Below are 57671 nucleotides of genomic sequence, written 5' to 3'. Positions count from 1 at the left end.
CGAAGCCAGCCGCTACCGGCAAGAGTTGCCAAATGCTTCATCGAATTTGTCCAAGTGCTACACTGTGCGACTTTCCAAGCATGCTTGTGAACAATGGCTGAATGGTGCCGACTGATGGGCATGATTTACGCGTCCACCTATGCTGGTCGACTCCCAGTTGCAGCTATGCTCGTCTCCCGCGGCACCCAGACAGATTGGCATTTATCTTGAGCGCGGCCAATCGCGTCGCCCAGGCTTGAAATCATCAATGGTCGTGTCTTACTTCGTACGCGGTATAATCCCGCTAAAGAGGTTGGATATGGAATATATCGCTTACATTTTTGTTGTATTTATTGTTGCGATTGCGGTGTGGATGGCGACATCTATGCGGTAGACCTATTTTTTTCGAGCAGCGTCCCGCTTAAACTTCCTTTTCGCGCTAGAGACGGCCATCGAGGTTCATAACCTCGCTATGGTCTGCGGACTCGCGCAGGCCCTTAAATGAGGCGTGCCGTAGCTTGTCGTCGTCGGTCCAGGCCCGGAACTCAATCTCGGCGATCAGCACTGGATCTACGAACACCGCGCGCTTGCGTTTGAGCTTGACCGGCGGTGTTGTTGCCCGGAGCGCGTCGAGGCGCTTCTTCAGATCCGTTAGTTCCTGGTGCGTGAAGCCCGTGCCGACGCCACCGACATAGACGAGTTCGCCGCCGCGCCGGGCGGCCAGCAGCAACCGGCCGATCATCCCGCGCATCGCCACCGACGGCTCGTACCCAACGATCGCAAAGCTGTCGCTCTGCACGCATTTCGCCTTGATCCAGTCGCCATTCCGGCCGGAGCGATATGGCTTGTCGAGGCGCTTCCCGATGATGCCCTCAAGCCCGAGCTTGCAGGCGTGCTTGAGAAGGGCACTGCCGTCGCCTTCGATTTCCTCGGACAATCGGATGAGACCATCCTGGTTCAACATGGGATCGAGCAGCCGCCTGCGCTCCGATAGTGGCTCGCGCGTCAGGTCGCGCCCGTCGAGATAGAGCAGGTCGAAGGCATAGAAGATCGCCTCGCGCGCGAACCGCTTGCCGCCGCGGCCTCCCAAGGCCTGCTGCAGGCCTCCAAAATCAGAGCGGCCCTGTTCGTCCAGCACGACGGCTTCGCCATCGAGGATCATGCTGCCGGGGCCGAGCTTGCTGGCTGCTTCAGCGATGTGAGCAAAGCGGGTGGTCCAGTCGTGCCCGCCTCGGGTGAGCACCCGAACGCCACCAGGCTCGACATGGATGGCCAGCCGGTAGCCATCCCACTTGATCTCGAAAGCCCAGATCGGGCCGACCGTCGGCTTAGACACGAGCAGTGCAAGGCAAGGCTCGATTCGTGCCGGCATGGGATCTGTGCCGGCCGCCTCATGTTTCTTGCCTCTCGTCTCCATGGCGGCCTCACGTCAGCGGGGCGAAATGGTTCAATACGCCGTATGCGAGCTGGGAAGACCAGCCCACCCGGCGGCGCTAGCCGATCACGCGCAGCCGCGCCGGTTATACCGCTTCCTCGAAGCGAGAAGGAAGCTGAGGAGCGGCGGGGGCTCCGCGCCTGCTGCCAGTATGTCCGCTTCGTCCGCTGCGTCGACGAAAGCGGCGCGGAAGAACGCGACTGATACCGCACCTTCCAAGGCGGCCAGGCCGATCACCTGCGCTGACAGGTGCAGGTGAGTGCCGCAAAACTGGTCCGGCCAATCGAAAATGAGGAACGACATCGCTGTTCGCACGTCATCCAACGCAAGCTCAGTCTGACGATTTTCAAGCACCCATACTGGCAGCATGCGCATGGCGGCGCCTTCGTTCGGTTCCTAGAGGAGCTTGGGATAGACGGGGTCGAGCACGGTAAACGCCGCGCCCTGGTCGTGTATGTCGCTCAGTTCGATTTCCAGCGACTCGCCACTTGTGAGGGTGAGAGTGGCCCGGCCGTCGTTCGGCCCGGCGGATAGCGATTCCGCGGTCAGCACGCCGTCGGCGACCAGATCGCCCTTCCGAGGCTTCCATACGTCGATGCGGAACAGAGCGGCAGCTGACGGCAACGAGGGCGTCGTCAGCCATCCGTCGCCGGCAATCATTGCGATATGTTCCATTCCTGCCTCACCGTTTCACGGCACGCTGCTGGGAGATCCGCGCGACCCGGCGCTTTTCGATCGACGTGAGAATGTCGGCTTCCCCGGCCGCCTCGATGAACGCGTCACGGAATTCTTCTGGCGTCCCCACGCCCGAACCCTCCATGGCGGCTAACGCGGCCAGTTGGGCTGCGATGTGAAGTTTGGTGCCGCGATATCGACGTGGCCACTGGTGCAGCATGAAGAGGGCAGCGCCCTCCACATCCGCGAGTGTGCGCATGAAACCATTGTCCTCGCACACCATGACCGGGTTCATTCGAATCTGTGCCATGGCGGACTCAACGTGAGCCGGGCGAATCAGTTCAAGCCGACGTTCTCGGCAGGCCCCACCAGGCGGCAGGGTTTCTCCATGGCAGGACGCTAATAGCAGTCTGCGCAGCACTCTTTTGATGTTGGAGGATGCCATTTCCCGGTGCGATAAATCGGCATCACCCAGGGATGGAGGTGGGCCTTGAGAGGTCAGTTCAAGGAGCCCCGGCGAATAAACCCTAACCCTCCAAAAAAGACGACGCTTGCGGAGGCTACAGACCTCGTGAAGCGTGAAGAAGAAACTCGCCAGGCCGAGCAGGCTAGAAAGACTGCGCGGCTTCGGGAGGAACGACTGCGGCGCGAAGCCTCATCAAAGGCATAGCCGGTAAGGCGCCGCCGCGGCGTCAGAAGAACCCGAGCGACGCCTTCACCGACACCACGAGCGCGCGGGTCCGCTCACGGCAGAGCCTAACGTCACGGGCGACGCACGGTTCGATAACCGACGAAAAAGGGGGTACCTGCGACCGGATTGCCGCAGTCCGACTGAAACGTTCAGCGTCTTTCAAATGCCGCCGAAAATTTCGTCGACACGCCCGGGGAAATGGCCGACCGTGAATTTCGCTTTCAGGCCGACGGAGTTGAACGCTTCCCTATGGACCAGCAGCTAGAGCAGCGGGCGCGAGCCCTCTGTGCCGCGGACGTGGACGCCGCCGATCCTCCAGTGAAGGACCGCCTAGCCTGCATCGAACGCTACTGGCTTGTAGTCGCCGCCGAGATTGCGGGCGGCCATATTGTGGAGCGGGGTGTCGCTCTCCCGGCCGATTTTGATGAGCGCCAGCGCGAGTTCGCATACCTTCGACGCCATCGGGTGTAGCGGCGTTCACCCGAGGAACGACTGAACGCCATCAGCCAAGCCGGGAAGGCGCTGCCGCGGTAGCAGACGGAGTTCCGAGCAACGCCCTCGCCGGCACCGCGAACGCTGGGGGCGATCCGCGGCGCTGATTAAACGTCGAGATGCCGTGGCCGGTTTCATGAGCGGATTGCATTGTAGCCGCCGTACCGGAGCACGGTTGGCGTACGCTGTTTGTTCGCCCACGATGAAGCATGCTGATTCACGATGAAGAAGACGCACTGCTGAACTACGGCCTGCGAACGACGGGCCGGAGTGTCGTGCTGCAAAAGATCGGTCGGCTAGAAGAGCTCGAGGCTTGGGTGCGGGACAACGCACACAGGCTCGATGCCGCGCTCATTACGGTGCGCAGCGGGAATCGTCGGACGATGTCCGATATCATCGGCTCACCCGTAGCGCCGCCCTCAGACCGTCGCCTGCTGCCTTGGTATGAAACCGACGGCTGGATCGATTCGGAGTCGAGCCATGCCGACGATTACCTATTACGTGGTGCTCCCGTTCGTTCGAGCCGACGACGGCACCCTCGTGCCGGACGAAGGCATCGAGGCACAGAATGAGCATCAGGCGAGGCCAGCTATTTCGTCGCATACATGAGCTTCGAAAATGGCCCGCTCGCGGTTAATGGGGTGGAACGGTCGAGAAAGCCGGACAGGGACAATCGGGCGCCACAAGGCTGCCTGTATTCAAATCGATTCCGCTTTTGGGAACCGAACTGCAGACGGCTAAAGTGGGAAAGAGGCCCCTTGCAAACCCTTGGACCGCTGTGTGAAGGCGCGCTTTCCCACTCTCTGTAAACCATTGATAACGCGATGCGTGCGTCGCCGTCCCTGGGCACCATTTTCTCGCTCGTGCACGCTCGGTAAAGCTCAAAAGTTGGGAAAAACCCATAGCTTAGCGCCTGCCTGTAGCTCGCCAAGGCTCCCCTGAGCCTGTTGGCACTCAGCGAATTTGTTGGCACAGTCGTTGGCATTCGCGGATGCCAACAAAACGCGATGCCAACAAGGGGCGCTGAAAATGCCGTTGACAGACATCGCGATCCGCGCCGCTAAGCCCTTAGCCAAACCGGTTAAGTTGACGGATGGCGGAGGCCTCCACCTGCTGGTGACGCCAACTGGTGGGAAGCTGTGGCGTCTTGCCTATCGATTCGACGGGAAGCAGAAGCAGCTAGCCTTTGGCGGCTATCCCGAGGTGTCTCTGAAAGACGCTCGCGCTAAGCGGGATGCCGCGAAAGAGGCCCTCGCGGCGGGCTTCGACCCCAGCACAAAGGCGAAGGTTGAAAAGCTCGTCAGGAAGATTGCCACGGCAAATACGTTCGACGTCATTGCCGATGAGTATCTGGAACGGCTGCGTGACGAGGAACGGGCGGCGGCCACTCTGGAGAAGGTACAGTGGTTGCTGGGTTTCGCACGCCCCTCTCTTGGGAAGCGGCCGATCAGCGAAATCAGTGCAGTCGAAGTTCTGGCGGTCCTGCGCACTGTTGAGCAGCGAGGCCGGTATGAGACCGCGCGTCGCCTTCGGTCGACCATTGGGACGGTCTTTCGTTACGCGATCTCTACGGCCCGCGCAGATAGCGATCCGACCTCCGCACTTCGAGGCGCCCTGACATCGCCGAAGGTCAAGCATAGGGCGGCCATCACCGATGCTAAGGGCTTCGGCGCTATGCTCTGTGTGATTGACGGCTTCGAAGGCCAGCCAACGACGCTGGCGGCGCTGAAGCTCATGGCACTCCTGTTTCCACGCCCCGGCGAACTGCGGATGGCGGAGTGGTCGGAATTCGACCTCGACAAGACCATCTGGGCCATTCCCGCCGAGCGCATGAAGATGCGGCGGGCACATCGCACACCGTTGCCCGCGCAGGCCCTTGCCGTGCTGCGCGACTTGCAGGCGATCACCGGCCGGGGACGGCTTCTGTTTCCCTGCGTGCGCACTACCACCCGCCCTATCTCCGAGAACACGTTGAACGCTGCGCTGCGCCGGCTCGGCTACGACAAGGACCAAGCGACGGCGCACGGCTTTCGTGCGACTGCATCCACAATCCTGAACCAGACTCTGAAGTGGCACCCCGACGTAATCGAGCGCCAGCTTGCCCATGTCGAGGGGAACGATGTCCGCCGAGCCTATGATCGTGGCGACCACTGGGATGAGCGCGTGAAGATGATGGCGTGGTGGGCCGACCATCTGGATGCGCTACGGACTGGCGCCAAAGTCATCCCGCTCGACGCCGGGCGAACCCAAGTGCGACTATAAAGCATTGATATATAATGATTTTTACGTCTTGTTCTTACTGCATATGAATATGAATGTCCCTTCCGACATGTGGACTCCTGCTACAGTTGCTACAATACTGCAGTTGCATTTAATGATTTGATTTTACTAGGTTTTATGAAAATGCACCTGCGACAGGCGGACGCTACAGTTGCTACGCTCCCGGGCGGGCGGCGGATGGCACGGTCATGGTCATCAATCGGCTCCACGAAGTTGGCGCCCTCGCCACTGACCAATTCGATGCGTCAGCAGCTGTTGCCGATCTCGTCGGCTTCGGCCTTGGGACGTCCCTCGTCCAGAACAGGAGTTGACCATGAGCCTCGTTTCGACGAGCCGGGTGTTCGATCCGGCACGACCCGCGCTGCGCCTTCTCAGGGGCGCCTTACGGCTCTTCGAGCGCATTCCCCATCGGTTTCGCCGGTATAGACAAGCCCGATTTTGTTGAGTTGGCATCTTGGCATGGCTGTATCGCCCAGCGGTCGGGATATCAGCATCATCTCTCCAGCCCGCTGACCTAGATTATACAGGTGGCGGGTAGTTCGACGGGAACAGGGCGCGCCTGAAGGCCGCCCCTTCCGAAGTGTCACGTCCTTACTCTAGCGAAGGATTGACGATGCCGGCTAGCCGCGCCGTCCGCTGCAGGCAAAGGGAACATGGGGTGCAGAAACCGGAATGTTCGATTGCGGATATCTCGCAATCTGGCCGTCCTGGAAGGGAAAGGGCTCTGCGTAGTGGAACAGATCCGCGTCCCGGCACTTTGGCTACTAGAGCCTGAATGCGTACCTACTGCGCCCCTCGCTCGGATTGGCGAGAATGCAGTGAAGCAAATTTCCCAAGCCGCACGCGGCGTAGCCGTCGTTCTCGTCGTCGAGGATGACGCTTTAATCCGCCTCTATGCCGTCACCATTATCGAGGAAGCAGGCTACCAGGTGCTGGAGGCGTCGAACGCGGAGGAGGCGATACAAATCCTGCAAGCGCGAAAAGATATTCGGGTGGTCTTCACCGACATCGACATGCCAGGTTCGATGGACGGCATGAAACTCGCGCAGGCTGTCCGAAGTCGGTGGCCGCCAGTCGAACTGATTCTAACATCAGGCCGATATGTCATAGGCTCCGACAGCCTCCCTGAGCGCGGACGTTTCCTGGCGAAGCCTTATTCTGAAGCAGCCGTCCTCCGCGCAATCGACTCATTCATCGAGTAAATTACAAGGCCGATGAGTGCATTAAACGCACGTCTCGGACACATGCGGCTTGCAAAATCTTAGGAATGCTGAGCTTGGCTGAGGGTTCGGAAGAGGTATCGAGGACAAAGCGACCCGCGTCCGCCTTTGAGGCGGATGCCCGCTTTATGCGTAGCGTGCTCGCGGCCTCTGACGATTGCATCAAGGTGCTAAGCTTGGATGGTGACCTCATCTTCATGAGTGAAGGCGGTCAGCGCGTCATGGAAATCAGCGATTTCAATGACGTGAAAGGTTGCCCCTGGCCGGACTTTTGGGAAGGGCAAGGCAACGGCGAAGCCCGACAGGCGATCGAAGCCGCTCGCGGGGGCCGCAGTTCAAGGTTCCAGGCCGGGGCGAACACGGCGAAGGGAAATGCGCGATGGTGGGATGTGCAAGTCAGCCCAATACTCGACGCAGACGGCAATCCCGAAAGCATCCTTTCCGTATCGAGAGACATTACCGCTATGAAGCTGGCGGAGGAGCGTCAACATCTCCTCTCGCTCGAACTCCAGCATCGCAACAAAAACACGATAGCGATGGTCCAGGCCCTCGCCAGCCAAACTTTTGCCACGGCCGAAACTCTGCCGCAGGCCGGCGCAATTCTACTAGACCGGCTCAGAAGCCTGAGCAGTGCGCAGGACCTGCTGGTGCAGACAGCGTTCCTGAGAGCGAACCTGCCAGATTTGATTACCGGTGCCCTTAAGCCGCACAATGAGTCGGGCCGAATAAGCATAAGCGGTCCCGACATCGAGATGTCGTCGAAGTGCGCGCTGGCGGTGTCACTGGCGGTCCACGAACTGGCAACCAACGCCACCAAGTATGGTGCGCTTTCGAACCGGGTTGGAACGGTGACCGTTCGATGGTCGATCTCCGATTCACCGGCGATGTTTCTGTTCGAATGGCTCGAATCGGGCGGACCGCCTGTGTTGGCATCGCCAGCAAAGCCCGGCTTTGGATCTCGCCTTATCGAGCGAGCGTTGGCCGGGTATCTCGGGGGCACGGCAAAGATCGACTACCGTCCCGGCGGCGTCGAGTTTGCCCTTCAGGCGCCGCTCGCCGCGATAGTTTCGGACTGAGCGCTGCCGGTATCAGAGGCACGCCAATTGCGGCGGCTGTGCAACACTTGATGGCGGTTCGCGCAACGGCAGTCGGATCCTCGTTGACCCCAATGTTTCCGTTCCGCAACTTTAGCGGTCTAAGGATGCAATCGATTTGGGGGCCTACCTATGAAAGCCTACACCGCACCTCGCTTAGCAAAAGCCGGCAAGCTCTCCTCTGTCACCGCTGGCGCCAGCTTTTCCGGCAAGAAGGGCAAAGTCATCGACGGCTAGCCAATAACGCTCAGCCGGCCGCATGGCCGGGTGAGCTGCGCTTCATTGGCGGGTCACCGGGGGCGGTCGATCATGGCCGCCCTCAGAGTGCCGGCATCTTGCCCGCGACGACGAAGTTCGCGTCGCCGTCGGTCAGCGCCAATCCGGTAAGGCGAATATCAAGCGCTTCGCCGGTCTCCAGAATCAGGACCGCGCTCCCGTCAACGCGCGCGACGACCAACGCCCAGGGTTCGGAGGTAAGGGAGCCGCGTGTCGCCAACTGTCCCCGTTCCGGGCCGGTCATGCGTCGGGAAATGACAATCTGGTAGCGGCCTTGAACCGAGCCTGCGTCGCGTGTGCGGAGCCAGCCGTTTCCTGCCAACGTCTTGAGATGCTGCATGACCGCTTTCTCCCGCCGCCGGTTAGGCAACGGGACTGCACTTGCTGTGTGAGTGAATGATGCCTGCCGTCCGATTGATGTGGCATGAATGAAAGTGCGGCGCGCAAGGATTGGTTCCGCTACGCACGACGGTTCCGAAGGTAGGAAAATTCGCGTTGGCGTTCTTCGAAGTCGGGCGGCAACGCGACGCCACGCTCGACGATATGGCCGCCCGCAATCTCGGCTGCGACGACCAGCCAATAGCGCTCAATAGCGGCTTGCCGGTCCCTCACCGGAGGATCGGCGGCGTCAATGTCGGCGGCGCACAAGGCTCGCGCCCGCAGTTCAAGTTGGTCATTCATTGCCGAATCGTAGCAGGTATGTTCCCCACGGGTAGCGCCCTGCCGGACACGCTCATCCGAGATTCGCACTACCTCTGTGACCACGACGTGCTCGACTTCCTTGAGGCCGCAATTGACCGTTTGATTGACGGCGGCCGAATCGGCTGGGTGTCGAACTCAGCCGCCGTCTAGCGGACAGCGTCCTAAACCGCCAAGCAGTGTGTGTTAAAAGAAAAAGCCACCCGGTCAGAGCGGCTTAAGATCGTCAGGTGGCGACGGCCAGAGAAATGCGGACTTAGCTATCGCATTGGCGGCTAATGACGACCAACCGCCCTCGCTACCGTAGCGGTATTCGGGACGCAGCCTAAGAGAATTGTGACAGTCAGTCGTCGGCGTTGGTTTTCATGAACAGGTCGAGTACCGATTCATTTTCGAAGGGGATGGCGCCACTCCCTATCGGGGGCTGGGATGGGAGTGGCGCCTGCACTCGGCATCAGAGACGGCGAGATATTGCATTGCACCACAGTGCCGGGTAAGAGGAAAGCCGGATTTCCGTCTAATTTTCAAGGAAGGCCCGCGACTATCGCAGAAGCGCTGAAGCAGCGCCTCGTGTCTGTCCGCCCACCGACCTGCCAAGCGCCACGAATGTCGATTGCCGGTCATTACCGAGCGGAGCAGGGATTGCCTCCAAAGTCTCTCCGCCACTGCGGCTTCGGCGTCGTCGGCCTTCAAGCAGTCCGAGTCGGCATAGATCGCACGGCGAATCAGGATTCGCTCAGAGAGGCTAAGAGCCGAGAGCTGCTTTGCGAGGTCGTCTTTTTCCTTCGCCTTCATGGGCATGATAGGCGGCACCAAACCCGCAGGCTCGCGACTCGACCACACAAGGGACATGCAGCCCTATGAAATCGTCACCCGTCGCGTAACAGTTTACGCTGGGGCGCTCGTGGAAATCCCGCTGGATGCGCCGGCCGACCTGCGCACGTGGACCTGTCACGCCTTCTTCGTGCCTAGTGCTACGGTTGTCGATCTGAGGCCCACACATCGACGGACGCAGGTTGACGGCAGTTGCTGGGCCTATGGTGGGAGGCATTGGCTGGAATTGACGCTGAAGGATATCGGGATGGCGCAGGGGCCTGCCGAAAAATCAACAGGCCCCTGGGCATCACCTTTCGATCACGCCGCTACATTAAGCGCGACCGGCATTTTAGCCGCTTAGCTCACCTTCACGACCGGGGGAATGATCCACGAGCCGTCCAGGATGGAGGGCGTGTTCTCGTCCGGCCAATAAAGCCGCAGCATCAGGTGAAACTTTCCTTGCGGCGCAGGAAGCCAGTTCGCTTCCTTCTCGGCCCCAGGGCTTTCGTTCTGGATGTAGATTGTGAGTGACCCGTCAGACTCCAGCTTCGGATTGGTCCGCATGCTCATTGAGTAGCGGTTGATCGGATTGGCGACGAAGAACATGCCCTCGTCGTACATGGTCAGCGACCAGAAACCCTTGGCCGGCGGCAGCTCACCCTTCTCGAACCGGAGGACATATTTGTTGGCCCCATTATAGTCCTCGATCACAGAGGGCTTCAGCGATGTGGGATAGACTGCGTCCTGAGGGCGGTTCGCGCCAAGACCGATGGCGGTTATCAGGGCCCGCTGGATGTAGTTGGTGCCGTAAATGCCCGCTTTGGTCGTGTATGACCAGCCATTCTCTCGCGAGAAGTCGCCGTCACGCGACAGGAAGTGCAGCATTATCCGATCGTACGAGAGCTGAGGCAGGCGCTTGTCCCAACCGCTTTCGATCACCTTCGGATTGAAGTCCTTCCCGGCAGCAAGGCCCATACGCACGAACCTCATCAAGGCTGGCGTATCCGCCTTTGATGGCGGATTGCGCTTCATGAGATCGGCCAGCAAGGTGAAGAATTCGGTGGCTGTGAGATTGTTGACCTGCTCTCGCACTGCCGTCTTCATGTCGATGGCCGGATCCACCTTCCCGGCCGGCGGCGTATACTCTTTGCCCCAGGTGCTGAGCGGTTGCAGCTTAAACTGATCCTGTAGCGCGTGGACTTCCTTGTAGTCTTCCGGCGTACCGGTGCAGTAGATGCGCCCGAGCATCCATACCATGCTCGTCGGCGACTTCAGCTGCAACATCCCGTCGGGAACCGTGCCGGTCCACTTCGGGCCGGTTACGAGCAAAGTCTGCGCCTGCGTCCCCGTGGTCCGGGCTCCGGGGACCTGAAAGACATTCGTCCAGGCATCGAGGAAGGGCAGCAGGAAATATCGACCCTTCATGTCGGGGATGCTGACGACCCATGGCTCATCGCCGACATCGAAGAAGGCCGTTGTATAGAGCGTGTCCGCATTGGGCGCCGTGACATCGCGAAAGGACGCATCGGGGTATTCTCGCAGCTTGATCAGCGTGCCCATCGGCGCGCGCGTGCCTTCCGGCTTGGCGACATTAGTGATGACGCGTCGCGTCATCTCCATCGTGACCAGCGGATAGCCATAAACGTAGGCGTCGGACGCAAGCTTGAAGCCGTCCGCGTCATCCACGAGGTCGGCAATTGGTCCGTCCCAGGCAAGGGCGCGCGTCGCAGCACCAGTGGCGGCAAATGCAGCGGTTCCCAGCAAGATATTGCGGCGAGATACGTTCATGATTAGTTGCCCCAATGCGTTCCATCAAAGCTCCGGCGATTGCTCGCGCGGCGACTTCAGAGCGACCCGTTCAGCACAGGCCCGTAGGCCTGTCAGAGAACAGACCCCTCTGTGCCGGGCACGATAATCCTCGCTCTGCGTCGAATGCTTGACACTTGAAGACACACCTTTGTCCGTTTCGGAGCGTGAATCCTTGCGTCAGAGGGCTGCTGGCCGCGGCCCTCGCAAGCATTGTCGGAAATCCAAAAAGGCGCCGGCGATTTCCGTGCAAGCCAACCCAACAATCTAGATCAGTAAAATGGCTGCGAAGCGAACGGTGAAGGCGCCGAGCCGTTGGGGCAGCTGCGAGAGCTTCGGCTGACACCTTCACCGCTCTTGTGCCGGGGGTCAGCCGGCACATCTCAGCCATCTCCTTCAAGTCCGAAGTGTTGTTGGCGTCGACCGATCTGGCGCATTGACATGAGCTTTAGCATCTGGTGGCGCTGACGACTTGACACCTTGGGTCACAACATTGACCGAAGCTGCAAGGGCTGGACGAACATCGAATATCTTGGCGCCAGATTGCGGGCTGACTGATATTCCCGCCGAATGTATATCAGCGCCGGCTGAGGCTCGACGCCGCTGAGTGCGATTGCCCGGTGGTGGTGAGGCTCATCGGCACGTCTCGCAGGCGCCGGCCGAGGGATGTGGGCCTCAACTAAGTGCGCTGGTTCTCGGCTTCGGGAGCTACACTCACTGCCTGCGGCGCACTACCACGAATGGCCTATCCTCATGAACGGCATCGGGCTTCATGAAGGTCCGGGCGAAGGCCGCAACCCCCAGCACGGCGGCGACGGCCGCCATGAAGTACAGCACGCCGTCAATATCAAGGCGGCGCATGATCCATGATCCGGTGAACGGGCCTATTGTGGAACCAATGCCGCTCACGAGGATGAGCCGGCTGCTGATTGAAACGACCCGCTCTCCCGACATGTTGTCCATCGCGTTGGAGACGCACACTGGGTAAAGGGTGGACATGAAGCCGCCTAGCACTGCGGTGACGGGCACTATAATAGCTAGCGTTCGGGGCACGTTGACGAGCAGGATTGCAGCGAGCGCGAATCCTATCGCCAGGGCTCCAAGTAGAGCGCGCCGGTCAAACTGGTCTGAGAGCCGTCCGACAGGCACTTGAAAGGCGAGTCCACCCAGGACCGCACTCAGCATGAAGAGTGAAATGTTGGCTTGAGAAACCTCGTTGGCCTGCATCCACGCGGGCAGCACCGCATAAAAAGTCGCGCTAACAATCCCCGCCACGGCGCACCCCAGCACGGCGAGAGGCGCCGCACGGTCGAGTTCACAGTATGGCAGATGCGTCGCCGCCGCGTTCGCCGGTGCTGTTGAGCTATGGGGAGGCTTTGCCAGACTTCCTCGAAAGCTTCGCGCCGGTCGCCGGGCTGCCGTATCTTGCCAACGTCGCCCGGCTGGAAATCGCGCGCGGGCAGGCTCATCACGCCGCGGACGCTGCCCCGGTCACGGCCGAGGCGCTCGCGGTGCTCGATCCCCGCCGCCCGGGCGTCCGTGTCGGGATCCACCCGGCGGTGCGCTTGATCCGCTCGGCCTATCCGGTGGCCACGCTCTGGGCGATGAATGCCGGTGCGCAGACCCCGGCCGCAATCGATGAGTGGAGCGACGCTGGGCTTTATCCGCGCGATCTGCGCCAGCGCGCCATGGTCGACAAATGGCCGGACTGGAGCATTTCATCATACGGGCCGCTGGAGCGGGAGCTCTACTGGGGCCTGGTCCGTACGCGACAGGAAGAGCGGGACATGCCGGCGTTGAACAGGATCGCTGGCCAACTGAGCTCGCTCTGGCAGATTGTCGACGCGCATCTATCCGGTCGCCGCTATGCAACGGGTGGCGATTTTTACGTTGGCCGATATCTGTCTCGGCGCCTATGCGCGTAGGTGGTTCGGTTTCGCCGGTATAGACAAGCCCGATTTTGTTGAGTTGGCATCTTGGCACGGCTGTATTGCCCAGCGGTCGGGATATCAGCTTCATCTCGTCAGCCCGCTGACCTAGATTATGCAGGGGGCGGGTAGTTCGACGGGAACAGGGAGCGCTTGGTCTCCTCGTCATTCACTTTCTTGAACTCATGGCCCTCGCCGACGCGCCGGGCTCGTGCGACCGCCGGGCGGCTGTCGACGGCCTGGAACAGACGCTTCAGGTTCGGGAAGGGGCCGAGCGGATCGTCCTCGCCCTTGCGCACGCGCGAGGCGCGATCGAGCCAGCCCCACGCAGACATGTCCGCGATCGTGTAGCTCTCGCCGACGATGAACTCGCGTCCCGCCAGGTGATCGTCCAGGACCTTATAGTGACGCTCGGCCTCGCGGCGATAGCGGTTCACGGCATAGCCGAGGCCTTCGGGTGCCGCGTACTGGAAATGCACCGCCTGGCCGGAGAACGGCCCGAGGCCGGAAGCGATGAAAAGCAGCCAGGATAGGAGTTCTGGCCGATCCTCCGGCTTGCCCAGGAACTCGCCGGTCTTCTCCGCCAGATGGAGCAGGATCGCGGTCGAATCGAACACCCGGACCTCCCTGCCGCCCGGTCCCTTGCTGTCGACTATCGCCGGGACCTTGCCGTTGGGGTTGATGGCGCGGAAGGCGGGCGCGTGCTGCTCACCCCGGCTGGTATCGACCGGGATCGCCTCATAGGGCAGCCCAGCTTCCTCGAGGTAGAGGGCGACCTTCGCCGGGTTCGGCGTGGGGTGAAAATAGAAGCGGATCATTGGCGTTTCCTCTCGGCGTGTCTTGAGCGGATCGACCACACGGGTAGCCCAAGCTTGAGTTTTATATCGTTCGATCTAAAATGCGCGGAATGGCGCCTGATGGCAAGGCGGTCTTCTCATTTGGGTGCGGAGGCGGAAATGGCGAGGCCGAGGGAATTCGACGAGGACGCCGTGCTTGATGCGGCGGTTCAGTGCTTCTGGTCGCGCGGATACGAGGCGACCTCGGTTCGTGACCTCGCGACGTCGATGGGCATTACCGGGGCCAGTCTCTATAATGCGTTTGGCGACAAGCGCTCGCTCCATCGGTTGGCCTTCGATCGCTACGTCGATCGCAGCATCGCCGACCGTATCCGCCGCTGCGAAACTTTGGCCCCGCGCGCCGCGATCGATGCCTTTTTCGGGGAGATTCTGGCGCGATCCCTAGGCGATCCGGAATGCAAGGGGTGCATGATGGTGAATACCGCCCTCGACGTGACCCCGGACGATCCGGAATTGCGAGCGGCGGTGGCCGGCGTGCTTGTTCGCATCGAGATGTTCTTTCTCGACCGCGTTCGCGCTGGCCAGTCCGACGGCAGCATTGCCGATGCGCTTTCGGCAAATGACCTGGCGCGCCACCTGCTCGGGGCGCTCATGGGGGTGCGTGTCCTGGCGCGGGTGCGCCCGGAGCGGGACTTGCTCCAAGGCATCGTCCGATCGGCGACGGCGCTTCTCGATGGTGCGTCGCCACGATCTGGATCGTCCGCGTAAGCGAGCGTAACGGCATCCCGGGCCTGGCCGTCGAGCGACGCTGCGTCGCCCCTCGACGGTAGGCGACAGAAGGCCGAACCCGTGAGGGAATGCAGCGTGGACAACGCGTCGCGTGAAGAGCAATGGGCGATGTGGATGCGGGCTGCGACCTCTGGCGACTCCTGCGCTTACCGCCTGTTCCTGAAGTCCATACTCCCGCATGTCCGCGCGATGGCGCTTCGACGGTGCGAGAGCTGCAATGCATCGCTGAGTGATGCCGAAGACGTCGTGCAGGAGGCGCTTCTCACCATTCATCTGAAACGCGGCACCTGGGATCCATCCCGTCCGATCCGGCCCTGGATTTCTGCAATCATCCGCAACAAGCTGATCGATACGCTTCGCCGGCGCGGCAGGCACACCTGCGTGCCGATCGACGACGTCATTGATGTTCTTGAATCCGAAGGTCCGTCGAGCGATCTCCAGCATCGCGATATAGCTCGCCTGCTGGCGAAGCTGAAGGAACAGCAACGCATCATTGTGCAGTCCGTATCGGTGGAAGGATATAGCGCGCGCGAGACCGCCGACCGGCTCAATATGACGGAGGCGGGGGTGCGCGTCGCCCTGCATCGGGCGTTGAAGGCGCTGGCAGCCCTGCAGCACGGCCGCGAAGCCTGATAACGGGCGACGTCATCCAAGGACGGCGCCGCCTCGACCATCATCGGTCAACGGGTCTTCGTAGAAGTCCCGCGCGCCAGTCACCACCGGGCCACACCATGCCGGTCGTGTTACTCCATTGTTGCGGCCGCGAGTATCGGGCCGCCATTGCGCCCCTGTACCAGGATTGCGGTCTTGAACCCGTCGCGCCCCGAAGGAAAGGCATAGGTCGCCGCGCGGCCGTTCCAACTGCCGAGCCGGGCCAGTTCATGTACGACGTGGCCGTGCGGCAGCGTGCGCCCGGTATTCTCACCGCGCCTGACCGGCACCTCGACGATGCCCGGATCGTACTGCACCAGCCAGACGTCTGCCTCTTCGGGGCCGGCGGTTCCGGCGCCGATCACGATCCGGCCCGCGCCGAGCGAGATCGAGGGGCCATCTTGCCGGTGGTTGCGGGCAACGAGGGTCTCGATCTCGGCAAGGTCATAGCCGATGGTGCTCTCCCGACCGTTCACCACCATTTGCGGCGTGAACGGGCCGCTTTGACCGAGCCGCGGCTCGTAGGTCACCTGGCGCTGGGTGAATTGCGGCTTGCCGAACACATCCTTCCAGCCGAGATAATCCCAATAGGTGACGCTGAAGCTAAGTGCGAGCACATCGGGCCGCCGGCTCAATGCAATCAGGTTGGCATTGGCCGGCGGGCAGGACGAGCAGCCCTGGCTGGTGAAGAGTTCGACCACGACCGGTTGGCGTCTGGCATTGGGCGCGCCCTGTGCCTGGGCGGACAGGGCCGAGGCCAACAATATGCCGGCCGACAGGATGGCAATTGGCTGCACTGGATAGCTCCCGATGTTCGGATTGGCGGTCCCAATGGCTCGCTATGATCCTTCTTCGGTGCTGGCGGCAGCTTCGTTACGGGCTCACGCGTTCGTGTCGCTGCGGCAGTCGGAACGGCCTCTTTCACGAGGCCGTGATCCGGGTAACGAAAGCCTGCCGGCGCACGTACCGGTTTCAGCGAGAGCCTCGGCAGCGACTTCGAAGAGCCTCGCCGACCGTCGATGCGGAGGCCGTCATGTTGACCCGGAATCCCTACGAGCCGCTGCGCAGCGAGACCTTGCCGGCACGGCTCGGAAACTTGCCCGAAATGACCGGGCGTCTGGGGTCGGCCGAAGGCTGGCGGGTGCGCGAGGTGGGCGACGGCAATCTCAATCTCGTATTCATCGTCGAAAGCACGATCGGTTCGGTGGTCGTCAAGCAGGCGCTGCCTTATGCGCGCGTCGTCGGCGAGAGCTGGCCGATGTCGCTCGATCGCGCCTTCTTCGAATATCACGCGCTGACCCGTCTCGGCGCGCGCGACCCCGGCCGGCTGCCCGCGCTCCATCTGTTCGATGAAGGCCAGGCGCTGCAGATCATGGAGCACCTATCGCCGCACATAATCCTGCGCCGCGGCCTGATCGCCGGCACATTCTACCCCGCGCTCGGCGAGCATCTCGGACGCTATCTCGCGCGCACCTTGTTCCGCGGTTCGGACCTGTCGATGGATACCGCGCGGCGCAAGGCCGATGTCGCCTTGTTTGCCGGCAATGTGGAGCTGTGCGGGATCACCGAGGACCTCTTCTTCACCGACCCCTTCTGGGATTGTCCGCGCAACCGGCACACCCCGGCTCTTGCCGCGCAGGTCACGGTGGTCCGTGCCGATCGCGACCTGAAGCTCGCGGCGCTGGAGATGAAGGCGCGGTTCTGCATGTGCGCGCAGACCCTGTTGCACGGTGACATGCACACCGGCTCAGTGATGGTGTCGGACACCGACACGCGTGTCATCGACGCCGAGTTCGCTGCCTATGGCCCGATGGGCTTCGACGTCGGCTCGCTCCTCGGCAATCTCTGGATGGCGTATTTCGCGCAGGCCGGCCATCGTGCGGACGATGCCGGCGGCGATGCCTATCGCAGCTGGATACTGCAGCTCGCCGAGACGGTCTGGGAGGTCTTCGTCGCCGAGTTCTCCCTGCTGTGGCGCACCGAACGCGGCGGCATTCTGGGCGGGCGCGAGCTGTTCGAGAACCAGGCTGACCCGCTCGGTGCCGAACTGATGCTCCATGGGCTGCTCGCGGACATCTGGTCCGATGCGCTCGGTTTCGCCGGCATCGAGATGCACCGCCGCATTCTCGGTCTCGCCCACATCCCGGAATTCGAGACCATCGCCGAGGAGGAGCGGCGCGCTGCATGCGAGCGCCGGGCACTTGCTGCGGGGCGCGAACTCGCGGTGCACCGCCGCGCCTTTCTGACCATTGCGCAGGTGAGCGACCTCGTCGCCGGCATTGAGGCTCGGGCACGATGACGCGCCCCGCAAGCCTGGCGCGCAGCACACAATCGGTTGGCGCGTCGCCCCGTCAGCGCCGGGAGATCGCGATCCGGATAGTCTCGTCGGGCGCTATCGGCGTGCCCTCGCTGTCCTTCCATGTGGCGAGCGCGGGGAAGTCCTCGCGCGGAATGTCCAGCACATCGAGCTGGCGGGCCAGGATCGCGACGGTCTCGATCGGAACGCCGACCGGGCGCCCGCCGCAGCCGAACCAGCCGCCGAACGGCATGACCAGCACGATCTTGCCGTCCGGGGTCCGCACCACCTCCTTCACACGGCCAAGCGTGCGGTCGTCAAAGTCGAGCATGGGCAGCCCGAGCAGGTCGCCGACGCGGACCTTCTGCGGAAAGCGCCGGTTCATCCGCTCTTCCGGCGTCAGGCTGTCCTGTTTGGGCGCGGGCTGCGTGTGCGCCCCGCCGCTCTCGGCGCGCATGGGCTGCGGGTCGTCCGCGAGTGCAGGGGCGTGGGTCGCTCCCATCAGGGCGACACCCAGAATGAACACGACAGCGGTGGGACGCATGGGAATGTCCTCGGCCTGGTGGCAAGTTTCATACGTATGATGGATAGCATATGCAGCCATGCATGATAGTTCAATAGCAACTGAAACGATTAAATCGTCATAGGAAGATGATTCTATGAGCGTAGCAAACGCAGATTTGGTTACACATGCTGCCGCTCCACGTATGCATCCGCTTATCTTAAGGCTGATGCACTGGACGAATGCGGGTGCAATGATCATTATGATCATGAGTGGATGGAAGATATACAATGACGAGGTGATTTTCGGTTTCCTGCATTTCCCCGAGGAGATCGTGCTCGGCATATGGGCGCAGCACGCGCTGCAGTGGCACTTCCTCGGCATGTGGATCCTGGTGCTGAACGGCCTCGCCTATCTGACCTTTGGCGTGGTTTCCGGCCGCTTCCGGCGCCTGCTGCTGCCCATCTCTCCGCGCGAGGTGATACGCGAGGCGATCGCGGCGCTGACGTTCCGGCTGAAGCACGCCGACCTGACGCATTACAACGCCGTGCAGAAGACGCTGTACGTCGGCGTCATCCTGGTGGTGATACTTCAGGTCATCTCCGGCCTCGCCATCTGGAAGCCAGTGCAGTTCTCGTACCTCACCGCGCTGTTCTATAATTTCCAGGGGGCACGCCTCGCGCATTTCATCGGCATGACGGCGATCGTGCTGTTCCTGCTGGTGCATGTGACGCTCGCGCTGCTCGTGCCCCGAACCATTCTCGCCATGCTGACCGGCGGGCCGCGGGTCGAGACCGATCATGCGGAGACGGCCGCGCCCATCCCCCCGACCTCGAACCTGTGAAGGGTGCAGCCATGTCGCTTCGCCGGCGTCCAATGTCGCTTTTCCGGCCGCAGCACGCGCCGGACCAAAGTGTCCTCACCGAGAACCGCGGATTGATCGAGAAAATCGACCGTCGCAAGCTGCTGCGCGGTACCGTCAGCCTCGGCGCGCTGACCATGCTCACCGGGTGCGATATCTCCGATCGCCAATCGGTGCAGAGCGTGCTGCGGACGGTGTCCGGCTTCAACGACCGGGTGCAGGCGGCACTGTTCGATCCCAACCGGCTGGCGCCGACCTATTCGCTTGCGCAGGTGGTCAAGCCGCCGCGCTTCAATGCCTATTACGAGATCGAGAACGTCAAGCCGATCGACATCAGCGGCTGGAAGCTCGAACTCTCCGGCCTCATCGCCGACAAACGACCCTGGAGCCTCGAACAGATCTATGCCTTCCCGGAGCAGGAAGAGATCATCAAGCACATCTGCGTCGAAGGTTGGGACTATATCGGCCAGTGGTCCGGCCCCAATCTCAAGCAGTTCCTGACCGCGATCGGTGCCGACCTCACCGCGAAATATGTCTACTTCCACGGCAATGACGACTACACCGAAAGCATCGACATGGCGTCGGCGCTGCATCCGCAAACCATCCTCGCCACGAAGTATGCCGGCGAGCCCATCGCCGATCCCTACGGTTTCCCGCTCCGGCTGCGCACCGCGGTGAAGCTCGGCTACAAGAACGCCAAATGGATCCGGGCGATCGAGGTGAGCAACACCTACGAGGACGGCTTCTGGGAGAAACAGGGCTTCAACTGGTTCGCCGGCATGTGAACCTGGTGCGGGGGCGCCGTGCCCGCGCTCGCCGGAACAGACTACATTCACGAATCTGAGTAGAGAGGGCGTGGTCATGTCTCGGCCGGGCCACCCTGCCGCTGCCGGAATGCCATGGCTTCCCTTTACTCCGCCTTCGCGTGCGCCATAGCCGGGCTCGTCCTGTGGACGAGCGTCGGATGGGTGTTCGCCCGCCGCCTGCCGCTCGGCCGAGCCCTCGCGTTGCCGCTCGCCCCGGCGCTGGGCTGGGCGATCCAGAACGTGGTCGCGCTCGCCTTGTCGCGTGCGGTCGGGTTCTCGTTCGCTGCCATCCTCGGCGCGGCGGCGCTGGCCTGCGGCGCTGCGCTGCTGGTGGCGGCGGCACGCGAAGATGAGCCTGACGGGCGAGCGAGCATCCCGATCTGGATGTATGCGCTCGCCGCGCTCGTGGCTCTCGGTCCCGCCTTGGCCGTGTTGCCCAAGTTCACCACGGACGGCGTCATCCTGGCCCCGGCGATCTTCGATCATTCCAAGGTCGCGCTGATCGACCAGATGGTGCGCGAGGGCGTGCCGCTCGCCAATCCGGTGTTCGGTGGCGACGGCGCGCCGGCGGGCGTCGCCTATTACTATCTCTGGCACTTCGGCGCCGCGCAGCTCGCCCGCCTTACCGGCGCCACCGGCTGGGAGGCCGATATTGCGGCGACCTGGTTCACCGCCTTCTCCTCGCTCTGCCTGATGAGCGGCCTCGCCTTCGGTTTCCATCGCCGCGCCATCGCGCCGCTGTTCGCGCTGGTCGCGTGTGCGACGGGATCGCTCCGCCCGGTGCTGGAGGCCCTGTTCGGGCAGGAGGCGCTCGACCGGGTGCTACGGCCCGCGACCGGCTTTGCCGGCTGGCTGTTCCAGTCGAGCTGGAGCCCCCATCATGTGACCGCCGCCGGCTGCGTGGTGATCGCCACTCTGCTGATGGTGCATCTGGCGCTGCGGCCTTCAGCGTTGGTGACCGCCGTGCTCGCCCTGGTGGCGGCCGCGGGTTTCCAAAGTTCGATATGGGTCGGTGGCGTCGCTTTCGCGCTGGCCGGCGTCGGTGTCGTGCTGGTGCTGCTGTGCTCGGGAGTGCCCGGGGGACGCTATCGCTTCCTTGCCGCCGTGGTCGTTGCGGCGCTCATCGCCGCCGGGATCGCGATGCCGTTGCTGATCGAGCAGTACCACGCTGCCCTGGCGCGTGGCGGCGGCAGCCCGGTGGTGATCGAGCCCTACCATGTACTGGGCCCGGCTTTCTCCGGGATAACGGGTCGCATCCTCGACCTGCCGGCCTATTGGCTCGTGCTGCTCCTGGTTGAGTTCCCCGTGGCGTTCGTCGCGGGGCCGGTCATGCTGTGGCCCTTGGCGCTGCGGCGGATTCCGCAAGAAGCCGATGATATCGTCGCCCGAACCTTGCTCGTGCGCGCGCTCGCCGTGCTGGCGCTGGTGAGCGTCTGCAGCAGCTGGCTGTTGGTCAGCACCGTGGGCGACAATAATGATCTCGGCTGGCGGGCGATCCTTCCCGGCCTCATCGTCCTCACGGCGGCGGGTGCAGCCGGCGCGGCGAACTCGCTCGAGCGCCGGGCATGGTCGGCCTTCGCGCTGGTGCTGGCCGCGACGATCGCCGCGCTGCCGGCCGGGCTGGTCATCCTGTCCGGCAATCTGGCGGGCAAGCCCTCGCCGTCGGCCGCCGCGTTCGCGCAGGCGCCGGCGATGTGGCGGGCGGTCCGGCAGCATGCGCGCCCGGATGCGCGGGTCGCCAGCAATCCGCTTCTGTTCGGCGATATGACGCCGTGGCCGGTAAATATATCATGGGCGCTGCTCGCCGATCGCCGCTCCTGCTTCGCCGGGAACGAGCTGGCGATCGCCTTCGCGCCGCTGTCGGCGGAACGGCGGGCGGAGATTTCGGACCGCTTCGCGCGCGTCTTCGACGGCCAGGCGAGCGACACCGACCTGCGCGCGCTCGTCGGGGAATACCATTGCGACGTCGTGTTGCTGACAGTGCGGGACGGGGCATGGCAGCGCGACCCGTTCGCCGCCAGTCCGCTCTTCCGACTCGCCGAAGCGCGCCCCGGCGAGTGGCGCATCTATGTGGCAACGGCGCCCGCCGCGCCGCCGGCCTCGCCATAGCAGAGTTGGAACCCAGGATAGCCCGATGCACGATCCCAGCCGCCACGTCGCCAGCATGGAAGGTCTCGAAATCCTCTTCGTCATGGCGACGACGCACGAATACGGCCCGCATCTGCAGGCGCGCATCGATCCGCTGATCTGCGGGGTCGGCCCGGTGGAGGCGGCGATCGCGACCACGACCGCGCTGGCCACTCTCGCCCACCGTAAGCGCTTGCCGGACCTCGTCTTCACGCTCGGCTCGGCCGGCTCGCGCCGCCTCGACCATGCCGGCATCTACCAAGTGGCGAGCGTCAGCTATCGCGACATGGACGCATCCGTGCTCGGCTTCGAGAAGGGCGTCACCCCGTTCCTCGACGAGCCGGCGATCATCGCCATACCGCACCGGATCGAGGGCATTCCCGCGGCCTCGCTGGCGACTGGCGCCTCCATCGTGTCCGGCGACGCCTATGCGGGCATCGCCGCCGACATGGTCGACATGGAGAGCTTCGCGGTGCTGCGCGCGGCGCGGCGCTTCGATGTGCCGACCATCGGCTTTCGCGGCATAAGCGATGGGCGGTCCGAACTCACGCGCATCGACGACTGGACGGAATATCTGCACATCATCGATGAGAGGCTGGCGGCGGCCATCGAGCTGTTCGGGGGCCGGCTGCGCGATGGGTCGCTGATCATTCGATCCCACGACCAATAGGAGTGCCGCCGACGGCGGCCGCGGTCAACTGCGGGCGAGCACCAGCACCCCGAACGCGATCAGCGCCGTGCCCGCCACCCGCGCGGGCGTCAGCGGCTCGCCGAACAATTGCCACCCGGCCAGCATGACCAGGACGAAGCCCAGCCCGAGGAACGGATAGGCGAAGGACACCTCGGCCATGCCCAGCACGCGGATCCAGACGAGGACGCTGAGGCCATAGCAGGCCAATCCGCCGAGGATGCCGGGTCGGAACAACGTGTCGATCATCGCTGCGATCGAGCGACCGTCAGCAAGCAGTGGAGCGGACCTCGCGCCCCAGCGCAGCAGGATCTGGGCGAAGGCGTTCAGCGCGACGCTAAGGAGGATCAGGCCGATGAGGCCGGCGCGGATCATCGCGTCGCCATGGCGGCCCGCAGCGGGGACGGCGCGGCACCCTCTTCGCCGAGATGGGCGAGTTCCGCCATGCCCTCGTTGAAATCGACCACCGGCTGCCAGCCGAGTTCGGTGCGCAGCCGCGAGGAGTCCGCCGTGATGTGCCGCACATCCCCTAGCCGGTATTGCCCGGTCACTACCGGCGCCGGGCCGTCGAGGGCGCGCGCGAGCGCCTCGGCCATCTCACCGACCGTTCGCGGCGTGCCCGAGCCCACATTGAAAGCCGTGACCCCGCTGGTCTGCCGTTCGCATGCCGCGACCGTCGCGGCCGCGACGTCGCGGACATGGACGAAGTCGCGCCGCTGCCGGCCGTCCTCGAACACCTTGGGCGCCTGGCCGTTGCGCAGCGCCGAGGTGAAGATGGCGGCGACGCCGGCATAGGGCGTGTCGCGTGGCATGCCGGGGCCGTAGACATTGTGGTAGCGCATCATCGCCACCGCGCCGCCGGTTACCCGTGCCCAGTTCGACGCATAGAATTCCTGCGCGACCTTGCTGGTGGCGTAGGCGTTGCGCGGATCGAATGGGGTGTCTTCAACGACCAGCGTCGTACCGAGCGGCCTGCCGCAATGCGGGCAGGGCGGCTCGAAATTGCCGGTGGCGAGCGAGGCCTCCAGCCGCGGCGCTGGCCGCACCGAGCCGTGTTCCGGGCATAGGCCGAAGCCCTCGCCATAGACCACCATCGAGCTTGCCAGTGTCAGCCGCGAGACACCCGTACGCGCCATGGCCGCGAGCAGTACCGCAGTGCCCGCGTCGTTCGAGGACGCATAGTCCGGCATATCCCCGATATCGACGCCGAGCCCCACCTTGGCGGCGAGATGGACGACCGCATCGATGCCGGCGAGAGCGGTACCGAGCACCTGTGCGTCGCGCACGTCGCCGGTCAGGAATGCGGCGCCGCGCGGAGGGCTCCAAGCCTGGCCATCGCGATGCACGTCGTTCCGCAACGAATCCATCACCCGCACGTCGTGGCCGCGTCGCATCAGTTCGGCGAGGACGTGCCTGCCGATGAACCCGGCTCCTCCGGTGAGCAGCACCCGCATCCGTACCTCCCATACTGTCGTCGTCCTGCGCGACGGACGAACTTACTGTCCCCGAACCGGCTGGCCTGCGCGCGACGCCCCAGTGGAGCGCAGTGATTTTGCGAGGCGCAGGAACGTGCTGGTTATCTTCCAGGCCGCCCGGCATCCGGCGACAAGATTGCCAGAGACCTTCGACACCCCGCCCCGCCGGCAGCGGTGATCGACCGGAATCTCGAGGCAGCGCAGGCCGCTCGCCGCCGCCCGCATCTGCATTTCAAGGTTCCAGCCATAGGTCTCCTCGCTCATGCCGAGCGTCGCGAGGCGTTCCGTGCGGATCGCCCGCAGCGGCGACATGTCGGTGAAGTGGACGCCGTAGGTGAGCCGAAGCAACTGGCCCGCCAGCCATCCCGCCGCGACCTGCTGGACGGTGAGGCTGCCCGTCTCTCGATGTCCGCGCAGCCGCGATCCCATGACGAAGTCGGCCTGCCCAGCTGCGATAGGCCCGACGATTCCCGCAATGAAGGCGGGAACGTCGCTACCGTCGCCGTCGAGGAAGCACACGATGTCGGTACCCGGCGCCACCGCGGCCACCCCGGCAGCACAAGCCCGGCCATAGCCGCGCACCGGCTGCGACACGACGCGGGCGCCGGCCGCCGCTGCACGCGCGGCGGTGCGGTCGGTGGAGCCATTGTCGACGACGATGAGGTCGCCGACGCCTTGGGCCAGCACCTCCCGCACCACCCCGGCGATCGGTTCCTCCTCGTCGAGGCACGGAATGATGACGGCGACGGTCGCGAGCGGGGATGGAGCGGTACTCATGGGAGGGCTGCCATGTCGCGGCGGCGGCGAACGAATTCCCGTGTGTTCGGAGCGTCTTCGCTTTGTGCGCCCGGCGCCATGAAGGACGGGGGTGCACCCTCTAGCTCGCGTTCGAGCATGGCGTAGGAGCTCGCATCGTCCACGTCGTACCAGGGGTCGAGGACGATGACCGGCAACTCGATCTCGCGCGCCCGTTCGAGAGTGAGGCGGAACACCGTGTCGGTGCTCCACGGGATCTGCGCGAAGAGGTGAGGGTGCGGCCGGGACAGGCCGATCAGTGTGTAGCCGCCGTCGAGCGCCGGGCTGATCACCGCCCTGTCGCCGTTCTTCAGCGCTTCCACCGCCGCGCGCAATATGCTGCGCGGCAAGGTCGGGCTGTCGGAATTGATCAGAATCGCACCGGCGTGTCCGGCCGCCAGCAGGTCGGCTATTCCGCGGTCGAGGCGTTGCCCCAGGTCCCCTTCGCCCTGCGGGACGAGGCCGAAGCTCTCGGGAAGCAGGGGGCGCAGCGAGTCCTCGGTGCCGAGCGGCGTATAGACCGCGTAGCCGTCGACGTCGCCGTCGGCCTCCAGGCTTGCGATCGTGGCCGACAGGTCCCTGATGAAGCAGGAGGAGATCTGCGCGCACTCCTCGGGACGCAAGGGCGGCGAGAGCCGGGTCTTGGATTGGCCCGGGCTCGGCGTCTTGCAGATGATCGCGACGGCTATGGTGTCCATGAGTAAGCGCCTGGGCAGCGTGGCTAGGTCAGAACGTTCAGCGCGTGCGAAAGGTCGCGATAGAGGTCGTCCGGATCCTCCAGCCCCACCGACAGCCGCAGCAGGTCGTCGGGGCAGGGGGAACCGTCGCCCTCGATCGAGGATCGATGCTCGATCAGGCTCTCTATGCCGCCGAACGACGTCGCCCGCCGCCAGAGATGGACATTGGCGGCCACCGCCACGGCATTGGCCGCGCCGCCTTTGACCCTTACCGACAGCATGCCGCCGAAGCCGCCCGACATCTGCCGGGCGGCGACCTGGCGGCCGGGATGGTCAGGAAGACCGGGATATAGCACGGAGGAGAGGGCGGGGTGGCCCACAAGCCGGGTGGCAAGCGCGCGTGCGCTGCGGCTCTGCTCCTTGACCCGCAAATCGAGCGTGCGCAGCCCGCGGGTCAGTAGCCAGGCGTCAAATGGCCCGAGCACCGCGCCATGCTGGTTGCGCACGCTGCGGATCCGTTCCCAGAGCTCGGTGCGGTGCGCCGTCGCCAGCGCGCCGGCGACTACGTCGGAGTGGCCGTTCAGATATTTGGTCGCGGAGTGCATGACGATATCGGCGCCGAGATCGAGCGGCTGCGTCAGCACGGGGGTGGCGGCGGTCGAATCCGCACAGACCAGTGCGCCCGCGCGGTGGGCGCATTCGGCGACGGCGGCAATGTCGGTGATCGTCCAAAGCGGATTGCTGGGCGTCTCGATCCAGACCAGGCCGGTCTTTCCGGGAATGATCGCGGCTCGCACCTCGTCGAGATTCGACATGTCGACGAACGTTACGTCATGGCCGTAGCGGCGAACGTCCTGGAGCCACCTGCGCAAGCCCCAATACATGACGTTCGGGCAGACGATGTGCGTCGGCGGCAAGGCCAGGAAGACCATCGTCGCGGCGGCCATGCCGGAGGTGAAGAGCAGCGCCTCGCGGGCGAACTCCATGTCCGCGATCTGCGCCTCCGCCTGCTGAACCGAGGCATTGTCCTGTCGGCCATAGACATAGCCCGAGCTATAGCCGTTGTCGGCGTCGCGCAGGTAGGTCGTTGCCACATCGATCGGGGGCGTGAGAGCCGTCGTGGTCGGGCGTCCCGCACCCAAAGCCCGTGCAGCGATCGTCTGTGGCTTCAGGATAGTTCTCGGCCGGTCGTCCATATGGATCCAACACTTGCGGAACGAACTGTTTTGCCGCGGGACGGCGAGCAAAGAGAAACACCTCGTCCGCTTGGCAGTCGGGTACACGTCAACGCGCGCGACCATAGGAGCTGATGCTCTTGCCTTGGTCCGGAACGAGCGAAGGCCAACGTGCGGAAATCATCCAGCCTCCCGTACTTGGGCGGCTCACCTTGAGTTAGCGACGCATATCGTTCTCCCGATCCGCTGCACCCGTAAGGAGGGATCGGTGGGGATACGTTTCGGTCGCCGGTTTCGTTACAGCGTGCGTAGGAGATTTTTTACCCGCGAAGCGCGGCGCGCCCGATTGATATGTCAAGCTCATCGAGATTTCCCGAACAGGCTGCTGAGTTCCGTCCGATGGAGGCAGCAGCGGCCGGCCCCTGGAAAGTTTGTGCCTAGACCTCTTTGAGCGAGGCTCCGGACTTCACCAGTGAGGGGCCCGTCGTCAATGTCGATATCTACCCGCGGAGCTGTCACAGAGAATCCCAGTGCTCGCCGCATTTGGGAGAATAGGGCCTCGGGGCGAACGCACGGTGGAGGATCGAGACGTGCGTACCAGTGCATTCCCCGCATTGAGGTGAGCAGGCCCTCGTCACCAATCGGAATGTCAGCTTTCAGGCACCGAGCCGATGTCAGTACCTAGCGCAACACGGACGTATCTATACCATCTCCTACAGTGGGCGGCTCACAGCTAAGTGACAACCACAGCAACGCGGGCGATACCCGTGGCACCGAGGGGGTAGTTCGGAGGTGCGCGCGTCGGCGCGTGCGAGTGCTAGGCCCTTCAGCCGTTCGCCCGTGGTGCGTTTGAGCTACAACCTCGATATCAGTCGATGCCGCCAGTGCGCTCAGTGACACCTGCCACCAGAATCCCCTCGTATGCGGTTTTCAGGCAGCCACGCAAACCGGTAGGGATTTTCGGTCAGGAACCCAAGCCGGCCGAGTGGCGCGGAGGCGCGGGCGGGGCAGCCGCCCGATAACACCTGTTTTTCAGGCAAGTGGTTGCAGGATAAGATTGGAACAGTTTAGCGAACGCAGCATCCTTGATGCCGGGAATCCTGCAAACGACATCAGCCCAGTCACAACAATTGAGCAATCCATCGTCTGGCGTCGCAAATCCCGAACGGCCCGATACTCAGAGCTTCCGAACCAAGCCAAAGCGGCCACTCCCGGGTTACGGGGCAGGCGCTTAACAGCCAGATTAACAGTCCGGATTCGTCGTCGGTCAAGCCTGGCTCGCTTGGGGAAGACCATGACCGACACTTTCCAGGTGACCTGTCACCGCCCCGACAACAACGACCGTCATCGCCGGCTCCAGGGATTGGGCGGGCCTGGCGGTGGTGGGTGGCATCGCGACATCGATACCCTAATCACGGCCCTGCAGACGAGCCAGTATAAGCTTTGGACGGTCGCGCCGTCGGGCGAGTCCGTATGGGTCGAGGTCGCGCGGCGTTCCAACGGTCGCGCGTACCTTAAGACTGAACCTGACAGCGTGGAGTTGAACAATCTGCTGGCGCTGTAGCGCTGCCTCTGACAGGGCCTTGGCGCGGGTTACGACCCGCGCCACCATTCAACGGAGCCGAGCACGGCAGTCTCGCGCGGACGTAACATCTGAGAGCGGCGGCGGCCGGCAACAAGGTGGTGCCGCTCACGCCGGTTAACTTCGCCGACTCGTCACCGCCTGCTCGATAAATCCGATTGCCGCGCCGATGCCGTCTTCTTCGCGAATCTTCGAACCTAGGCTTGCGGCGCGTTCCTGCATGCCTCCTCCGTCCATCTCCGCCAGCGCCGCTGCCAGGCGATCGCTCGTCAGCGTGCGTTGGCTTATCGGACGAGGCCCGACTCCAAGGGAATCAATTCGTCGCCCCCAGAACGGCTGATCGCCAAAAAACGGGCAGATGGTCGTGGGCTTTCCGGCCCGGAGCGCCGCCGCAGTCGTCCCGGCGCCACCATGGTGAACGACAGCCGACATCCTCGGGAAGAGACTTCCATGGGGAGCCTCCGACAAAACAAAGACGTTTGGGGCCGAGATGGACCGTAAGGCACCGGAACCGATCGCCAGAACCCCTCGATTTCCCGTACGGGTGAGCGCGGTGATGACGTCTCCGGTCAATCGATCCGGATCGACCGGAGGCATGCTCCCGAAACCGAAGTAGATAGGAGGCTCCCCGGCGTCGAGAAACGCCACAAGATCCGCAGGCGGCGACCATGCAGGCTCGTCGAGGAACCAGTAGCCGGTGACCGCGACCCTCCCGGGCCAATCCGGCGGAATAGGCACGACGTGTCTGCTGTAAGCGTAGAGCGTTCCCGCGCTCGCCTTGTTCGGCGCGGTCTTTGGAACGCCAAGCGTCTGCTCCCTCCAATCCCTCAACATCCCGCCAAAGAGTAGGCCCGACGCGTGCATCATGAGCGAATGGCTTATCCGATTGAACGGCCCCAGTGAGGTGAATGGAACGATGGGGCTGGGAAAGGCTGAGGTCGGTGTAAAGCCTGGCAACGGCGAGGCGAGAATGTGCGGCTTACTCAATGCCTCCGCTATGTGCGGAGCCGCGATCGACTTCGGATGGTGAATGATAAGATCGGGCCCAAAGAATCGTGCGGACCACCATTCCTCATCCATCAGGCCACGCATCAGGGGCCGGACATATTTCAAGAGCTTGAATCCGGCGCTAAACCCGCTGCCTTTCCCCACTGCAGATCGGCCCTCAGGTGTGTCAAGCAAGGCGAGGACGTCACCTGGCAAGGGGAAGAAGCCGACGCCACGCTTGGTGATGAGCGCCTCATGTTGAGCGGGTGCCGTGACTTGCACATCGTGGCCGCGCGCCTTCAGCCCGAGCGCCAGCGCGATATACGGTTGCACATCGCCGCGGGTCCCGAAGGTGTGGATAGCGATGCGCATCGAGCCTAACGAAAGGCGATGAGACGGCGACCAATCGCTGGCAATGTCATTCAATGCTCCCTCATGCGCCCGACGGCATAGGGCGATGCGATGCTCGCTACGTCAACTGCGGCCAGCAATAGAGCCAAGCGACGCTTCGGCCGCGGCTCTGACGAACGACAATCCCACGGTGCAATTGCATCGTTTTCTCGCGACGCCCGCTTTAGTTGCCAGCGCCAGTTATCCATGCGTCAATCAGGGTGGAGGATGCTTTCATGACAACACTTGTTGGTCTCGCACTCATAGGGTTCGCGTTTGCGCTGGTAATCCTCGGCAGAGCGAAGAAGTCGGGAGTGCAGGTGAAATTTTTGGCGACGGAGTGGCGCCAGGCCACCTACGCACTTGTCATCGTCTTTTCCGGCTTCAGCGGTTTCGTTCTCGTGTGCAATGGCCTTGGGCGCTTGTTCATGTAGGCGCCGCGCCTGGTTTGGCGCGAGGTCAACCACATCGTAGGTGGAATGATCACGCCACATGCTTACGGGCTTCGAACCCATACGACAGCGCGTGATAGAGCGGCTCCGGCGTGATCAGCCGCGACAGGCCGGCAGCGAGCAGGGTCACCGCCATCAGCGGCACCGTCATCCCGGCATCGTCGGTCATCTCCAGCACGATAATGAAAGCGGTGAGTGGCGCTTGCACCACGGCGGCGAAATAGCCAGCCATGCCGAGCAGCGCCACCGCGCCGACATCGACCTCCGGCAAAAGATGGCCGAGATTGCCCCCCAGGCTGGCGCCGATCGAGAGCGAGGGCGAGAACAGCCCGCCCGGTATGCCACTCGCCGAGGACAGCACGGTCGCCGCCAGCTTGGCCGGGACGTACCACCAGGGCTGGTCGGCGCCGCCCTGAAGCAGCAGCTTCGCCTCGGCATAGGCGCTGCCGCCGGCAAAGCCGCCGGTCGCAATGGCAAGCACCGCGACGATCAGGCCGCACACCGCGCCGGTGAGCAAAGGGCGGGCGCGCATCCAGCCCAGCCAGCGCAGCGGCGCCATGGAGAGGAACACCAGAAGCCGCGAGAACACCGCCCCCATCGCCCCACCGATGAGCGCGCACAGGACGACGGCGATCCACAGGCTCCAGCCTTTGGCGGTGCCGTCAACGCTGCCGAAATAGTTATAGTCGCCGACCAGCAACAGCGTGGTGATGCCGGAAATCACCACGGCGGCGACGACGAGACTGGAAAGCCGCCGGTCATAGGATTGCGCCATCTCCTCGATGGCGAACAGTACGCCGGCCAGCGGCGCATTGAACGCGCCGGCAATGCCCGCTGCCGAGCCGGCAAGGATCAGTCCGGGCTGGCGGCCAATACCGGCATAGGAGCCAACCAGGAACATGATGGAGGCGCCGATCTGCACGGTCGGCCCCTCGCGGCCGATCGAGGCGCCGGCAGCAATTGCGAGCGTCGTCATGAGGATCTTGGCAATGGTCACACGCGGTGCGAGCAACTTGGCGGCAAGGGCGCCTCCGTTGTGACGCCGCGCCGCGATGGCCTGCGGTATGCCGCTGCCCTGCGCGCCATCGAACCAGCGCTTGGTCGCATATGCGAACAGCGCGAAGGTGGCCGGCGTGATCAGGAGCAGCGCGTACGCGTTCCAGGCAAACAGGCGGTGGTAATAATCCTGCGCGGCATCAGCGACATAGGCGAAGCCGATCGAGACCAGGCCCACTGCCACCGCGCCCAGCAGGAACACTCTGCGCCTTCGCCATAGCAGCCGCGACGACCAGAGGATACGCGCGCGCCTGAAATCGGCGCGCCAGGGCAGCCGGCTGCCGAGCCTGAATTCCCTGACTTTGCTAAACCTCATGAGATTGGCAGTATCGGCCGGTCGAGCGGCGAGCAAGGCGGCCCGGCGCGTCAAAGCGTATCAGGCTTGGCCCTTCATGCGTTCCAACTCTCTCAGGAGCCGGCTGCGGTCCTCTTCATACGTCAACAGCGATTTTTCCAATGATTGGAGCACACGCCGCGCCGGCTCAGCTCGCGGCCCGTCGCGTTAAAGTTGTTGCGCCAACCGAATCTGCTTCGCCACCTGCACGGAGCATTCAGAAATGTGGCGCTCGACGCGCTCCAACTTAGAGATGACTGCCGCTCGATCCATCTACTTCAACCAAAATATATCAGCCCCAAACCGCTAACGGCTGCCGGGCTGGAGTGTTCAATTTTCACTCAATGTAGTCACGGTCTAAAGAATCCCCGACGCACGCCGCAATATGCAGAGAATCTCGGCCTAATGCCGAGCGTTTACTGGACGGGTGCCCACCCCCGCCGCACACAGGTTTTCCCAGTCGAATCAGGATGATAACCTCCCGGGCACTGGAGAGTTACCTCGCTCGTCGAGAGGATCGCGCCGGACATGTATAGAATGGCGGCGATCAGCCCGAGCGTGGCCACGGCTGAAACAATTAAAAGCCGACGTGAATTCATTCTCTTCCACCCGCGTCGGCCACCGGCGGTCCGCGCAGAGCGAACGGCCACGAATCAACCGCGGCATTGAGAGCCTAATGCCGCCATGACTGTTTCGTCCTAATCGCTTTTCGCCAAGCCTGGGCGTCAGGACCGCTTCCACCAAGGACGCGCGCACCGCCGCTTGCAATCATGCTTGCCCAGCTCCACGCGCACCGAGCCCCGTAGCTTGCCGATTGACCCGGTGCGGTTCGGCGCGTCAGCGGAACCCGCAGAACTTGATAGCGGTCAAGAAGCCGCTTGCACTTTCTCCTAAGAGCACCGGGCCGTGCCAAAATGGAACACCGGTCCAGCGCCGGAGACGCGGGTCTCACGGTCTCATCTCTCCGCTCCCAGGCGGACGCGAGAGAAGATCACCGTTCTGCAAGGTGGTCGCGCTATAGCGGCGTTGGGTGTCCTGCTTCTCCACGCCGCCATATTGATCGAAAGTCATGGCCAAGCACGTCCGCCGGGGTGGACATTTCTCGATTGGGGCGAACTCGGAGTCGATTTTTTCTTCGTTCTAAGCGGCTTCATAATCCTGCATGCGCACGCGAACGATCGCCGAGGGCTGGCGGCCGCCTCGTCATATGCATGGCGGCGAATCACTCGAATTTACGTGCCATACCTGCCGCTGGTCTTGGCAATCATTGCTCTCTACATCTCGTTCCCAAGCCTTGGAGCCGAGAAAAACTGGAGTCTTTTCACCTCCCTCACGTTGATCGCGGCCGAGTGGCCGCCAGCGCCGGCACTTTCGGTCGCCTGGACCCTCATTCATGAAGTAATGTTCTACGCAATCTTCTTGCTCTCATATTGCACGCCGAGATTCCAATGGCTGATAGCTGCTTGGGTAGTCCTGATCGGGATGACCAACTATCTGCCTATCACCATAGCTGAGGTCACCTTGCCGCCAGCGCTGCAAGCGACCCTTAATGTGTTTCTGGCTCCGATAAACATCGAGTTCGTTGCCGGCATGATCGCGGCAGTCACGGTCAGGTCTCTCTCGTTAGTGTGGGCGCGTGTTGTGCTGGTGGTCGGTATAGCCGGACTCGTCGGCTTCTTCGCAGTCGAGGGAATTTCGCGAGTATGGTTTGGAGTAGCCATGGCGATTGTAATCGCGGGTCTAGTCCGCATCGAAATATCTGGGTCTATTGCAGTGTCTCGTTGGCTGCTTCTTCTCGGCAATGCCTCCTACGCGATCTATTTGATCCACGGTCCAGTCATATCGATTACATCTGACATCATTGCTCGCTTTGAGCTTCACTGGCTTGTGAACATGACCGTGTGCACCGCCCTAGGTCTAGGGGGAGGTGTATTGTACCATCTTTTATTTGAAAAGCCGGCTCTGTCGTATGTCAACCGTTGGCGCGCCAAGGGATTTTACATTGATGGGAAATCCGCAACATAGCCGGAAGGTCAACGGGTTTCGCAAGGTCATGTGGGCACATTACGCACGGCTGCGGGGTCTATGGTGGCAGGCATTGGCTGGAGTTGGCGCTGAAGGATATCGGGATGGCCTCAGGGCCTACCGAAAATCAGCAGGCCCTGGGCATAATTGCCCCTCGATCGCACCTCTGCATCAAGCGCGGCCGGCACTTTAGCCGCTTAACTCACGTTCACGACCGGCGGAATGATCCACCAGCCGTCCGAGATGGAGGGCGTGTTCTCGCCCGGCCATAAAGCCGAAGCATCAAGGAGCCGCCAGCAGGCACAGGCGGGTGACATGGCATCGGAAGGCGAGCGACGTAAGCGCGGTCAGCCCTGACGGCATTGAAGTAGGTCGCTGACTTTGAGGAAATGGCCCATCGAAGCGTGGGCACGCTTCGTGTCTTTGCATGACCCACGACTAGGCATCTATTGGCATGCTCCCTAAGGTCAGTAGTGGGGTGCCCAATCGCCGGGGGCATTGCGCGTGCCCATTGGCCCGGGAGCGTGGCCGTCCGGCCAGTAATAGACCGGCTGACCGGGCGGCGGGTCGCTGCTTTGTGGGTCGCTCGCTATGTCATCGGATTACAGCATCCGACTTGCCCGCAGTTTCACCCTCGCGAGTGGCCAACGCTACTCACCCGGCTGCTCGGCCGAGTGATCATTCGCGCGCCAGCACGAGCGTAGACTTGCCACTATGCCGCGTCAGTATCGCGGAGACGTGGTGGGTGGAGGCCGTGAAATAGAGCATGACACCGCCCGGCTCCTCCACGATCGGTTGAGCGAGGCCGTCACCGTCGCCGCTGTAGAAGAAGGAGTGCCCTGCTGATCGACGCGCGCGAGATCATCGCGGCCTTCCAATTTATGATCCGCCGCAAGGCCGAGGCCAATCTCGACCCCTGGATCAAGCGGGCACGCGCCAGCCTTGTCGTGACGTTCGCAAATGGCGTCATCCGGGATATCGCCGCTGTCCGCGCCGCCGTCGCGTCGCACTCGTCGAACGGACAGACCGAAGGTCAGATAACAAAGCTCAAGTTCGTCAAACGCCAGATGTACGGCCGCGGAAAGCTCGACCTGCTCCAGGCCCGCCTCATCGATCCCACCTAAGCCACGCTGCACCAAATCTGCGTCAGAGCCAATATTCTGCGCCATTTGACATCGATGACGATGTCCATGTCCCGGGTCTGCAGGGAATTGCTAGTTCGAAGCTCCAGGAGGCCTGTGCAGTTTGCGTGATTCGGTCGACCGATTCGGCGCGAATCGCGAACTTCGGCGTGTATTGACGAGCTGACCACGTTTTCCCCACCTATTTTCCATGCGTCCCTTTCGCAGTTTGGGATCAACGTCGACACGTTGAAATAACACGACATTAGCTGTGGGTTTTTTTACATTGTGGGCGAGCCACGTAATCTCAATCATCGGAAGAGTAATGGAAGAAAACCCATTTTAAGCTTTAGAAAGCAAATCCCGTGCGAATCATTGTGGACGTTGAAGGGCGCGCGGGTGCGCTTCCGAACGATGAAACGATAGAGGTTCCCGTGTTGGTTTTCCTAACCGTCTTCGAGGCCATCAAGGTGAGCGGGATTGGCCGCACGACGCTTTTTGAGGCGATGCGGACCGGAGCGCTTCCGGCCCGCAAGATTGGCACAAAGAATCTGATTCTGGTTGCTGACCTGGAAGCCTTCATCAAGGCGCTGCCGGTTCGCGTTCCGGCCGCCAACGGGGCGCGTTGACTCTGCGTCCGGACAGCAACAGTTCTGGGCGTACCCGCGCCCGAGGCAGATAGGGCGCCGTTCTGATGGCTGATCTTGGGTTCGATTTCAACTGGCGGGACTACCAGCACTACGACGGCGAGGGCGAGATCGTCACCGCCTATGAAGCACTGCGCCAGCACGCGACCTGGGTGTCGCGGAAGCTCGGTCCACCGCGGACGGCAAACGGCAAGCCGACCAAGCTCTCTCCATTTCACCGGGGGCCGTATTGCGTCGAAGCGCAAGACAGGCCTCGCAATTCAGAGGCCGACATGACCATCCACGCACCCGACTCCAATAGTGGACGCGGACCGAAAACCCCGTCGCATCCCAATCGCGCGTCAATCGCGGCGCCCTTCGCGGACCCGTTCCATGGGCGAGCCACGATCAGCACCGTCGAGATGATGCGCATTCTTGGGGTCTCGCGGACCCTTGCGCAATCGATGATCCGAGACGGGCGGGTGACCTCCGTAAAGCTCGGCAAGAGTCGGCGGATCGTGGTGGATAGCGTCCGCGCGCTCATTGCCGGTCGGTGCGCGTGATGGGACGGCTCCTTCAATCTGAAGAACTCCACGCCATCTATCGAGAGCGGGTGGAGTTTATTCAAGTCATCAGATCCTCTGACCCTAGCCAAAACTGGGACGTCCACATTGGGCCGACCCAGTATGTGGGGTGTTACTTGTTCGGCAGCGCCCAGAGGAAGAAAATTGCCGGATACCTGTTCGACCTATTTGAACGAGGCGCGCTCCCACCTAGCGAGATCAGGATTGATCCAAACGAAGACGGCGAGCGCTCGGACTACACCGTCCGCGTTGAACCTATTACTAACGACATCTGGCGCGCCACGGCATTCAGTGCAGGCGGCCATTTGGTGTACGCGTCCCGAGAACTGGCAAGGCTTGAAGCCGTAAGCGCTGCGATTGCCTGGGCGAACAGCAGCAACGCCGCCATCTGGATCGCGCCGCCTGTGCCGGATTGGAACGTGGGAGCCTGGAACCTTATGGTCGACATTCGCGCACTACAAAGCACTCGTCCTCATATTTTTAAGTCAGGAAAATAATAACTACTCCCCAAAGCCAGAAGTTCGGCACGGTTGAGAGTGAGTAATTCAAATGACGCCTGATATTATGCCTTCATTGTCAGCAAATGTTGACCTTTCATCCGATGGTGCTGACGCACTTCGCGTCAAGACCTACCGGCAAGCTCTGTGGAAGCATGGATTTCGTCCGGTTCCTGTGAAAACCAACGAGAAAATTCCCGCCGACAGCGAGTGGACCAAGCGCGCGCGGCTCAACCCTCCGCTTTCCGCTCGTACCGACGCCTTAGTTTCAGCCAACGCGCTGAACACCGGCATCCTTTGCGACGGGCTGCGCGTAATCGACGTGGACGTAGATGGCGAGCCGGCAGCCGACGCTGTTTGGAACCTCGCAAGGGACACGCTCGGACAGGCTCCGTATCGTTTCAGAGAAAACAGCGCGCGTCTCTTGATCCCATATCGCGCTTGCGAAGGTGAACCGAGCAAAGATCACGTGACCGGCACGTTGGGCAAAGTCGAGATTCTCGGTCACGGCCAGCAGTTCGTCGCCGATGGCATTCATCCGTCGGGTGCCCCTTACTTCTGGGACTCCGAAGATCTAAGTTCTATTCATCGTGATACTTTGCCGGCTGTTACGGAAGAGCAGATTAGGGCGTTCCTGGAAGCGTGCTGCCCCCTCGTTGGCGCGAGAACTTACCGCAGCAAGCCGGAGCGATTGCATGAGCGGTGGGTGCTACAAGCGAGCAATATCGCCGCTGCGGGCACTACCGCCTGGGGTCGGGCCGCTCTCGCTGCCGAATGCGACCGGATCGCCGGCTGCCCGCCCGGAGACCAGAACTCCACACTTACTTCAGCCGCATACAAGATCGGACAGAGAATCGGCTCGGGCGAGATCGAACGCTCCGAAGCCGAGAAGGCACTCGTCGCGGCCGGCATGCAGATGGCCAACGGCGTTCCGAAACGACCCTGGACGCCGGGCGAGATCGCCAAGGTCGTGAGGCGGCAGATCTCCGCCGGGGCTGCCAATCCCCGAGGACCGACAGTCGAGGATATCGAGTTGGCGGTCGCGGGTGATGCCTTGGCTGAGGCTATCATCATGGCCGACGAAGACCGGAGGGTATCCGGTAGGAAGATGTCGGCTGCCCCTGTCGTTCCTGCCGAGAAACCCCTTCCACTTTTGCCCACTGTGAAGACGTCAGAGCCCTTCCCGATTGACGCGCTCGGCTCCGTCCTGGCGCCGGCTGCAAGGGCCATTATTGCGGCGGTTCAGGTGCCCCCCGCGATGGCGGGACAATCGGTTCTTGCCGCCGCGGCGCTCGCCGCTCAGCCGCATGCGGACGTTCGGCTTCCGCACGGGGAAACCAAGCCGCTGTCCCTCTTCTTCTTGACGATCGCGGAGTCCGGGGATCGCAAATCTGGCGCTGACCGGCTGGCCCTGCAACCTGTCGTCAAGATGGAGCACGCTCTGAAGCAAACGCGTGACAAAGAAATGGCACGGTGGAAGGTCGAGTACGCGGCATGGGCGGCAGAAAAAAAGAAAATCGAGAGCAATGGAAAGATCGGCCTCGATCAACGCCGTGAAAATCTAGCAGGCCTCGGCCCCGAGCCTGAAGAGCCGCTCTATGGGGCTTTGATTTTCGCGGACGCGACGGCAGACGGCATCACGAAAAACATGCCCCGCTCTCGTGGATCTCTGGGAATCTTTACTGCGGAAGGGAGCACCTTCCTCGGTGGTCACTCGATGTCCGAAGAAAATCGCCGCCGCACGGCCGCGATGTTGTCGGAGGCTTGGGACGGCACGCCGATCAAGCGCATCCGGGCTGCCGATGGCATTTCGATTCTCTACGGGCGGCGCCTTTCTGCGCATATTATGATCCAGCCAGGCGGGGGTGCCGAATTCCTTGGCGATACCGCCTTACGCGATCAGGGGCTGCTCTCCCGTTTCCTTGTCGCTGCCCCTGAGAGCATAGCCGGCAGCCGCGCTTATCGTGACACACCGCCGGAAGTGAATGTTGCCGTGCAAGCTTACTGCGGGCACCTACTGAGACTTCTGGAAGCCGAACCGCCCCTCCTCCCTCCACAGTTCATTGTCAATGAACTCGCACCAAGGCCTATCCCGCTCGGTCGTAAGGCCTCGGAGATTTGGAAGGAGTTCTACAATCACATTGAGTTTCAGTGCGGCCTTGAGGGTCCGCTTTGCTCAATCAAGGGATTTGCAACGAAAGCCGCGGAGAACGCCGCGCGCATTGCCGGTGTTTTAACGATCGTTGGAGATCTCGGCGCCCACGAGGTCAACGAAGCCGCTATGTACGGCGCAGTACAGATTATGGGCTGGTACGTGACGGAAGCTGTCCGTCTCCGGGGCATCACCAAGGTCAGCCCCCGCCTCGAGCTGGCATCAACGCTTCTTGACTGGCTCCGGAGGCAGAAGGGCGACGTTCCGTTCCGCACCATCATGAACAGCGGCCCCGCTCAGGTGCGCCGCAAGGATATGGCCGAGGACGCAATAAAGGTCCTCGTCGATCACGGTTGGATTGCGGAGGTGTCGAAACGGCCCCGTTGCATTCGTCTCAATTCGGCGGAGCAGCATTGATGGAATATATCCCCTTCGTATTTTCGGGCGGTACAACCCAGAATGTTGACACGCCGGGTGCGCCCGAGTTTGCGCGGCCGCGTCCTTGGGTCAAGAACGAACCCGGCCACTGCCCGCCAAGCGTCGCAACCTCCGCGGACGGCGCTGCAGAACTCTCCTCGGAGAGACGTGTTCATTATCAAGCAGATAGCGTCACCTGTCGCAATGTCGCAATTGTCGCTGGAGCGGCTGCTCAAATCGACGTTTTTTGCGAGCGATCGGCCGTAGCGGAATTCGAAGGCGGCCTTCCGCGAGCCCATGCGGAAGTCCTGGCCGCCTTGGCGACCTGCAATCTCGGACGAGATGGCCCGAGAATCATCGATTTGGTTGCCAGAAACCTCGAAATCCTCGCGCGTTACGGAGCCCTGAAGTGAAAAAGCATCAGAATGGAAGCCCCGAACTCGATGCTGCGCTATCAGCGCTCTCGCCCAGACGACAGATATTTGTTCGCGAGTATCTTATTGATTTGAATTGCAAAAAGGCAGCCGAACGAGCTGGTTATGCCCCTCGTTCAGCCCAGGAACAGGGCCATCGGCTGTTCAGAAATGTTCAGGTCGCAGCCGCAATTTCGATTGCGATGGCCGATCGGGCACGTCGCACCCAGATTGAATCGGACGCCATTCTCAAGCGCTGGTGGGATATTGCCAACGCGGACGTCAATGACGTCATCCAGTATCGCCGCATCGCGTGCCGCTACTGTCATGGCAAGAACCATGGGTTTCAATGGCACTCGCAGCGCGAATTCGATGCGGCATATAGCCAGGCTGTCGAAGAGAAGCGCACTCCGCCTGAATGCGATGGTGGCTTTGGCTACGTCGAGACGGCCGGCCCTCTTCGGCAGTGCCCTGAATGCTCAGGGAACGGCGTGGGCGTCGTTTTTGCCCTCGACACCACCCAGCTCAAGGGATCGGCGCTGCTCCTGTACGACGGCGTGAAGCGGACCGGGGGCGGGTTCGAGATCAAGCTGCGTGATCGCGACAAAGCGTTGGAGCTTGCGGCACGCCACCTCGGCATGTTTTCCGAGAAGCTGATCCTCAAAGGCGACCCGGAGACCCCGCTGAAGCTTTTGTTGCGGGAGGTCCAAGGGACGTCGCTGCAACCAGTCGTCAATCCCCCCGACGACGATGAAGACGAGGACTAGTGGCTGCGAGAGTGGCGGACGGTTCGGGCGCCGCGCGGCTGATCGCCTGCGGCGCCTCAAATCATGTTTGGCTATCGCGACAGACGGTCGCATGAGGCCCTGAGGGCCTCAGAGGCTCCGAACGGCAGGCAGCCTTCCCATTTGTTGGTACATAAGTTGGCATAGTCAGAAAGCAACTCACAAATAATCGTGATATATCAATATGATAAGACACTCAATTGGATGCCGTCCCTGGCACCATTTGTTTTCAATGACTTAGGTCATTGTTGGCAAAGTCAGTTTTCCAGTTCCGAGGCCGGGTTTTCCATTTTCTCGGCCCGCTTCTCCCCAAAAATGTCGAGCTTCGCGACTGTGAGTCGAGCCTCGGCCGTTCGGTCCGCCGCGTCCGAATAGTGCTGCGCCATGCTAAGGGTCCGCTGTCCAAGGATGCGGCGGATGTCGTCAAGGTCGGCTCCGGCTTCCCGCAAGCGCTGCCCAACCGTGTGCCGCAGACCGTGCATAGTGAGCCCAGAGGCCACCCGACCAGACTGCTCAAGCCTGCCGATGAACTTTCCGAAGGTCGAGTTGAAGCCACTCGCGGTCCATGACTCGCCGCGAGAATTTGCGACGACCGTGGGGGCAGAGTGGCGAGGCGCATTTGCCAGGATCTGAGCCAGTTGCGGATGCACCGGAATCGCTACTTCAATCCCTCTCTTGGACGTTAGCATTCGTAGGATACCGTCCGATATCGCATCCTTGCGAACGGTGAGCACATCCGTCTTCCGAAGCCCCGCGAACATTGCGAGGGCAATTGCAGGTCGGAGGTAGTCGGGCGCAGCCTCAATTACCGTTCTGCACTCCTGCTCCTTCCACCCACGATTGAGGCGCGGCTTCTGCTGGTCGCGACGAAGTCCACGAACTCGCCGGACCGGATTGTCGCTAAGCCACTCCTTTTCACGGGCAAACTCCGCAATGATCGACAGTACGGCGCGAACATTCTTGGCCATCCAGCGTCCTCGCTTGTCGTTCACTTCGTCACGAAGAGCCGCGACCCAACTCGCTCTAAATTCAACGAGCGGCATGCCTCGCAAGGGCGCCAGGACCTCGAAGGCGCGATCGTAGGTTATGCGAGTCGCGGGTTTAAGGTCGTGCCAAAATGGCGACTTGCGGTATGCGTCAATTAGCATGCCCAACGTGCCGGGACGGGCTGTTGGCTGGGAGCCAGCCTCCAGACGCGCCACCTCAAGGATGAACTCAGGACTGCCAAAGGCGGCCTTAATGCGCGTCTTTGTGCGGCGATGGTAATAATATACGCGGCCTTTGGCCTGGACCCGCTTAATCCCCTTGACGCGACCGCGAAACACGGCAGGCCTCCACCAATCCGAGCCATGAGTTTGAATGCTGGGATGACTCCGGGTGTTGGAGTCCGTCGAGCCAGCGGTCGATGGCGCGCACATCGTATCTGTGGTGGCGAGGGCCGCTCCCCAGTGAGACCGGTTCTGTCGGGCAGGCGGCCTGGAACCTAGCGACGCTAACTCCGCAATAGTCCGCCGCCTCTCGGGACGTCAGAAGTCGAGGGGGGCTTCGGTGCATGCCCATCACGCGTCTCCGCTCTCATCTCCATCTTCATCCGAGGCGTCAGTCGGCTGAAGCAAGTGTTCTATGCTAGAGAATTCGAACCTTCCGGATCTCACACTATTTATTTCCGCAGCAAGACGCTTCGAAGAGAGGCGTGCCCACCCGTCTATCGTAGTTATCTTGATAGCTGCGTAAGTAGTTCCTGTCTCAATTAGTGCCCATCCGGAGTCTTCAAACCATTCTTTGACTTCAGAAATGAAATTATCTGTTAACTTATTTCTCAACCACAGGCGCCTCAACGAAATCTCCGCGACACGAACTCTCGTCAAGGCTTTTCCACTCTCTTCCTCCTTGCGCCTAATAAGCAACGCTAAAAGCAAGGCGCTCTCCCGGGGCGTGGGTTTCCGGGCTTGAAGAACGTCATCAGACATTGTCATTGGTCTCACATTTTTAAGATATAAGATATACGAAAAATCAACGTGTTATCATAATTACGATTTCGAGTGCCGACAAGCGGAGATGTCCATGATTGAATCTCAAAAAATACGTAAAATTACTGTGGAAAAGATTCCGAAGGCGGCTCTTTTCGGTTCGACCGAAATGTCGAACGAGCCCGCAGCGGCCGCCGAGGATCTTTCACAGCGAGACGAGCAGGGCTTCGACGAAGCAACGCATCTCGACTTGTTGATCGGGGCGTGTGTGAAGGCGGCTGTCAGTGGTGAGGAACTCAACCAGTGGCAAGCTAAGCTAGTCAGTTCTCTTGCTCCGGCCTACGCCTTGTACTTGGCTATCCGAGAAAGAGATGCCGCGATCGAGTATGTCCGACAGAAGACTGGCGTCAGGGGCTCAAAGGGCAGGCATAACCCCGAACTGCTTTGCGTTCAAATTCTTACACGGCCTGACGACCTTCGCGCTAGGAAGGCGGCATCAGAGTACGCCGCCCTCTTGCGGTATGCGCAATTGAAGGCGATTGAGGCCGGTAATTTCGTGGACTTCGCGAAATCGACGACGATACAAGAGGCGAAGCGTAATGCTCCGGTTCGAAAGCGACAGCGCGGGTCAGCCTGTTGGCTCGAAATGCGTATTCGCCGCGGAGACGAGGGTAACAAGACCATAAAATTCGAGCTTGCGGCATCGATCATTCAGTCGCTGGCCCTCCTTTTTGATTCAGATCAAGTGACCATCGAGGCCGTGGCCGATTTGCTCGCGTGGGGACCACGTGAGGCAGTGTGCGATCCGCCAATTGAGGGCAGCGCAACCCGGACCAGCACCGATGTCTGAGCCATCTCTCGACTCACCTTTCAATCGTCCGCGAAGAGCCCCGCGCATCAGCGGCGTATGGCCGGATTTTGAGACCCGCGCCGCTGCTCGCGAGGAGGACCGAACGCGCGTCAGGCGTCTGCGATCCACACTGGGCGCGTGGCCTGCCGTCCCGACCAAAGACTCTCTGGAGCGCGTGGGCCACTTAGCGATCCCCCCGCTCGACATCTCTAAGGCTTGTAAACTCGCGAAGCGCCTGGAGCGGGCTCCGGAGGGGCGGGCACCGCGTACTCTTGCATCCGCGCGCTATCTTCGGAACTTACGGAATCGCCGCCTCGGCGCGTTGTTCGACGCGTTGAGCGGGTTCCGCGATGAAGATCTGCGGGTCTTCACCGTAATCTCGCAGAAATGGTTTCGGGGCGCCGGATCATCCAGCCGGCAAAAGCCAAATTGCCCCGATCCCTCTTCGCTGCAGACGACGCGATCCGTGCCCTCACTCACTTGGATCACGTAAAGGTCGAAGTTGTTACGTCCTCTGCCGTTATCGTCGCCGTTCATGGCGACCAGCAGAGTTCCGATGCCCTCACGGACCTGGAACGGGTATGAGATTTCCGGACGGGCTTGGGTCAGAGTAGATGTTTGCCCCACGACGTCGCGTTCCGTCACGAGCGCCGGTCCTGGACCTGCCGGCGCGGGCTCGCCGACCAACTGAGCTGTTTCTGAGATCCATTTGGCATACTCGACCACGTCGACGTCATAGCTTTGGTCGCCGAGCAAGCAATCGTCTGCGCTACCTCCGGAGGTAACCCCCGCGATTTTGCGTAGCTGGCGACCGCCTGTGACTTCGTATACAAATAGTGGGCCTCCAGAATCCGCATTGCAGGTGTTTGATCTTATTGTACCGTTCTGAACCTCGGCTGAGAAATTCCAACAGACGAGAGGAATGTCACTCTGTGTTTCTCTACAGGGCGCGGTCTCGATAAAACCTTCGCGCTTGACACCATAATCCTCGTTGAAGCCGCCGGTGCGCCCGAAACCGACGATAGTGCCTAATGTACCATGAATTGGTCGTTCTTCCCCAAGGATCGATTCGAGTGTTATTCTTAGCACAGGAGCAGCTAGTGTGAGTACAGCGATGTCTGCTTTGGGAAAGCGATACAGGTCCTTCTGCCAATCGATGGTCTTTACACTTATAAATCCGGCGCTATGTAGGAATATTCGGTATTGATCGGGTCGAGGGTCCTTCGCGATACAATGAGCTGCTGTAAGGAATTTGTCGGGTGCGATCAGCGTACCCGAACACCAAGCAGTCGATGTGCGCGCTTCGGCTCCCTTCAAGACAACGCCTGTTGCAGGATAGTCTATCGTGCCGCGACCGTTCACTATGCGGGGCTGAGTCCGTTCTCGCCTATTTCGTTGTGCTCTTTGATCGTCAACCTCTTCGGGTCTATCAAGCGTCCTGAGCGTTTCTTGCGCTTGAGCGACGATCTCCGTGAGAACGCGCTTATTTTCTTCTCTGGCATAGTTGGAGGCTGACTTAAGGTCGTCAGCTCTCGCGGCATTTCCTAGAATTAGAGTAACGGAGACAGTGGAGAGTATCGCGCTTCTGACAAGCGCTCTAGGAACACAAGCCATGACCGACCTTCCGTTTTGGCCGCGCCGCACTAGGTCACATACCCATAAAGGGATTCCCTGCGGCTCGGTGTTCTGATTCATTGATCTCAGCCTTGGAGGTTGAGATGGCGCGATTTGACCTGACGGATTTCGAGTGGTCGGTGATCGAGCCACTTCTGCCGACGAAGGTGCGCGGGGTTGCACGCGTGGATGACCGTCGCGTTCTGAACGGCATCTTCTGGCGCCTGCGCACCGGGGCGCCATGGGCCGATATCCCTTCGCGCTATGGCCCTCATACGACCTGCGTGAACCGCTTCAACCGGTGGCGCAAGGCCGGCCACTGGGCGCGCATTCTGAAAGCCGTATCAGCTGCTTACGATGGCGATATCCAGATGATCGACGCCTCGTCGATCCGCGTTCACCAGCATGCCGCCAACGGCCAAAAAAAGACGAGCGATCCCGTTGCATGGGTCGCTCGCGCGGCGGCCTGACCACCAAGATCCACGCGCTCGTCGACGCCGAAGGCCGCCCGATCCGCCTGAAGCTCACCGAGGGCCAAGCTCACGACGGGCGCTCGGCCACCGACATGCTGGACGCGGTCGAGCCGGGAAACATCCTTCTCGCCGACAGGGCCTATGACAGCGACGCCTTGCGAGACGAGATGGCTGGGCGCGGCGCATGGGCCAATGTTCGCGCCATGCCCAACAGGGTCAAAACCCTCGCCTTCAACGCCTGGCTCTACCGCCAACGCAACGCTGTCGAGCGCTTCTTCAACAAACTCAAACACTTCAGGGCCGTCGCCACCCGCTACGACAAGCGAGACGACAATTTCCTCGCCTCAATCCAGCTCGCTTCAATTCGCATCTGGCTGCGAAGTTATGAGTCGGTCACCTAACGTCAGAATAGCAGAGTAATGTGCGAAGTGCGCCGTCTGCACGTTGATCGTAGCGATTCTAGCGGGGATCGCAACCTAAAATTGAGTTCTCTGGTTGTAGCTCTGCGCCTAACGCACCTGCGTACCTAGCGCGTTTTTCGCTCGGTTTGGGTCATATCAGGTGACCTCAAATTCGTTTGCACATTCGCGCGGCGTGAAGAGGTCGATGCAGCGTCCGCCCACGCTCAACAAACCTTCGACAGTACGTTCGGCCGCGGTACGCAGCAGCGCCTTGAGCTTTGGGGGAAGCGTCTTCACTGCCCCGACGGGAGTGCTTCAAGCGTGTTGATCCACGGTCACGCAGCCGACATGCAGTGGAGTCACGGGCTGCAGCGTGCCCAGCTTCGCCGAACGGACCGGCGTGGACTACGCATCGCCACTCGATGTGCCGGAGATAGCCCGTCTCGCAGGCGAAGATAAATTGGTGCGGCGAGTCCCGATGCTTCCTCCCATCGTTACCGTTCCGGTCAAGCCGCTTCGGCGCTTCGAGTTCGCTGAAGCGACCGCTCCGGCGGCGGTTAAGTGGATCGCTCGCAATCGCATCGCATTCGAACCATTGGAATCTCGTCTTGGTTGGGGGCGGTAGTCGTCGGTGGCCTGAGGCGATCGGCGGCGTGCGGGACCTCATCGGGTTATCGGAGGCACGCTTGTCGTCAGCGCTTGCCAACTGGCGCTCGCGCGGACGGCTTGCCGTCATATGCTCGGCGTTCTTTATTTGCTACGGTTGTAGAAGGCGCCACCGCGTCTTTTCCGTGTAGCGCGGCTTCGTGGATCTCGACGATTGCGGCGCGACATTGGGTTTCGTATTACGATGAGCAATCAGGGGCCACCATGACATCGTTCGTTTGGATGAGGCCGCGCGTGCTTGCCTGTGTGATCGCCGCCGGCATGTCTATGATCCATGGCGCCGAAGGGGTGATCCTCGTTAAACCCCGGGGCGGCGTATCACAGTCCGAGACGCCGGCCGGTGACAAGGCCGCCGCGCCGGCTCCGCACAAGGCGGCAGAGCTCGCCGTCAACGTCAGCTTGCCGTTCGAGAAGATCGCGCAACTGATCAATCAGTTCGAGTATCGGTTTCAGGCAAAGGGCAAAGCTGCCGCCGGCTTGGTCAGCTACAACGGCACGTTGACGATGGGGAATGTCACGCTTGCACCCTCCGGTCAGACGCAATTCCCGTTGCGCGCCGTGGCGCCGTTCAAGCTGGTCGCGACCGTCGGCGGCTTCCCGGTGGCTCGGAGCGGCGACGCGACCATCGACTTTGCTTTCGACGTCGGTTCCGACTGGTGCCCGGTCCTGAAGTTCGGCGAACCGTCAGTGAATTTCACGGAGAAGGCGGCTCTGCCTTCCAAGGTGGAGAAGTCCATTCCGAGCTTTTCTGAATTCGTCGCCAGCAAATTCCTGAGGAGCGAACTCCAGGCGAATGTCACCTGCGATGTCATCAAAAAGGAGATCGCGAAGCTGTGGGGGCCGGTCACGTTGCCGGTGACGGCCGCCGGCAGGAAGTTCTTTCTCAAGCTCGAGCCACAGTCGTTCGCGGTGTCGCGCATCGCGGTCGACGCAGACAAGATCTCCTTTTCGCTGTCGCTCGGAGCTTTGACAACGGTCGCTGCGAAAGCGCCCAAGCCGAAGAAGGCACAGCTGCCCGGCGTGAAGGTCCTCGCGCATCGGCCTGTCGCCGGTGCATCGACCGAGGCGGAGGCGACGCTGTCCTTGCCGATCAGTCTCGAGCTTCGCTAGGCGGTGCTCGCAACTGGCGAAGAAGTGTGGCCTTGCGTGAAAAAGTTGCGTGTGCAAGCATGGGTTGAGGGGCGAATGAAATGTTTCCAGGTCCGGGTTGCATTAAATTATCGTTGCTCTGTGCCGCGTTGTGCATGTTGCCGCTGCTCGCGGCCCAGGCGCAGAGTTGCCCCGATGTGCTAGAGCCGACCCTCAAGCGGCGGTTCGACGCGGCTTTGGCTGCGAAGGATACCGAAGCCAAGCCAATCTACGGCTGCGATGATCGCAGGAATTTCTACGATCCTGTGCTGACCGAGCATGAGCGCAAGGCGGCGCAGGCGACGGCGGTCCTCGTCTCCCGCGGCCAACTCAAGAGCGCGGACGAACAAAAGACGAAGTGGTACCTGCAACCCCGCCCAGACGCCCTAAAGCTCTGCTCGCCGGAGGACGCGGTGGCAAACAATCGTCTTGCTCCAGAGCGCTTTTGGGACGAGCCACTACCGGGGAATTGCTCGGCGTTTAAGGTTGGAAAACGCTGGATGGCGACGGCCGGTCATTGCATCAAGACCCGCCAGCAATGCAGTGACACCGCCTTCGTCTTCGGCTTTCATATGAGGGAAGAGAACGACGCGCCGGACAAGGGAATTCCGAGCGAGCGCATCTATCGATGCGTCAAGATCATCGCAGGTGAGTATTCGGGCGACAGCGACTGGCGCATCGTCGAGGTCGATCGCGACATCAACGGCCCGCAGGTCGATATCCGCACGAAGACGACCACATCGCCTCCGCGGAAAGGAACCGCGCTGACTGTCGTCGGCTATCCGCTGGGGTTGCCGGTCAAAATTGCCGGCGGTGCCGACGTTCACGAGATCCACAAAAGATATCTGACGGCGAACCTCGATACCTATCACGGAAGTTCGGGCTCGGTGGTCCTCAACAGCGACAGGCTGAAGCAAGGCCAGTTGCTCGCGGAAGGCATTTTGGTCCGCGGCGAAACTGATTTCGTTCCGGGCCTGACCTGTTCGTTTTCGGAGAAATGCCCCGGCGATGGTTGTAGGAGGGAGGATGTAACATTGACGTCGGAGTTCGCCCATATTCTGAAGAAATAGGCGGCGCTGCCGCCGCAATTAACATGTCGGTGTCAAGATTGGACCGGGATACAACCGTCCTTCGTGTCTTCGTGCTGAAGACACCGAACATATCGGCGGCAGCCGCAGCAGGCGCACTTGCAGTGAAGGAAACTAGCCCTCCAAAAGCAAAGACTACGCCGATGCTGCAGGATACGGTCAAGGCTTCCACCTCCCCAATCGTCGTTGAAGACGACTTACGAAGATATGCAGGTCCAACGCCACCTAGGAACACGGATAAATAACTGTGCCGCCTTAATCGCTTGGAAGGATCTCGAGGATGATTTTTCAGACTTCTCCAGCGGCCTTCCTCATCGTGGCGACCCTTATCGCCGCCCCGGCGCGCGCGCAGCCGGCCCAGCCACCCATTTCCCCCACTGAAGCACCGCCGCCTCCACCATACCTCACACCACAGGCAACATTGTACCCTGTGCTGAGGGCGGCGCCGGACCCTGCACCACCACAGCCTCCGATAGGTACGCAGGAACCTCCGATAGCGCCGATCGTCGACATGACGCTCGATAAGGGCAGTGCGCCGTTCCGCGATAGCCTTCGCCAGCTGCCGCAGGGCGGTTTGATGGAGGTGCAACGTAATCTTTTCAAGCGGCAGTGACGCCGGGAGGCAGAGGCACCATGATGATATACTGTCGCGCGCTGCCCGGGCTACTGCTGGTCACGATCACTCCGTTTGCTGCGATAGCGCAATCGCGGACGCAGCCAAGTGACCTCGTTAGGCAGGGGCCGGGCGAGGTCGCGGCGCAGCCGCCATTTGGTACTGACGAGCAGCGGCCGCCGCCGATGTCCAGTGCGCCGTCCGACCCAACGCAGCCGCGCCAGCCACCATTCGCGGCGTCTCCGGCACCCTCGCCGCGGCCGCCGCCTCAGCCGCCATTTGGTACTGATGAGCAGCGGCCGCCGCCGATGTCCAGTGCGCCGACCGGCCCGATGCAGCCGGTGATTGCTGTGGACGCGCTGAATCCGCTCGTCCCCCTCATCGTGGACCAGTTGCGCCAGCCACCTTTCGCGGCGTCTCAGGCACCCTCGTTGGGGCCGCCGACTCAGCCGCCTTTTGGATCGCAGCAGATGGGGAGGCCGCCGACTCAGCCGCCTTTTGGATCGCAGCAGATGGGGAGGCCGCCGACTCAGCCGCCTTTTGGATCGCAGCAGATGGGGAGGCCGCCGACTCAGCCGCCTTTCGGATTGCAACAGATAAGATAGACGATCAACGGGAAATCCGAACAATGGACGCGCGGTCTGTCCTGAGGCTACGCCATCTCGTCGCACTCGCCGTCGGCGTCATTATGGCGGCTGGTGCGTTGCCGCCGCTGGCCTGCCAGGCGCAGCCGGCGGGCCGCGAGGATCGTGCACGCGGCGAGATCCGCCTCACCGCGCCGCTCTCGAGCGTGCCGTCGACGTTGGCGGTGTCGCCGGACGGGCGCTTTGTCCTGGCATCGACCGCGGACGGCAGCGTCTCGACCTTCGATCTCAACTCGCGCTACGGCCAGACCGAGGTGCTGATCTCCGCGCCGATCCGCGACGAGGAACTGCAGAAGCAGCGTCCGATTGCGTTGTCGCCGTCGGGTGATCTGATCGCGCTCGGCGTGCCGCTCGAGCGAAACGTCGCCGACAGTGCACGCGTGTATTTCTTCAAGCGGTCCGACAACAAGCGCATCCTCTACAGCATCGACCAATTGCCATCGCGCCCACTCAAGCTGGCCTTCACGGTCGACAGCGCAGACCGGCTGCTGCTGGTAGCGCTTTTCGCCGACGAACAGCCGCCGCGTGTGTGGGACGTCACCAAGCTGCGCGATGCTGCTCGTGCCCCAGCGACCCATCCGATCGACACGGACGCATTGAGGCCCGACGAGGACGTGCTGCCGGAGCCTGTGGCGGGATTCTTCAGCAATTGTGATCGCAGCGAATGCCACAGCTTCGGGGTGGCCGTTCCGCCGAACGGAGATTCGGAGATCAGTCTGGTGATCGGCGGCGACAGCGGCATTGTCTTCTATGACCGGAATTTCGAAGTCGCCGCGTACGGCTATACGAGGGACGGCCGCCAGGATATGCGCCGCGTCTCGGGGATCAGCTTCTCGCCGGACGGCAAGCGCGTCGCGATCTCGCGCCGCGATCTCGCCCAAACGGAGAGGGACGCCAACGAGTCCTGCGCAGTTCATGTCTATGATTTCGAGGCCATGCGCGCCACCGGTCCCGATCGCCGGATCAACGCTCAGCCGCTCTTCAAGCTTAGGCCGGGCGAGCAATTGGGTGAGGAGGTGTGTTACTTCGCCCATCTCGTCTGGAACGGTGATGCGATTTTCGCGGCCGGCAACTTCGTGCAGCAGCCCCCGGCCGGCCAGCCTTGCAGGACCTTTCGTTACCTCGATTCCGGGTTCCATCCTTACGCGAACATGATGGTGCGGTGGGCTGCGGTCGCGGACGCGTCGCCCAGCCGCCATTGCCTCGGCACCAACGTCGCCACGGACCTGCGCGCCATCCCTGGCGGCGGCGTCGCGGCGCTGACGCAGGATCCCTCGCTCATCGTCTTCGATGCCTCCGGCAACGTGTCGACCTATCCCGCCCAACCGCACGTTTCGCGCTTCTTCGAAGGGCCCACATTCGACATCCGCAACGGCAGCCGCGGGGCGCTTGTTACGAATTCCGACGGCAGCATCGTCATGCTGCGTCCTCTGGGCGAACCGCGCCCCTACGTCGCGTTTGACCTGATGGCGCCGTTGAGTACGGCATCGTTCGTCAGCGTGACAAACCCGGATCAGGACGCGTCGCGAGCGGAATTGCTGAAGACGCTGGCTCCACATCGGAGCGGGCCGATCAAGTTTGGCGAAAAGCCGAAGGAGATGCGTCAATGTCTCGGCATCACCTTCCCGAAGGATGCGGACAGCCTCGACGGCCCGGCACGCGCTGAGTTGACAGCAAGCCTTGGTGGCTTCCTCAGACTTCGCCCGATCGAGCGCGTGCTGACGTTCCAGTTCCTCGATCCGGCATCGGGCGAGACTCAATGGCACATCGTCCTCGGCACGACCCATCGCCTGCTTTATGCGCGCTGCGACAAACAGGACGTGTGGAACGGAAAGACCATCGCCGAGACTCCGTTTCCCGGCATACGGATCCGCAACGAGGCCTATCAGCTAGCCGTCAGTGGCGATCGCAAGTTCGTCATTGCAGCCCACGCGGACGGCATCCTGCGATGGTACCGGATGTCGAGCGGCCAGAACGTGATGAGCGCGTTTCTGCGTCCCGACCTGAGCAGCTGGATCGCCTGGACCGCGGAGGGTTACTTTGACTATTCGTTCACGAGCGGCAGCCAAGTCGCGGGCTGGGTGCAGTCGATCCCGACGGGCGGCGGATCGTGGCGGATCGACGTGCAGCCCCTCAGCCGCTTTAACGAGAAGTGGCACAAGCCGGATGAGCTGCAGAAGGTCTTCGTCGACGCGCAAGCCAATCGCAACGTGACGACCGCCGAGGTCGCGCCGGACACCGGCCGCCCGCAATTGCAGGTGGCGATTATAGGTGGCGACAAGATCGTCGACGGCAATGTGCGACTGAGCATTCGTGCAAGCAGCTCGGACGCGACCTCTCAACGTTCACCCCTGACGATCGCCATCGACGGGTTCGGCCGAATGGAGTCGGCAAAGGAGCACGGTCGCCGGTTGCAGAGCGACGGCTTGCTGATTGATGCATCGTTCGACCTACCAGAATGCCTCCGCCATCAAGGCAAGAACCTTCGGATCGAGGTGAACTTCGAAGGGGCACGGGAGGGACAATACTTCACCTACGCCGGGCCGGATTCGGCCGCGTGCCCGCAGAAGCGGATCTGGGGAGTCGCGGTCGGCATCAGCGACTACGGGAGCCGTAACTCATCCCTCAAATATGCAGATCAAGATGCCCAGCGTTTCTTCGATTTCTGGAAGAACCAAGGTTTCTACAAGGTCGCTCGCTTTGCGCTGCTGACCGCGCCGCAGAACGAGCCAGGCAAGACGCTTGTCATGGAGAACGGCAAGCAGACAACGAGCCCGTTGTCCAGCGCAGACTATAAGACCTTGCGTGACTTCATGCAGGGAGAATTTAAGAAAATCGCCGAGAATGTAGAGGCGGGCGACGTTGTGTTGATGTATTTTGCCGGGCACGGGTTCTCGCTGAAGGAGATTCACTCCGATTACTGGTTCTTCATGCCGAACGGTACCGACGTGAAGGATGCTCCCAGCAAGGCCATCGGGATTCCAAAAATCGTCGAATGGCTCGGCGCGGCAGATTTCGATGCCGAGATTCCGCTGATTATTTTCGTTGATGCATGCCGCGATCTGCGGGTCTTCCCGGACAAGGTCAACCCTGCTCGCGCGCACAGAGCCGTGCCTGACTTTACCGATTTGTATCGGTTCGATGCCACGTTGTTTCTTGCCACCGGCGATGGCGCTTCCGCATTCGAGCTGCCGGAAAAAGATTTGCGCAACCCAAAGAATGTCGCGAGCTGCGAGCCGTCGGGCGAGGATAAGAACGGCGGTGGCGCATTTACGCACGTATTGCTCGAAGTCCTCAACGGTAAGAACGTGGATGATGCGCAGAACGGGATTTCACTGGACACCATCGAACTTCGACTGAAAGCCGATGTAAAAAACATTTGTGGCAAGCAGCATGCGATGACGTTCTCGACGTCATCGAAGTTCCCCGGCCTGTTCTTCCCGAACTGATGGGGCGTCGTCAATGTCGAGAGCAGTCCGCTTTGTCCTGTTGCTCGCCGCGCTGCTGCTGCACTCCGGCGCAAGCCGTGCGGCCGAGCGCTACGCCGTCCTCGTCGGGGTCGGCAAGTACGATCCGGCGACGGTCGTCCCGGGCAAGGACTCCATCGATCTGAAGGGCCCACCGAACGATCTGGTGCTAATGCAGGAGATGCTTTCCTACTACGGCTTCAACGACGGCAACACGAAGGTCCTTGCCGACGCGGAGGCGACGCGGCAGGGCATCATCGACGCCGTGAAGCGGCATCTGCTGTCGCTGCCGGGTGGTTCGCTGGCAGTCTTGTACTTCAGCGGCCACGGCTCAGCATTGAAGAGCGACGGGCAGGGTGAGTCGAACGACGAGACGATCGTGCCCTATGACGGACGGATTGGCGGCCAGCCCCCCCGCGACATCGTCGATGACGAAATGTACGGTTGGATCGAGGCGCTGAACGGCAAGGGTATCACGGCCGTGTTCATCCTCGACAGCTGCTTTTCGGGCGGCGGCGCCCGCCTTGGCATCGCCGACGAAACGAAGACGATCCCCGCCGCCAGTGCCCCGTCGCGCGGCGATCGCGACGGCGTCTTCTCGCTGCGCAGCGGCGGCGTTCCCGGGCGCGGCGGCGCGGTTGCGATCCTGACCGCCAGCGAAGCGCATGAGCCGTCGCGAAGCAGCCTGACTAGCCGCGGGCATCTGGGCGTGTTCACGGCCGCGCTGCGCGACGCGCTGCTGCCGGACGAGAAGGTCGCGCCGCCGGCCAGGTGGGGCGAGGCAATGGACCGCGTTGCCGCGGCGCTGAAGCCCGATCCGAGAGCAGCGGCGCTGCAGACGCCGCGCATGTTCGGCAATCGCGACGCGCCAATCTTCGATAGCGAAGGCCCGTTCTCGAATTCGGTCAAAGCCGAGCGCGTTGCCGCCGATCGCGCCACCATGAGCGCGGGTTCCGATCTCGGCGTCACTGAAGGCTCGGTGTTCAAGCTGTTCGGCAACGGCCGGGTCCCTTGGGTGAGCAGCCCCGATTTCGAGGCGCGGGCGAAGGTGACGAGCCTGACCGCCACCAGCGCCGAGCTGGAGGTGCTCGACGGCCGGCAGCTGACGAGCGAGGTGCTTGCCGCTGTCGAATTCGAGTACGTGATCCCGGGACGCAAGATCAGGGTCGCGGTTCCGCCGCGCGGCAAGATCAGTCCGTTCGACCGTAAGGCGATCGTGGACGGGCTCGGCAACTTCGCCGACCTCAGCGAGGGGGCTGCCGAGCTGAAGGTCACGCTCCAGAATGGCCAATGGACGCTTGCGACCGCGGACGGCCGCGAGGTGGGCGGCAGCTTCCCGTCAGGCAAGAGTGAGCTCTTGCGCAGCGAGATGAGTGTGCGCTTCAACAACTACGCGCGCTGGATGCGCCTGGTTGACTGGAAGCGCCGCGGCGCGGGCGTCGCGGCGCAGGTGCGCTATCGCCTGTTGGTCGAGACGCCGACCGGGCCGAAGCTGATCGATGGTGCCCATATCGCCGCGACGAAGATTCCCGCGGGCAGTAAGCTGCAGCTGTTCGTGGAAAGCCGCGAGCCGCGCAAGGTGCGGATCGACGTGCTGCTGCTGCGCCCGAATTTCACGGTCGGCTGGTGTCCGCTGGGTCCTGCCGGGCGCAACCAGGAACTCTCGACCGAGCCGGTGGAGCTCAGCGCGCAGGCGGGCGCCGCGGCCTGGAAGATCATCGTTTCCGATCAGGCCCAGAACCTGAGCTTTGCGTTCCTCGCCAGCGACGGCGCGCGCGCTGCGCGCACGGCCTCTTTGGAGGACGAGTTCGCCCGGGTGTGGAACGGCGTTGGCGCGCGGCCGCGCGCGGCGCCGGACGGACGGTCGTTCTGGAAGACGCTCGACGTGCCGTTTCAGGTGACGGAGGCGCCGGTCGCAGCGTCGATCCCCGCATCTCCGAAGCGCTGCTTCGGGGTCGGGGAGAAATGAGCGATCGCATGTTCTTGACGTGCGCAGGCACAGGTCCGACAGAGGGGTCGAACGATGAGATCTACGCTTTCCACTGGGGTGGTGTGTCTGGCTCTCTGCGTCTTCGCGTGCGAGGCGCGCGCGCAGATCGATCCCGGGGAGGATGCACCGCGGGCCAAGCCTGAGATCAAGGGCAAGCAGCAGATCCTGTTGAACCAGAAATTCGAGCGGCTGCAGCCGCCGATGGCAACCGACAAGTCGGCCCAGGACAAGGCCGCGGCGGCCCCGGTGCCACTGGCCGAGGGTGATGGTTACGGCTCCGTGCGCTATTCGATCGGCACGCCGCAGCAGAAGCAGCGCCTCAAGCTCTTGATCGAGGCGATGGCGAGGTCGCTGCCGTCGAGGTTCGGCAACAGTGCCGGCACCTATGTCGTCAACATCACGGTCACCGACAGCGCCGGCAAGCTGCTCGCAAGGGAGCCAGTGCTGTCCTTCCAGTGGACGAAGCAGCAACAGCTCTTCTTCATCGAGAAGACCGTGAGCGAGGTGCACAAGACGAGCTGGCGAGGCACGCTGGTCGACAGCATGCTCGTCAAGGCGCCCAACCAGCGGCTGAAGATTGCGGTGGAAGTCTCCCTGCAGGAGGACCGCTCGCTCGACTTCGAGTTCATCAAGAAGGCGGCCAAGGCCTACGGCGCCAGCGCTGTGGCCACCTACTATCCGCTGCCGACACTAGCGTTGCCGATGATCGAGTCGATTACGAGTCTGCTCAACGATCTTTACGCGCGGTCCACCAAGAAGAGCCTGGTCGATGAGGAGGAGGTCGTCTTTATGACCGGCGCGACGCCCATTCGCACCGGCATCACGTTCACGGACGCCAACCAGACTCCCTTTACGGTGCCAGTGCTGATTTCGATCGAGGCCCAGCCGTCCGTGATCGCGCCGGCGATGAAGTTCGATAGTCCGAAGTTCGACCGGATGGGGCTGACGGAGATCTTTGACGAACGGCGCGTCGCCGTCGCCGACGGCAGGCAGGTGCGGGTCATCGAGCTCATTCCGGCGTCGAGCGAGCAGCGATACCGCAACACACGCACCATGCTCGAGACGGTGCAGGCCGGCAAGGGCTACAGCGAGGGCGACGCGGCGCTGCGTTGCGGCGATCTCTACGGGGCCCTCGGCGCCTATCTCTCCAAATACGATGCGCGGGCGATGTTCTGGTCGTTCCTGCAGAAATACGGCGCCTTCCTGCCAAAGGACGCCTGCCTCGGCGGCCGCAAGGCGGAACTCGAGGCCGCAGGACTCGGGGAGTGAGGCGGCAGACCCAACATGACGACGGCTTTGGCATGGAAGGAGGGGTTTTGATGCGTACGGTGATGAAGCTGGCTCTTGTGGCCACGATGGTGTATTCGGCTGCGGGCTTGGCGGAGGCGCAGGGCACGAAGAAATCCGAAAAGGCGGTCGGGCCGCCGTCGGTGGTGGCAGCGCCCTTCACCGACGAGATGCTGAAGCAATTCTCGCCGCGTTCGAAGCCTGAGATCCGCGCGGCCATCATCGCGCAATGGTCGCGAGCCGCGGCCGCCGGCATCGACACGCCCAACGAGATCCACCATTTCCTTGCGCAGCTTGCGACCGAGAGCGGCGGTTTCCGTTACATGGAGGAGAATCTGAACTACTCCCCAAAGCGCCTGCGCCAGATCTTTCCGAAATACTTCAAGACGGAGGCGGAGGCGGAGGCCGCCGCTGCCAAGCCGCAGCTGATCGCCAACCGCGTCTACGGCAATCGTCTCGGCAACGAGTGTCCAACGGACGGCTGGGACTTTCGCGGCTCGGGGCTGATACAGCTGACCGGTCGCGATAACTTCCGTGATCGTGGCAGAGCGCTGGGCCTCAAGCCCACGATTGAAGACTACCCCGAGCTCGCGCGAACGCAGCCCGTCGCCTTCTATGCCGCGGTCTCCTATTGGAGCTCACGCAACATCAACGTTCCGGCCGCCCGCGACGACCTCATCGAGGTTCGCCGCCGTGTGAACGGCGGCAAGATCGGGTTGAACGAGGCCCGTATCTGGCTTGCCCAGGCGCGGCGGTTCGTGCGTCTGCCCGGCGACAAGTCCGCCCAGGATAAAAGTGCCGACAAGGGTCTCGATGATCCAACATCGCCCGGGCGGATTGCCGGGGAGGACCAGCTCGTCGCGCTTGGCTTTCTCCCCGCCCAGGACAAGCCGGACAAGTCGACGAAGTCCTCGCAGGACAAGGCTGCGACCGTCAGCGACTCCTTGCGGCGATTCCAGGAGAGTCGCGATATTGAGCAGACCGGACAGTTCGACGAAGCGACCCTGTACGAGCTGACCGACACCGGC

At 62.1% G+C, this 57671-nt stretch carries 52 protein-coding genes and 3 pseudogenes (2 of these 55 only partly in view); 31 read left to right on the top strand and 24 right to left on the bottom strand.

Features of this window, described 5'->3' with window-relative positions:
• From G3545_RS13995 to G3545_RS29905, 6 genes are all read right to left on the bottom strand, one after another.
• Window positions 1-41, bottom strand: the beginning of a protein-coding gene (locus tag G3545_RS13995; RefSeq protein WP_170013559.1) for a hypothetical protein. 250 nt of this gene lie to the left of the window's left edge; the window shows 41 of its 291 coding nt (coding positions 1-41); its start codon is at window positions 39-41; its stop codon lies beyond the left edge, outside the window.
• Between the two features lie 377 nt (window positions 42-418).
• On the bottom strand, window positions 419-1396 hold the full coding sequence (gene ligD, locus G3545_RS13990) for a non-homologous end-joining DNA ligase (protein WP_170013557.1): 978 nt from the start codon (window positions 1394-1396) through the stop codon (window positions 419-421).
• 84 nt (window positions 1397-1480) lie between these two features.
• Window positions 1481-1789 carry a DUF982 domain-containing protein gene (locus tag G3545_RS13985; RefSeq protein ID WP_170013555.1) on the bottom strand — a complete coding sequence of 103 codons (309 nt, stop codon included), beginning with the start codon at window positions 1787-1789 and terminating at the stop codon, window positions 1481-1483.
• Between the two features lie 21 nt (window positions 1790-1810).
• Entirely contained in the window at window positions 1811-2089 is a 279-nt protein-coding gene (locus G3545_RS13980) for a hypothetical protein (protein WP_170013553.1), read from the bottom strand.
• Between the two features lie 7 nt (window positions 2090-2096).
• Window positions 2097-2399 (bottom strand): DUF982 domain-containing protein, encoded by a 303-nt coding sequence (locus G3545_RS13975; RefSeq protein WP_170013551.1) that lies wholly within the window; start codon window positions 2397-2399, stop codon window positions 2097-2099.
• A gap of 711 nt (window positions 2400-3110) precedes the next feature.
• The gene (locus G3545_RS29905) at window positions 3111-3242 is read right to left on the bottom strand and encodes a hypothetical protein (protein WP_281411718.1); all 132 of its coding nucleotides are present in this window, start codon (window positions 3240-3242) and stop codon (window positions 3111-3113) included.
• Window positions 3243-3752: 510 nt separating this feature from the next.
• Between G3545_RS29905 and G3545_RS29900 the strand changes: the two genes are divergently transcribed.
• From G3545_RS29900 to G3545_RS13960, 4 genes are all read left to right on the top strand, one after another.
• Window positions 3753-3881, top strand: a complete 129-nt coding sequence (locus G3545_RS29900) for a hypothetical protein (RefSeq protein WP_281411717.1) — start codon at window positions 3753-3755, stop codon at window positions 3879-3881.
• A 420-nt stretch (window positions 3882-4301) separates the two neighbouring features.
• Entirely contained in the window at window positions 4302-5534 is a 1233-nt protein-coding gene (locus G3545_RS13970) for an integrase arm-type DNA-binding domain-containing protein (RefSeq protein ID WP_170013549.1), read from the top strand.
• An 836-nt stretch (window positions 5535-6370) separates the two neighbouring features.
• Window positions 6371-6754, top strand: a complete 384-nt coding sequence (locus tag G3545_RS13965; protein WP_246702828.1) for a response regulator — start codon at window positions 6371-6373, stop codon at window positions 6752-6754.
• A 146-nt stretch (window positions 6755-6900) separates the two neighbouring features.
• Window positions 6901-7848 (top strand): HWE histidine kinase domain-containing protein, encoded by a 948-nt coding sequence (locus G3545_RS13960; RefSeq protein WP_206151428.1) that lies wholly within the window; start codon window positions 6901-6903, stop codon window positions 7846-7848.
• A 337-nt stretch (window positions 7849-8185) separates the two neighbouring features.
• On the opposite strand, the gene G3545_RS13955 is transcribed toward G3545_RS13960, so the two are convergent.
• Window positions 8186-8482: a hypothetical protein gene (locus G3545_RS13955; protein WP_170013543.1), complete on the bottom strand. Its 297-nt coding sequence runs from the start codon at window positions 8480-8482 to the stop codon at window positions 8186-8188.
• 155 nt (window positions 8483-8637) lie between these two features.
• Here G3545_RS13955 and G3545_RS13950 point away from each other — a divergent pair, with 155 nt between their 5' ends.
• Entirely contained in the window at window positions 8638-8994 is a 357-nt protein-coding gene (locus G3545_RS13950; RefSeq protein WP_170013541.1) for a hypothetical protein, read from the top strand.
• A 1020-nt stretch (window positions 8995-10014) separates the two neighbouring features.
• On the opposite strand, the gene G3545_RS13945 is transcribed toward G3545_RS13950, so the two are convergent.
• Entirely contained in the window at window positions 10015-11445 is a 1431-nt protein-coding gene (locus G3545_RS13945) for a DUF1254 domain-containing protein (RefSeq protein ID WP_170013539.1), read from the bottom strand.
• Between the two features lie 732 nt (window positions 11446-12177).
• Window positions 12178-12738 (bottom strand): MFS transporter, encoded by a 561-nt coding sequence (locus G3545_RS13940; RefSeq protein ID WP_206151427.1) that lies wholly within the window; start codon window positions 12736-12738, stop codon window positions 12178-12180.
• Window positions 12739-12785: 47 nt separating this feature from the next.
• Between G3545_RS13940 and G3545_RS13935 the strand changes: the two genes are divergently transcribed.
• Window positions 12786-13388, top strand: coding sequence for a hypothetical protein (locus tag G3545_RS13935; protein ID WP_170013537.1), 603 nt, complete (start codon window positions 12786-12788; stop codon window positions 13386-13388).
• Window positions 13389-13504: 116 nt separating this feature from the next.
• On the opposite strand, the gene G3545_RS13930 is transcribed toward G3545_RS13935, so the two are convergent.
• Entirely contained in the window at window positions 13505-14209 is a 705-nt protein-coding gene (locus G3545_RS13930) for a glutathione S-transferase C-terminal domain-containing protein (protein WP_170018077.1), read from the bottom strand.
• A gap of 138 nt (window positions 14210-14347) precedes the next feature.
• Here G3545_RS13930 and G3545_RS13925 point away from each other — a divergent pair, with 138 nt between their 5' ends.
• Both G3545_RS13925 and G3545_RS13920 read left to right on the top strand, forming a co-directional pair.
• Window positions 14348-14956, top strand: coding sequence for a TetR/AcrR family transcriptional regulator (locus G3545_RS13925; RefSeq protein ID WP_170013535.1), 609 nt, complete (start codon window positions 14348-14350; stop codon window positions 14954-14956).
• Window positions 14957-15052: 96 nt separating this feature from the next.
• Entirely contained in the window at window positions 15053-15610 is a 558-nt protein-coding gene (locus G3545_RS13920; protein ID WP_170013533.1) for a sigma-70 family RNA polymerase sigma factor, read from the top strand.
• A gap of 110 nt (window positions 15611-15720) precedes the next feature.
• Here the strand turns inward: G3545_RS13920 and G3545_RS13915 are convergent, their stop codons facing one another.
• Window positions 15721-16389, bottom strand: a complete 669-nt coding sequence (locus G3545_RS13915) for a DUF1223 domain-containing protein (protein WP_246702891.1) — start codon at window positions 16387-16389, stop codon at window positions 15721-15723.
• Window positions 16390-16661: 272 nt separating this feature from the next.
• Between G3545_RS13915 and mtnK the strand changes: the two genes are divergently transcribed.
• On the top strand, window positions 16662-17927 hold the full coding sequence (mtnK, locus tag G3545_RS13910; RefSeq protein ID WP_170013531.1) for an S-methyl-5-thioribose kinase: 1266 nt from the start codon (window positions 16662-16664) through the stop codon (window positions 17925-17927).
• Window positions 17928-17979: 52 nt separating this feature from the next.
• Here the strand turns inward: mtnK and G3545_RS13905 are convergent, their stop codons facing one another.
• Window positions 17980-18468 carry a PRC-barrel domain-containing protein gene (locus G3545_RS13905; RefSeq protein WP_170013529.1) on the bottom strand — a complete coding sequence of 163 codons (489 nt, stop codon included), beginning with the start codon at window positions 18466-18468 and terminating at the stop codon, window positions 17980-17982.
• Window positions 18469-18583: 115 nt separating this feature from the next.
• Between G3545_RS13905 and G3545_RS13900 the strand changes: the two genes are divergently transcribed.
• From G3545_RS13900 to G3545_RS13885, 4 genes are all read left to right on the top strand, one after another.
• Complete coding sequence (locus G3545_RS13900; protein ID WP_170013527.1) at window positions 18584-19270, top strand: cytochrome b/b6 domain-containing protein; 687 nt, start codon at window positions 18584-18586, stop codon at window positions 19268-19270.
• A gap of 92 nt (window positions 19271-19362) precedes the next feature.
• Entirely contained in the window at window positions 19363-20073 is a 711-nt protein-coding gene (locus tag G3545_RS13895) for a molybdopterin-dependent oxidoreductase (protein ID WP_246702827.1), read from the top strand.
• Between the two features lie 114 nt (window positions 20074-20187).
• The gene (locus tag G3545_RS13890) at window positions 20188-22203 is read left to right on the top strand and encodes a hypothetical protein (protein WP_170013525.1); all 2016 of its coding nucleotides are present in this window, start codon (window positions 20188-20190) and stop codon (window positions 22201-22203) included.
• A 25-nt stretch (window positions 22204-22228) separates the two neighbouring features.
• A complete protein-coding gene (locus tag G3545_RS13885; RefSeq protein WP_170013523.1) occupies window positions 22229-22891 on the top strand; it encodes a 5'-methylthioadenosine/S-adenosylhomocysteine nucleosidase in 663 nt (220 codons plus the stop codon).
• A gap of 24 nt (window positions 22892-22915) precedes the next feature.
• Here the strand turns inward: G3545_RS13885 and G3545_RS13880 are convergent, their stop codons facing one another.
• Genes G3545_RS13880 through G3545_RS13860 form a run of 5 tightly spaced genes read right to left on the bottom strand, consistent with a single transcriptional unit; the run spans window position 22916 to window position 27052 of the window.
• Window positions 22916-23284, bottom strand: coding sequence for an SMR family transporter (locus G3545_RS13880; RefSeq protein ID WP_170013521.1), 369 nt, complete (start codon window positions 23282-23284; stop codon window positions 22916-22918).
• Window positions 23281-24363, bottom strand: a complete 1083-nt coding sequence (locus G3545_RS13875) for an NAD-dependent epimerase/dehydratase family protein (protein ID WP_170013519.1) — start codon at window positions 24361-24363, stop codon at window positions 23281-23283. Before G3545_RS13875 ends, G3545_RS13880 begins: the two co-directional genes overlap by 4 nt.
• A 42-nt stretch (window positions 24364-24405) precedes the next feature.
• The gene (locus tag G3545_RS13870) at window positions 24406-25161 is read right to left on the bottom strand and encodes a glycosyltransferase family 2 protein (RefSeq protein WP_170013517.1); all 756 of its coding nucleotides are present in this window, start codon (window positions 25159-25161) and stop codon (window positions 24406-24408) included.
• Window positions 25158-25877 (bottom strand): TIGR04282 family arsenosugar biosynthesis glycosyltransferase, encoded by a 720-nt coding sequence (locus G3545_RS13865; protein ID WP_170013515.1) that lies wholly within the window; start codon window positions 25875-25877, stop codon window positions 25158-25160. Before G3545_RS13865 ends, G3545_RS13870 begins: the two co-directional genes overlap by 4 nt.
• A gap of 23 nt (window positions 25878-25900) precedes the next feature.
• A complete protein-coding gene (locus tag G3545_RS13860; protein ID WP_170018074.1) occupies window positions 25901-27052 on the bottom strand; it encodes an aminotransferase class V-fold PLP-dependent enzyme in 1152 nt (383 codons plus the stop codon).
• Window positions 27053-28325: 1273 nt separating this feature from the next.
• Here G3545_RS13860 and G3545_RS13855 point away from each other — a divergent pair.
• Complete coding sequence (locus G3545_RS13855; RefSeq protein WP_170013513.1) at window positions 28326-28595, top strand: DUF3892 domain-containing protein; 270 nt, start codon at window positions 28326-28328, stop codon at window positions 28593-28595.
• Between the two features lie 135 nt (window positions 28596-28730).
• Here the strand turns inward: G3545_RS13855 and G3545_RS13850 are convergent, their stop codons facing one another.
• On the bottom strand, window positions 28731-29972 hold the full coding sequence (locus tag G3545_RS13850) for a glycosyltransferase (protein WP_170018073.1): 1242 nt from the start codon (window positions 29970-29972) through the stop codon (window positions 28731-28733).
• A 254-nt stretch (window positions 29973-30226) separates the two neighbouring features.
• Between G3545_RS13850 and G3545_RS13845 the strand changes: the two genes are divergently transcribed.
• Window positions 30227-30424, top strand: coding sequence for a hypothetical protein (locus G3545_RS13845; protein ID WP_170013511.1), 198 nt, complete (start codon window positions 30227-30229; stop codon window positions 30422-30424).
• A gap of 49 nt (window positions 30425-30473) precedes the next feature.
• On the opposite strand, the gene G3545_RS13840 is transcribed toward G3545_RS13845, so the two are convergent.
• Complete coding sequence (locus G3545_RS13840) at window positions 30474-31700, bottom strand: chloride channel protein (RefSeq protein ID WP_246702826.1); 1227 nt, start codon at window positions 31698-31700, stop codon at window positions 30474-30476.
• Window positions 31701-32738: 1038 nt separating this feature from the next.
• Between G3545_RS13840 and G3545_RS13835 the strand changes: the two genes are divergently transcribed.
• Entirely contained in the window at window positions 32739-33857 is a 1119-nt protein-coding gene (locus tag G3545_RS13835; protein WP_281411716.1) for an acyltransferase, read from the top strand.
• 681 nt (window positions 33858-34538) lie between these two features.
• Here the strand turns inward: G3545_RS13835 and G3545_RS13830 are convergent.
• Window positions 34539-34661: pseudogene (locus G3545_RS13830) on the bottom strand (6-aminohexanoate hydrolase); the annotation flags it as partial.
• On the opposite strand from G3545_RS13830, the pseudogene G3545_RS13825 reads away from it, so the two are divergent.
• The 7 genes and pseudogenes from G3545_RS13825 to G3545_RS13795 form a co-directional block, all read left to right on the top strand.
• Window positions 34647-34981, top strand: a pseudogene (locus G3545_RS13825) (transposase); the annotation flags it as partial. The pseudogenes G3545_RS13830 and G3545_RS13825 sit on opposite strands and share 15 nt — an antisense overlap.
• A 362-nt stretch (window positions 34982-35343) precedes the next feature.
• The gene (locus G3545_RS13820) at window positions 35344-35607 is read left to right on the top strand and encodes a helix-turn-helix domain-containing protein (RefSeq protein WP_170013505.1); all 264 of its coding nucleotides are present in this window, start codon (window positions 35344-35346) and stop codon (window positions 35605-35607) included.
• 65 nt (window positions 35608-35672) lie between these two features.
• Entirely contained in the window at window positions 35673-36167 is a 495-nt protein-coding gene (locus G3545_RS13815; RefSeq protein WP_170013503.1) for a helix-turn-helix domain-containing protein, read from the top strand.
• Window positions 36167-36685 carry a hypothetical protein gene (locus G3545_RS13810; RefSeq protein WP_170013501.1) on the top strand — a complete coding sequence of 173 codons (519 nt, stop codon included), beginning with the start codon at window positions 36167-36169 and terminating at the stop codon, window positions 36683-36685. The genes G3545_RS13815 and G3545_RS13810 overlap by 1 nt, the downstream gene beginning before the upstream one ends.
• Before the next feature lie 52 nt (window positions 36686-36737).
• Window positions 36738-39254, top strand: coding sequence for a DUF3987 domain-containing protein (locus tag G3545_RS13805; protein WP_170013499.1), 2517 nt, complete (start codon window positions 36738-36740; stop codon window positions 39252-39254).
• Window positions 39254-39667, top strand: coding sequence for a hypothetical protein (locus G3545_RS13800; protein ID WP_170013497.1), 414 nt, complete (start codon window positions 39254-39256; stop codon window positions 39665-39667). Before G3545_RS13805 ends, G3545_RS13800 begins: the two co-directional genes overlap by 1 nt.
• The gene (locus G3545_RS13795; RefSeq protein ID WP_170013495.1) at window positions 39664-40434 is read left to right on the top strand and encodes a terminase small subunit; all 771 of its coding nucleotides are present in this window, start codon (window positions 39664-39666) and stop codon (window positions 40432-40434) included. Before G3545_RS13800 ends, G3545_RS13795 begins: the two co-directional genes overlap by 4 nt.
• A 275-nt stretch (window positions 40435-40709) precedes the next feature.
• Here G3545_RS13795 and G3545_RS13790 read toward each other — a convergent pair whose 3' ends face one another.
• Together G3545_RS13790 and G3545_RS13785 are read right to left on the bottom strand one after the other, a co-directional pair.
• Window positions 40710-41777: a tyrosine-type recombinase/integrase gene (locus tag G3545_RS13790; protein WP_170013493.1), complete on the bottom strand. Its 1068-nt coding sequence runs from the start codon at window positions 41775-41777 to the stop codon at window positions 40710-40712.
• Between the two features lie 234 nt (window positions 41778-42011).
• A complete protein-coding gene (locus tag G3545_RS13785; protein WP_170013491.1) occupies window positions 42012-42422 on the bottom strand; it encodes a hypothetical protein in 411 nt (136 codons plus the stop codon).
• A gap of 94 nt (window positions 42423-42516) precedes the next feature.
• On the opposite strand from G3545_RS13785, the gene G3545_RS13780 reads away from it, so the two are divergent.
• Window positions 42517-43272, top strand: a complete 756-nt coding sequence (locus G3545_RS13780) for a hypothetical protein (protein ID WP_170013489.1) — start codon at window positions 42517-42519, stop codon at window positions 43270-43272.
• A 285-nt stretch (window positions 43273-43557) separates the two neighbouring features.
• On the opposite strand, the gene G3545_RS29895 is transcribed toward G3545_RS13780, so the two are convergent.
• Window positions 43558-44886 carry a trypsin-like serine protease gene (locus tag G3545_RS29895; protein ID WP_281411732.1) on the bottom strand — a complete coding sequence of 443 codons (1329 nt, stop codon included), beginning with the start codon at window positions 44884-44886 and terminating at the stop codon, window positions 43558-43560.
• Between the two features lie 104 nt (window positions 44887-44990).
• On the opposite strand from G3545_RS29895, the gene G3545_RS13770 reads away from it, so the two are divergent.
• A protein-coding gene (locus G3545_RS13770) for an IS5 family transposase (RefSeq protein ID WP_170009084.1) occupies window positions 44991-45760 on the top strand; the annotation gives its coding sequence in 2 pieces (ribosomal slippage) (window positions 44991-45305 and window positions 45308-45760; 768 coding nt in all).
• Between the two features lie 156 nt (window positions 45761-45916).
• On the opposite strand, the pseudogene G3545_RS13765 reads toward G3545_RS13770, so the two are convergent.
• Window positions 45917-46039: pseudogene (locus G3545_RS13765) on the bottom strand (IS630 family transposase); the annotation flags it as partial.
• 591 nt (window positions 46040-46630) lie between these two features.
• Between G3545_RS13765 and G3545_RS13760 the strand changes: the two are divergent.
• The 6 genes from G3545_RS13760 to G3545_RS13735 all read left to right on the top strand — a co-directional run.
• The gene (locus G3545_RS13760) at window positions 46631-47536 is read left to right on the top strand and encodes a DUF4403 family protein (RefSeq protein ID WP_170013485.1); all 906 of its coding nucleotides are present in this window, start codon (window positions 46631-46633) and stop codon (window positions 47534-47536) included.
• Between the two features lie 134 nt (window positions 47537-47670).
• Window positions 47671-48624: a serine protease gene (locus G3545_RS13755; RefSeq protein ID WP_170013483.1), complete on the top strand. Its 954-nt coding sequence runs from the start codon at window positions 47671-47673 to the stop codon at window positions 48622-48624.
• A gap of 1259 nt (window positions 48625-49883) precedes the next feature.
• On the top strand, window positions 49884-53348 hold the full coding sequence (locus tag G3545_RS13750) for a caspase family protein (protein WP_170013481.1): 3465 nt from the start codon (window positions 49884-49886) through the stop codon (window positions 53346-53348).
• A 13-nt stretch (window positions 53349-53361) separates the two neighbouring features.
• On the top strand, window positions 53362-55335 hold the full coding sequence (locus G3545_RS13745; protein ID WP_170013479.1) for a caspase family protein: 1974 nt from the start codon (window positions 53362-53364) through the stop codon (window positions 55333-55335).
• Window positions 55336-55389: 54 nt separating this feature from the next.
• A complete protein-coding gene (locus G3545_RS13740) occupies window positions 55390-56625 on the top strand; it encodes a hypothetical protein (RefSeq protein ID WP_170013477.1) in 1236 nt (411 codons plus the stop codon).
• A 50-nt stretch (window positions 56626-56675) separates the two neighbouring features.
• A protein-coding gene (locus G3545_RS13735) for a peptidoglycan-binding protein (protein WP_170013475.1) crosses the window boundary here: on the top strand, window positions 56676-57671 show its 5' portion. Its footprint extends 99 nt past the window's final position; the window shows 996 of its 1095 coding nt (coding positions 1-996); the start codon lies at window positions 56676-56678; the stop codon falls past the right edge of the window.

Origin of the sequence: Starkeya sp. ORNL1 (assembly GCF_012971745.1) — a bacterium.
Taxonomy (GTDB): domain Bacteria; phylum Pseudomonadota; class Alphaproteobacteria; order Rhizobiales; family Xanthobacteraceae; genus Ancylobacter.
Note: the sequence above shows the minus strand (reverse complement) of the source record. Positions and strands in the feature narration are given on the sequence as shown.

Excerpts from the sequence above, each read along its gene's own strand:
- G3545_RS13975 (WP_170013551.1), bottom strand. The coding sequence starts at position 2,399 with ATGGCACAGATTCGAATGAACCCGGTCATGGTGTGCGAGGACAATGGT.
- G3545_RS13740 (WP_170013477.1), top strand. The coding sequence starts at position 55,390 with ATGAGATCTACGCTTTCCACTGGGGTGGTGTGTCTGGCTCTCTGCGTC.
- G3545_RS13815 (WP_170013503.1), top strand. The coding sequence starts at position 35,673 with ATGGCTGATCTTGGGTTCGATTTCAACTGGCGGGACTACCAGCACTAC.
- G3545_RS13755 (WP_170013483.1), top strand. The coding sequence starts at position 47,671 with ATGTTGCCGCTGCTCGCGGCCCAGGCGCAGAGTTGCCCCGATGTGCTA.
- G3545_RS13930 (WP_170018077.1), bottom strand. The coding sequence starts at position 14,209 with ATGATCCGCTTCTATTTTCACCCCACGCCGAACCCGGCGAAGGTCGCC.
- G3545_RS13785 (WP_170013491.1), bottom strand. The coding sequence starts at position 42,422 with ATGTCTGATGACGTTCTTCAAGCCCGGAAACCCACGCCCCGGGAGAGC.
- G3545_RS29895 (WP_281411732.1), bottom strand. The coding sequence starts at position 44,886 with ATGGCTTGTGTTCCTAGAGCGCTTGTCAGAAGCGCGATACTCTCCACT.
- G3545_RS13970 (WP_170013549.1), top strand. The coding sequence starts at position 4,302 with ATGCCGTTGACAGACATCGCGATCCGCGCCGCTAAGCCCTTAGCCAAA.
- G3545_RS13900 (WP_170013527.1), top strand. The coding sequence starts at position 18,584 with ATGAGCGTAGCAAACGCAGATTTGGTTACACATGCTGCCGCTCCACGT.
- G3545_RS13945 (WP_170013539.1), bottom strand. The coding sequence starts at position 11,445 with ATGAACGTATCTCGCCGCAATATCTTGCTGGGAACCGCTGCATTTGCC.
- G3545_RS13750 (WP_170013481.1), top strand. The coding sequence starts at position 49,884 with ATGGACGCGCGGTCTGTCCTGAGGCTACGCCATCTCGTCGCACTCGCC.
- G3545_RS13905 (WP_170013529.1), bottom strand. The coding sequence starts at position 18,468 with ATGCGTCCCACCGCTGTCGTGTTCATTCTGGGTGTCGCCCTGATGGGA.
- G3545_RS29900 (WP_281411717.1), top strand. The coding sequence starts at position 3,753 with ATGCCGACGATTACCTATTACGTGGTGCTCCCGTTCGTTCGAGCCGAC.
- G3545_RS13955 (WP_170013543.1), bottom strand. The coding sequence starts at position 8,482 with ATGCAGCATCTCAAGACGTTGGCAGGAAACGGCTGGCTCCGCACACGC.
- G3545_RS13985 (WP_170013555.1), bottom strand. The coding sequence starts at position 1,789 with ATGCGCATGCTGCCAGTATGGGTGCTTGAAAATCGTCAGACTGAGCTT.
- G3545_RS13870 (WP_170013517.1), bottom strand. The coding sequence starts at position 25,161 with ATGAGTACCGCTCCATCCCCGCTCGCGACCGTCGCCGTCATCATTCCG.
- G3545_RS13780 (WP_170013489.1), top strand. The coding sequence starts at position 42,517 with ATGATTGAATCTCAAAAAATACGTAAAATTACTGTGGAAAAGATTCCG.
- G3545_RS13855 (WP_170013513.1), top strand. The coding sequence starts at position 28,326 with ATGACCGACACTTTCCAGGTGACCTGTCACCGCCCCGACAACAACGAC.
- G3545_RS13885 (WP_170013523.1), top strand. The coding sequence starts at position 22,229 with ATGCACGATCCCAGCCGCCACGTCGCCAGCATGGAAGGTCTCGAAATC.
- mtnK (WP_170013531.1), top strand. The coding sequence starts at position 16,662 with ATGTTGACCCGGAATCCCTACGAGCCGCTGCGCAGCGAGACCTTGCCG.
- G3545_RS13860 (WP_170018074.1), bottom strand. The coding sequence starts at position 27,052 with ATGGACGACCGGCCGAGAACTATCCTGAAGCCACAGACGATCGCTGCA.
- G3545_RS29905 (WP_281411718.1), bottom strand. The coding sequence starts at position 3,242 with ATGGCGTCGAAGGTATGCGAACTCGCGCTGGCGCTCATCAAAATCGGC.
- G3545_RS13925 (WP_170013535.1), top strand. The coding sequence starts at position 14,348 with ATGGCGAGGCCGAGGGAATTCGACGAGGACGCCGTGCTTGATGCGGCG.
- G3545_RS13875 (WP_170013519.1), bottom strand. The coding sequence starts at position 24,363 with ATGCGGGTGCTGCTCACCGGAGGAGCCGGGTTCATCGGCAGGCACGTC.
- G3545_RS13880 (WP_170013521.1), bottom strand. The coding sequence starts at position 23,284 with ATGATCCGCGCCGGCCTCATCGGCCTGATCCTCCTTAGCGTCGCGCTG.
- G3545_RS13935 (WP_170013537.1), top strand. The coding sequence starts at position 12,786 with ATGGCAGATGCGTCGCCGCCGCGTTCGCCGGTGCTGTTGAGCTATGGG.
- G3545_RS13845 (WP_170013511.1), top strand. The coding sequence starts at position 30,227 with ATGACAACACTTGTTGGTCTCGCACTCATAGGGTTCGCGTTTGCGCTG.
- G3545_RS13745 (WP_170013479.1), top strand. The coding sequence starts at position 53,362 with ATGTCGAGAGCAGTCCGCTTTGTCCTGTTGCTCGCCGCGCTGCTGCTG.
- G3545_RS13760 (WP_170013485.1), top strand. The coding sequence starts at position 46,631 with ATGACATCGTTCGTTTGGATGAGGCCGCGCGTGCTTGCCTGTGTGATC.
- G3545_RS13890 (WP_170013525.1), top strand. The coding sequence starts at position 20,188 with ATGGCTTCCCTTTACTCCGCCTTCGCGTGCGCCATAGCCGGGCTCGTC.
- G3545_RS13800 (WP_170013497.1), top strand. The coding sequence starts at position 39,254 with ATGGAATATATCCCCTTCGTATTTTCGGGCGGTACAACCCAGAATGTT.
- G3545_RS13980 (WP_170013553.1), bottom strand. The coding sequence starts at position 2,089 with ATGGAACATATCGCAATGATTGCCGGCGACGGATGGCTGACGACGCCC.
- G3545_RS13805 (WP_170013499.1), top strand. The coding sequence starts at position 36,738 with ATGACGCCTGATATTATGCCTTCATTGTCAGCAAATGTTGACCTTTCA.
- G3545_RS13960 (WP_206151428.1), top strand. The coding sequence starts at position 6,901 with ATGCGTAGCGTGCTCGCGGCCTCTGACGATTGCATCAAGGTGCTAAGC.
- G3545_RS13810 (WP_170013501.1), top strand. The coding sequence starts at position 36,167 with ATGGGACGGCTCCTTCAATCTGAAGAACTCCACGCCATCTATCGAGAG.
- G3545_RS13865 (WP_170013515.1), bottom strand. The coding sequence starts at position 25,877 with ATGGACACCATAGCCGTCGCGATCATCTGCAAGACGCCGAGCCCGGGC.
- ligD (WP_170013557.1), bottom strand. The coding sequence starts at position 1,396 with ATGGAGACGAGAGGCAAGAAACATGAGGCGGCCGGCACAGATCCCATG.
- G3545_RS13850 (WP_170018073.1), bottom strand. The coding sequence starts at position 29,972 with ATGCGCATCGCTATCCACACCTTCGGGACCCGCGGCGATGTGCAACCG.